The sequence below is a fragment of the Pseudonocardia abyssalis genome (genome assembly GCF_019263705.2).
Classification (GTDB): Bacteria; Actinomycetota; Actinomycetes; order Mycobacteriales; family Pseudonocardiaceae; genus Pseudonocardia; species Pseudonocardia abyssalis.
Genome location: NZ_JADQDK010000001.1, coordinates 1,419,489 through 1,477,159, shown reverse-complemented (window position 1 = coordinate 1,477,159; position 57,671 = coordinate 1,419,489). Strand labels below are relative to the sequence as shown.

Below are 57,671 nucleotides of genomic sequence, written 5' to 3'. Positions count from 1 at the left end.
CACGTCGTCGTCGATGATCAGGACGGTGACGCCGGCCAGCCCGGCGACCGGCCGGGCGGTCGGGCCCGCCGAGCGCAGGATCGGGGCCCTGCCGTCCGGCCGGGTCCCCTCCCCCGGCGGCGCCGGGTCCGGTGCGGTGCGCCGCGGCGCGATCCGCGCCGTCGAGGTGACGGCGGGCAGCTCGTCGGGCAGGTACAGGGTGAACTCCGATCCCCGCCCCACCTCCGACGACACGTCGATCCGCCCGCCGAGCAGCCGGGCCAGCTCCTTGCTGATCGACAGGCCCAGGCCGGTGCCGCCGTACTTGCGGCTGGTCGTGCCGTCGGCCTGCTGGAACGCCTCGAAGATCATCGCGAACTTGTCCTCGGGGATGCCGATGCCGGTGTCGCGTACCGAGAACGCGATCACGTGCCGGGCCGCGTCCAGCGGCGGGACGCCGTAGACCGTGCCGGACGGGGCGCGGGACATCGTCAGCGTGACGCTGCCCGCCGCGGTGAACTTCATCGCGTTCGACAGCAGGTTGCGCAGGATCTGCTGCAGCCGCTGGGCGTCGGTGGTGATCGTGTCGGGCAGGTCGGCGGCGGCCCGCACCCGCAGCTCCAGGCCCTTGTCCTCGGTCTGGGGCCCGAACGCGTGGGTGACGTGGCCGCGCACCTCCGCCAGGTCGACGACCGCGGAGTCGACGTCGACCCGCCCGGCCTCGATCTTGGACAGGTCGAGGATGTCGTCGATGAGCACCAGCAGGTCGGACCCGGCCCCGTGGATCGTGCTGGCGAACTCGATCTGCCGGGCGGTGAGGTTGTCGTCGGCGTTGTCGGCGAGCAGGCGCGAGAGCAGGAGCAGCGAGTTCAGCGGGGTGCGCAGCTCGTGGCTCATGTTGGCCAGGAACTCCGACTTGAACTGGTTGGCCAGCGCGAGCTGCTGCGCCTTCTCCTCCACTCCGCGCCGGGCGGCGTCGATCTCCATGTTCTTGATCTCGACGTTGCGGTTCTGCTCGGAGAGCTGCTCGGCCTTCTCCTCCAGCTCCGCGTTGGCGCGCTGCAGCTCCGCCGACTGGTCCTGCAGCTCCGTGGCCAGCCCCTGGCTCTGCTTGAGCAGCTCCTCGGTGCGGCGGTTGGCCCGGATCGTGGCCAGCGCGACGCCGATCGCGCCGACGAGCCGCTCCAGGAACGCCAGGTGCAGCGCGGAGAACGGGGTGACCGACCCGAACTCGATGACGCCGAGCGACTCGCCCTCGAACGGCACCGGCAGCACCACCACCGCGCGCGGTGCCGCGACCCCGACGCCCGAGCGGACCGGGAGGTAGTCGTCGGGGACGTCGGTCATCAGCACGGTCTCGCCCGTCGCCGCCGCCTGCCCGACCAGCCCGTCGCCCGAGCGCACCGCGACCGGCGGGTCGTCGACGGCCATCGCGTACCCACCGGTGAGCACCCACCGTCCGTCCGGGCCCGACCGGTCGGCGTCGACGCGCGCCGCACCTTCGCTCCGCGGCGTGGCCAGGAAGAACGCCCCCACCTGCGCCCCCACCAGCGGCGCGACCTCGTTCATGATCATCTGACAGACCGCGCGCAGGTCCCGCTGACCCTGCAGCAGGCCGCCGATGCGCACGAGGTTGGAGTCGAGCCAGCCCTGGTCGGCGTTGGTCGTGGTGGTCTCGCGCAGGGCCCCGATCATCATGTTGATCGTGTCCTTGAGCTCGGCGACCTCGCCGAGCGCGGCCACCCGGATCTGCTGGGTGAGGTCGCCGCTGGCGACCGCGGTGGAGACCGCGGAGATCGCGCGCAGCTGCGTGGTGAGCGTCGAGGCGAGCTGGTTGACGTTCTCGGTGAGGTCGCGCCAGGTGCCGGACACGCCCCGGACCTGCGCCTGCCCCCCGAGCTTCCCCTCGGTGCCGACCTCGCGGGCCACCCGGGTGACCTCGTCGGCGAAGGACTGCAGCTGGTCGACCATCGTGTTGACCGTCGACTTGAGCTCCAGGATCTCCCCGCGCGCGTCGACGGTGATCTTCTGCGACAGGTCCCCCCGCGCCACCGCCGTGGTGACCTGCGCGATGTTGCGCACCTGACCCGTCAGGTTCGACGCCAGCTCGTTCACGTTCTCCGTCAGGTCGCGCCACGTCCCCGCGACGCCCTTCACCTCCGCCTGGCCGCCGAGCTTCCCCTCGATGCCCACCTCCCGGGCCACGCGCGTGACCTCGTCGGCGAAGGACTGCAGCTGCCCGACCATCGTGTTGACGGTGGTCTTGAGGTCCAGGATCTCGCCCCGGGCGTCGACGGTGATCTTCTGCGACAGGTCCCCCTGCGCGACGGCCGTGGTGACCTGCGCGATGTTGCGGACCTGGCGGGTGAGGTTGGACGCCAGCTCGTTGACGTTCTCGGTGAGGTCCCGCCACGTCCCCGCGACGCCCTTCACCTCCGCCTGGCCGCCGAGCTTGCCCTCCGTGCCCACCTCGCGGGCCACCCGGGTGACCTCGTCGGCGAAGGACTGCAGCTGGTCGACCATCGTGTTGACCGTCGACTTGAGCTCCAGGATCTCCCCCCGCGCGTCGACGGTGATCTTCTGCGACAGGTCCCCCCGCGCCACCGCCGTGGTGACCTGCGCGATGTTGCGCACCTGACCCGTCAGGTTCGACGCCATGTAGTTGACGTTGTCGGTGAGGTCGCGCCACGTCCCCGCGACGCCGCGCACCTGCGCCTGACCGCCCAGACGCCCCTCGGTGCCCACCTCCCGGGCCACGCGCGTCACCTCGTCGGCGAAGCTCTGCAGCTGGTCGACCATCGTGTTGACCGTCGACTTGAGCTCCAGGATCTCCCCCCGCGCGTCGACGGTGATCTTCTGCGACAGGTCCCCCCGCGCCACCGCCGTGGTGACCTGCGCGATGTTGCGCACCTGACCCGTCAGGTTCGACGCCAGCTGGTTGACGTTCTCCGTCAGGTCGCGCCAGGTGCCCGACACGCCCCGGACCTGCGCCTGCCCCCCGAGCTTGCCCTCCGTGCCCACCTCGCGGGCCACCCGGGTGACCTCGTCGGCGAAGCTCTGCAGCTGGTCGACCATCGTGTTGACCGTCGACTTGAGCTCCAGGATCTCCCCCCGCGCATCGACCGTGATCTTCTGCGACAGGTCCCCCTGCGCGACCGCCGTGGCGACCTGCGCGATCCCGCGCACCTGGTCGGTGAGGTTCGTGGCCATCAGGTTGACCGCGTCGGTGAGGTTCTTCCAGGTGCCCGCGACGCCCGCGACCTCGGCCTGCCCGCCGAGCTTCCCCTCGGTGCCCACCTCGCGCGCCATGCGCGTGACCTCGTCGGCGAACAGCGCGAGCGTGTCGGTGAGCGAGTTGATCGTGTCGGCGAGTGCCGCGACCTCACCCGCAGCCGTCACCGTGATCTTGCGCGACAGGTCGCCCTGGGCGATCGCGGTGGCGGTGGTGGAGATCGAGCGCACCTGGTCGGTGAGGTTCGACGCCATCGTGTTGACCGAGTCGGTGAGCGCCCGCCAGGTGCCCGCGACCCCGCGCACGTCGGCCTGGCCGCCCAGGCGCCCGTCGGTGCCGACCTCGCGCGCCACGCGCGTGACCTCGACGGCGAAGCTGGAGAGCTGGTCGACCATCGTGTTGACCGTGCGGCCGATCCGCAGGTACTCCCCGCGCAGCGGGCGGCCCTCGATCTCCAGGGCCATGTGCTGGGACAGGTCGCCCTCGGCGACGGCCTCGATGACCCGCGCGATCTCCGCGGTGGGCCGCGCCAGGTCGTCGATCAGGGAGTTGACGGCCTGCGCGCCCGTGGCCCAGCCGCCGTCGTAGGACTCCTCGTCGAGGCGGTCGGACATCCGGCCCTCGCGCCCGACGACCCGCCCGATCCGCAGCAGGTCGCGGTTGCGCCGCTCCTGCATCCCGACCATCTCGTTGAACTGGTCGACGACCTCGCCCGCTGCCCCCTCGCGCCGCGGGAGCCGCACGTCGAACCGGCCGCGCCGCACCTGACCCAGTGCGTCGGCCAGCTCCCGGAGGAGGTCGTCGCCGTCCCCCGGCCCCGTCGATCCCGGGGCATCAGCCCGGGTCCTCTTCGCCGTCACGACGTCCTCCCTGCGCGGCCGTCATCGGTGACGACGACCCTAGTGCAGACCCATCCGCCCCACGGAGCACCGTCTCGGCCCGCCGGGCACACTGCACGGATGCCCGGACCGACCGAGCGGCGGATCCGTCTGCCGCCCGACCCGCGTTCCCCCGGTCAGGCACGCCGGATGCTCCTCGACGCGCTCGGCGCCCCCGAGTTCGAGGCCGTCGTCGACACCACGGTGCTCCTGGCCAGCGAGCTGTGCGAGAACTCGGTCCTGCACGCCGGCACCGAGTACGAGGTGGAGCTGCGGGTCACCGAAGCCGAGGTGACGGTCACGGTGAGCGACCGCGGGGCCGGCCCGCTGGAGGTGCACCTCGCCCGCCCGCGGCGGCTGTACGGCCGCGCGTCGACGCACGGTCGTGGGCTCACGATGCTGCAGCGGCTCGCCTCGGTGTGGGGCACCCGGCACGAGGCCGACGGCACCCACCGGACCTGGTTCAGCGTCCTGCGCACCCCGGCGCGGACCGCGCCCGCACGGCCCGCCGAGACGGGCGGGTCCGGCCCGGTCCCGGTCGGGTCCGATCCCGAACGCACCCGCTGGCTGCTGCACGTCCCGACCGGGTTGGCCGACCGGCTCGAACCCGCGGAGTTGGTCGCCGAGCTGGCGCGGCGGCTGCGCGAGGTGCTCGACGCGCGATCCGTCGTCGTGGAGGTCGACGACGGGGACGGCACCGGGCTCAGCGAGCTCGCCCGCTCCGGCGTCCCCGGCCCCGAGGGCGGGCTCGAGGTCGTGCTCCCGACGACCGCACCGCTGCGCGGGCTGCTGCGCGTCACCGGCGGGGGCTCGGACGCGCCGGGCCGCGAGCTGGCCGAGCTGGTGGCGCACCGCGTCGCGATGGCCGTGGAGTCGGCGTGGCTGCGCGGGGTCGACCAGCGCAGGCGCGCCTGGATGACCTACCTCGCCGAGACCAGCGAGCTGCTCTCCCAGTCCCTCGACGTCGAGCTGGCCGTCGCCGTCGTCCCGCAGGTGGTCGTGCCGCGGCTGGGCCAGTGGTGCGCGGTGCACCTCGCCGACCCCCTGGGCCGGCTGCGCCTCGCCGCCCTCACCCACGCCGACGAGGACGAGCTGCCCGAGCTGCGGGCCGTCCTGGACCCGGGCGGGCGTCCCGGCCTCGGCGGGGAGCTGAGCGACCGGCTCACCGCCCTGCTGCGCGACGACGGGTCGACGATGCGGTTCGCGATGCCGACCGACGGCGTCGCCGTGGCGCTGCGGGCCCGGGGCCGCACGCTCGGCACCCTCGTCGTCGGCCGGCCCGACGGGCGTCCGCACTCCCCCGAGGACGTCGTCCTGATCGGTGACATCGCCCGCCGCGCCGGGCTCGCGATCCACAACGCGCAGAGCACCGCGGCGCACGTCGACGTCTCCCAGGCGCTGCAGCAGGCGCTGCTCCCCCGCGCGCTGCCCGTCGCACCCGGTCTGGACTTCGCCGCGCAGTACCTCCCGGCCACCGCAGGCACCGACGTCGGCGGCGACTTCTACGACGTCCTCACCATCGACCCCGCCCACTGGCTGGTCTCCATCGGCGACGTCTGCGGCAAGGGCGCGCGGGCCGCGGCGCGCACCGGGCTGGTCCGCGACGTCCTGCGGGTGCTCGTCCGCGACGGGCGGACGCTCTCGCGCGCCGTCGAGCTGCTCAACGACGTGATGATGGACGCCGACGATCCGCTGCAGTTCTGCACGCTCGCCGCGGCGCAGGTCAGCCGGCCGGGCCCCGGCGAGGCCCCGGGCTTCGACGTCGACCTCGTGCTGGCCGGGCACCTGCAGCCGGTGCTGGTGCACCGCGGCGGGACCGCGGAGCTGATCGGGGAGTTCGGCACCGCCGTCGGGCTGGTGCCGCAGGTGCAGCTCACCGCCACCCGGCACCGCCTCGCACCCGGCGACACGCTGCTCGTCTACACCGACGGGGTCACCGAGCGGCGCCGCGGACGCGAGCAGTTCGGCTCCGACCGCCTCCTCGCCGCCGCGGCCGCCGCGGCCGGGCAGCCCGCCGCGCAGCTGGTGGAGGCCGCGCGGGCCGCCGTCGAACGGTTCTCCTCCGACCCGCGCGACGACGACATCGCGCTGCTGGCGGTCCGGGCACTCCCATAGGCGGGCGTGGCGGGGCTCACCGCCCGGATCGGTCGGCCCCGCGCGGTACAGGGGGCACCCTGGAGCCACGACGGCCGCCGACCCGAGGAGGAGAGCTGTCCACGTCCCCGCGGATCCGGTCCGGTCCCGCCGTCGCGCTGGTGCTGTTCTGCCTGGCCGTCGGCGTGCCCGCCACCGTCGCGCTGACGCCCGGCCAGGACCTGGTCGCGTTCGGGCAGCAGATCACCGTCGGAGCGCGGTCGCCCGACCTCAGCGTCGCCGGTCCCGCGCAGGTGGTGCAGGTCGGCAACACCGCGTTCGACGTCGAGCGCCTGCGCGTGTGGGGGCCGCTGCGGCCGCAGCTCACGCTGGGCCCGGTGCAGCGCAACGCCGCCGCGCAGGCCGCGCTCGACCCGGAGGCGGGACCGCGGCTGCGGCGCGAGGCCGTCGACGCCGTCACCGGCGGGTTCCTCGCCTGGTACCTGTGGGGCGCGGTCCTGCTGGTCGCGTTCACGCTCGCCGCGTCCGCCGGTGCGGCGGGGCTGCGCACGCTGCTGGTGCTGCGCGCGGAGAGCCGCCTGCCCGGCGGGCAGCGGACGCTCCCGGAGATCTGGTCGCACTGCGTACGGGGGGCCGGGCGGATGACCGCCGCCGCCGTCGTCGCCTCCGTGCTGGCCTGGGGCACGGCCGGGGCGCTGGCCTACGCGGGGGCGGCGGGCGGGCTGGGTTCGGTGGCGTCGCTGTCGCAGCTGGTCGGCGCCCGGCACCTGCCCCCCGAGCCGGTGGGTCCGCCGATCGCCGGGTTCGACGGGGCCGTGATCGGCGACTCGCGGGCCGCCCGGCTCGGCGGCCCGCCGCTGCCCGACGGATCACCCGACGACGTCGCGTGCCGGCGGAGCACCGACTCGCTCGCCGAGCAGATCGCCGCGCTGCGCGGCGACCGCGTGCTCAACCTCGCCTGCCCGTCGGCGACCGTGACGGCCGGCCTGCGCGGCCCGCAGGACGAGGGCGGGCGGACGCTGTCGCCGCAGGTCGGGCTGCTCAGGCAGCTGCAGGGGCTCGACTGGGTGGTGGTCACCGTCGGACCGAACGACGTGGGCTGGATCGACTTCCTGCTCTACTGCTACGGAGTGCCGGACTGCGCCGACAACCTCACCCAGGGCGAGTTCGACTACCGCCTCGCCGCGTTCGACCGCGTCTACGGGGACCTGCTCATCGACCTCAACGACCTACCCGGCCGACCGCAGATCATCGTCATGACCTCCTACGACGCGTTCCCCCCGGACGGGGTCCCGTCGGACGTCCCGTGCCCGGACAGCCGCGGGCCCGAGGAGTTCCCCGGACTCGACGCCGAGAAGATCGCCCTGCTCGACGAGCGCAACCGGGCCGTCAACGAGATCCTCACCGCGGGTGCGCAGGCGTACGGTTTCGACGTGGCCCGCCCGGTACTGCGCCCGCTGTGCGGATCGGTGCGCGCGGGGCTCGGCCCGGACCTGCAGGGTCTCGCCGACCCGTTCCCCTTCCACCCGACGGGGGTCGGGTCGCTGCGGATGGCGGCGGCGGTGACGCCGCTGCTCGACCCACCGGCCCCCCGGGGCGGCTAGGTGGCGGCCCCGTGGGTGCTGCACGTCGACCTCGACCAGTTCATCGCCGCGGTCGAGGTCCTGCGGCGGCCCGGCCTCGTCGGGCTCCCGGTCGTGGTGGGCGGTCGCGGTGACCCCACCGAGCGGGGCGTGGTCGCGACGGCGTCCTACGCCGCGCGCGAGCACGGGATCCGCTCGGGGATGCCGCTGCGCACGGCCGTGAAGCGCTGCCCGGACGCGGTGTTCCTGCCCGCCGACAACCCCGCCTACGACGTCGCCTCCGCCGGGGTGATGGACGCGCTCCGTGCCCTGCCGGGCGTCGTCGTCGAGGTGATGGGGTGGGACGAGGCGTTCCTCGGCGTCGACACCGACGACCCCGAGGCGTTCGCCGCGCACGTGCAGGCGCAGGTGTACGCGGCCACGTCCCTGCGCTGTACGGTCGGGATCGGCGACAACCTGCTGAGGGCGAAGATCGCGACCGGGTTCGGGAAACCCGCCGGGGTCTTCCGGCTCACCCGCGGGAACTGGTTCGCCGTGATGGGAGACCGGCCGACCCGCGCGCTGTGGGGCGTCGGGGTGAAGACCGCGCGGAAGCTCGCCGACCGGGGGCTGCACACCGTCGCCGACCTCGCCGCGGCCGACCCGGCCGCGCTCGCCGCCGACCTCGGCCCGGCGAGGGGTCCCTACCACGTGCAGCTGGGCCGGGGCATCGGCCGGGAACGGGTGGACGGCACGCCGTGGGTGCCGCGCTCGCACGGGCGCGAGACGACGTTCCAGGCCGACCTCGAGGACTGGGCCGACGTGCGCACCGAAGTCGCCGGACTGGCCCGCACGGTCGCGGGCGAGCTGGCGGGGCGGCCGGCGCGCCGGGTCGGCGTCACGGTCCGGTTCGTCCCGTTCACCACGCGGACGCGCAGCGCGACGCTCCCCGCCCCGACGCTGGACGCCGACGTGCTGGCCGCGGCCGCGGCCGGGGTGCTGGACCGGTTCCCGACCCGCCGCGCCGTGCGACTCGTCGGGGTGCGGGCGGAGTTCTGAGCCGGGCCTACTTCCCGGGCAGCAGCTCCGCGGCCGGGCTGCCCTCGGCGACGCGGACGACGAGTGCTCCGGCGTCGACGCGGACCGACATCTCGGTGACGTCGCCGATCGGGTCGCCGTCGATCTGGGACGCCTGCGGGTCCTCCGCGGTGATGAGGACCTCCTTCGCCGTCCAGTGCTCCACGCGCTCGTGGCCACGGCGCCTGCGGCTGATCACGCGCGCGGCGACGGCGACCCAGCCGGGGATGCCCTTGGGGGCCAGGTTGACGATGTCGAGCACCCCGTCGTCGACCTCGGCCTCGGGCATGAGCACGAGCCCCCCGAGCAGCGTGCCGCTGTTGCCGACGAGCACGGTGCGGGTGCGGCGACGCAGGTCCTCGCCGCCGTCGAGCCGGATCGTCACCTTCGTGCGCCGCCCGCGCATCGCCCGCAGCCCGGACACGACGTAGGCCAGCGGCCCGACCTTCGCCTTGAGCGCCTCGGGGGTGTTGCCCATGACCTCGGCGTCGAAGCCCGTCCCCGCCATCACGAGGAACACCCGCTCGTCGGACTCGCCGTCGACGCGGACACGGCCGATGTCGATCGCGCGGTCGTCACCGGTGAGCGCGACCCGGGCGGCGGCGGCCATCTCCAGCGGCGTGCCCAGCGTTCGGGCGAGCAGGTTGCCGGTGCCGGCGGGGAGCAGACCCATCGCCACCCCGGTGCCGGCCAGCGCCTCCGCGACCGACCGCACGGTGCCGTCGCCCCCGCAGGCCATGACGACGTCGACACCCTGCTCGACGGCCTTGCGCGCCTGCCCCGTGCCCGGGTCGTCGACGGTGGTCTCGATCCACAGCGGCTCGGCCCAGCCCAGCTCGATGCACAGCCCGGCGATGAGCTCACGGGTGTCCGACTCGACCTTGGTGGGGTTGGCCACGACCGCGGCGAGGGGCCGGTCCTCGGGATCGGCCGCGAAGGGTTCGGCCGGGGATTCGGAACGGCGGTTGCGCACGGCGAAAGCTAGCAGGGTCCCGAGGAGCAGCACGAAGAGGATGACGACGACCAGCCAGGTCGCCCCGGAGGTGGACACGGGCGCACTGTATTCGCCCGCGTCCGCCCCCGATCAGCCGGAGAGTCCGGCTGTGACCAGCGTCGCCGGGTCGGAGAACGGCAGCTCGAGGTCGTGCGCGACCTGCAGGTTGGTCAGCGCGCCCTCGTGGGTGGACAGACCCTGCGCGAGCGCGGGGTCGGCCCGTACGGCGTCGGCCCAGCCCAGGTCGGCGAGGCGCAGGACGTAGGGCAGCGTCGCGTTGGTCAGCGCGTAGGTCGACGTGTGCGGCACCGCGCCGGGCATGTTCGCGACGCAGTAGAAGACCGAGTCGTGCACGCGGTAGGTCGGGTCGGTGTGGGTGGTGGGGTGGGAGTCCTCGAAGCAGCCGCCCTGGTCGATGGCGATGTCGACGAGCACCGAGCCGGGCTTCATGCGGCGGACCAGGTCGTTGTTCACCAGCCGCGGCGCGCGGGCGCCGGGGACCAGGACGGCGCCGATCACCAGGTCGGCGGCCAGGCAGGCGTACTCGATCTCGTGGGCGTTGGACACGACCGTGCGCACGCGCCCGGCGAAGCGGTCGTCGAGGTCGCGCAGCTTCGCGATGTCGAGGTCGAGCACCGTGACCTCCGCGCCCATCCCGACGGCGATCGCGACGGCGTTCTGCCCGGACACCCCGGCGCCGAGGACGACGACGTTCGCCGGGCGGACCCCGGGGACCCCGCCCATCAGGACGCCGCGGCCGCCCGCGGCGCGCATCAGTGCACCCGCGCCGGCCTGCGGGGCGAGGCGGCCCGCGACCTCGCTCATCGGGGCGAGCAGCGGCAGCGCGCCGTCGGCGGTGCGGACGGTCTCGTACGCGATCGACGTGGTGCCGGAGTCGAGCAGCGCCTGCGTGCACTCCCGCGACGCGGCGAGGTGCAGGTAGGTGAACAGCACCTGCCCGCTGCGCAGCCGGTGGTACTCCTGCTCGATCGGCTCCTTGACCTTGAGCAGCAGGTCGGCCGCCGCCCAGACCTCGTCGGCTCCTGCGGCGATGCGCGCGCCCGCGGCCTCGAAGTCGGCGTCGGAGAGGGAGCTGCCGAGCCCGGCGCCCCGCTCGACGAGCACGTGGTGCCCGTGCCGGGTGAGCTCGTGCGCCCCGCCGGGGGTCAGGGCGACGCGGTACTCGTGGTTCTTGACCTCGCGGGGCACACCGATTCTCATCGTTCCAGAGTGAGGATCCTGCCAGTACGCTGCAACCGAACCGCAGATCATTCTCACAGAGGTCCCCGTGCCACTGCCTTCTGCCGTCCCGCGGCCCCTACAGCCCGGCTCGCCGCAGGATTTTCGGCTCGACGACACCGACCGCGCGATCGTCGCCGCGCTGCGGGCCGACGCGCGGGTGTCCAACAAGGACCTCGCCGACCTCGTCGGCATCGCGCAGTCGACCTGCCTGGCCCGCGTCCGCGCCCTGCGCACCCGCGGGGTGATCCGCGGGTTCCACGCCGACATCGACCCCCGGGCACTGGGTCACGACCTGCAGGCCATGATCGCGATCCGGCTGCAGCCCGACGCCCGCAACGCGATCGTCGAGTACACCGCCCGGCTCACCCGCTACCCCGAGGTGCTGGAGGTCTACTTCCTCGCCGGGGCCAACGACTTCCTGGTGCATGTGGCCACGGCCAGCACCGACGAGCTGCGGCGGTTCGTCGGCGAGCAGCTCAACCGGGACCCCGCCGTCGCGGGCACGGAGACCAGCCTGATCTTCGAGCACACCCGTGGGGACCGTCCCTGAGTCAGCGCGGGTCGTCGGGGGCGGTCTCGTCCGGCGGGCCCAGTGGGCACTGCATCCAGGCCACGTCGTGCCACTGCCCCGCCTTCCACCCCACCCGGCGGTAGGTCCCGGCGGGCTCGAACCCGAGCGCCCGGTGCAGGCCGGCACTCGCGGCGTTGGGCAGGGTCATGCCGGCGAACGCGGTGCGGTAGCCGCGGGCGGCCAGGCGCGGGAGCAGCTCCGCGTAGAGCGCCCGGCCGCCACCGGTGCGGCGCAGCCCGGTCTCCAGGTAGACGCTGACCTCGCAGGACCAGCGGTAGGCGGACCGCGCGGCGAACCGGCCGCCGTAGGCGTAGCCGCGCACGCCGGACCCGTCCGTGAGCACCAGCCAGGCGTGCGTCCGTTGCGCGGCGGCGATCCGCCCGGCCATCTCCGCGGCGGTGGGCGGATCGGACTCGAACGAGATCGCCGTACCCGTGACGTAGGGGGCGTAGATCGCGGCGCAGGCCGCCGCGTCGTCCTCGATCGCATCACGCACGGTCATGGCCCGATAGTAGCCATCAAGGCACTATGGTGACACCCGTGTCCGACCGGCTCTCTCTCGCGCTCGCCGCCGTGCTCTACGCGGCCCGCACCTCCCGCGACCTCTCGGCAGCCGCCCTCGCGGAGCGGTCCGGGGTGTCCCGCACCATGATCGGGAAGATCGAACGCGGCGAGGCGCAGCCCACCGCAGCCCTGCTCGGGCGCCTGTCCGGGGCGCTGGGGATGACGCTGTCCGAGCTGGTGGCGAGGGCGGAGGGCACCGGTGGGCGGCTGGTCCGGGCCGCCGACCAACCCACCTGGACCGACCCGGACAGCGGCTACCGACGGCGGGCCGTCTCGCCCGACCCCGGCGGGCCGCTGGAGCTCGTCGAGATCCACCTGCCCGCCGGCGCCCGGATCGCCTACCCCACCGAGTCCTACGCGTTCCTGCACCACCAGATCTGGGTGCTCACCGGCACGCTGCACTTCGAGGAGGGCGAGGTGTTGCACGAGCTGGGAGTGGGTGACTGCCTGCAGCTCGGTTCGCCGCAGCCGTGTGCCTACGTCAACCCGACCGACCACGACTGCCGCTACCTGGTGGCACTGGCCCGCCGGAGCTGAGCCCGCGACCCGGGGCGGAACACCCGACTCGAGGGCGGTAACGGAGCGACTCGCGGGCGGAGAAGGCGCGACTCGCGGAACACGCCCCCCTCCCGCGAGTCGCGGTATCCACGCCCGCGAGTCGCTTCTCACCCGCCCCCGAGTCGCCGGATCCCCGCCCGCGCGGGAAGGTGACACCATGCGCGTGTTGGTGACCGGTGCGTCCGGGTTCGTGGGTGGGCGGCTGTGTCCCGCCCTCGAGGAGGCCGGCCACGAGGTCTCGGCGATGACCCGGCGCCCCGAGAGCTACCGCGGCGCGGGCACCGCCGTGCCGGGCGACGTCCACGACGCCGCATCGCTGGCCGAGGCCCTGTCCGGGCAGGACGTCGCCTACTACCTGGTGCACTCCCTCGACGACCCGCACTTCGCCGAGCGCGACGCGGAGGCCGCGCGGACGTTCGGCAAGGCCGCCGCCGACGCCGGGGTCTCGAGCATCGTCTACCTGGGCGGGCTCGGCGACGACGCCGACGACCTGTCCGAGCACCTGCGCAGCCGCCGCGAGGTGGAGAAGATCCTCGGCGAGGCGGGGGTGCCGGTCACCGTCCTGCGCGCCGGGATCATCGTCGGGCACGGCGGGATCTCCTGGGAGATGACGCGCCAGCTCGTCGAGCACCTCCCGGCGATGATCACGCCGCGCTGGGTCCGCACCCGCACGCAGCCGATCGCCGTCGCGGACGTCGTGCGCTACCTCGTCGGGGTGCTGGAGGTACCCGCCACGGAGGGCCGCGCGTTCGACATCGGCGGCACCGAGGTCCTCGAGTACGTCGAGATGATGCGCCGCGTGGCCGTCATCGAGGGCCGCACGATGATCGTCGTGCCGGTGCCGCTGCTGTCGCCGCAGCTCTCGTCGCGGTGGTTGTCGCTGGTCACCGACGTCGACGTGCAGACCGGCCGCTCCCTGATCGACTCCATGTCCAACGAGGTGGTCGTCCGCGACCCCGCCATCCGGGAGCTCGTCCCGTTCGAGCCGATGGACTACGACGACGCCGTGCTGGCCGCACTGGGCGACCGGGCACGAGCCGCGCGGGAGAAGAAGTGACGGTCACCCGGTTCCTGCCGCACTGGCTCGCGGAGAAGGTGCCGCGCGACCACCGGGAGTCCGACGCGAAGTTCCGCCGCCGCCGCCGGGTCGTCGCGGCTACGTCGCTGGCCGGGGCCGGGATGCTCGGCGCCGGCCTGTCGACGAAGCCGGACTCCCCCGCCTTCTACGGCATCACGCTCGGCACCGCGGCCACCTGGCTGATCGGCGGGCTCGCCTCGGGCAAGCTGCACCTGGGCTGGATGCAGTACGGCGAGAACCTGCGCCGCCCGCTCGTCACGCCGGTGCTGCTGGGCGTCGGCGCGTTCGGTGCGTTCTACGCCGCCGCGCTCGTGGCCAAGCGGATCCCGGTGCTCGACCGGGCGATCTCCTCGATCCTGCAGTACGCCGACCAGGGCAGCAACGGGCTCGTCGTGCTCACCACGCTGGCCAACGGCGCGGCCGAGGAGGTCTTCTTCCGCGGTGCGCTGTACGCGGCGGTCGGCGAGCGGCGGCCGATCGTCGCCTCGACCGGGGTGTACATGCTCGCCACCGTCGCCACCCGCAACCCGGCGCTCGTGCTCGCGTCGGGCGTCATGGGGGCGCTGTTCGGGTTGCAGCGCCGATCGTCCGGCGGGATCCAGGCGCCGCTGCTCACGCACCTGACCTGGTCGTCTCTGATGCTGCGCTACCTGCCGCCGCTGTTCCGAGACTCCGCCGGCGGCGCCGACACGAACTCGCCCAGTGCGGCGATCAGACGGTCGACGTCGCAGTCGTCGGTGTAGGGCGCGAGCCCGATCCGCAACGACCCGCCGTCGCCCAGGCCGAGGTGCCGCGACGCCTCGATCGCGTAGAACGAGCTGGCGGGAGCGTTGACGCCCCGCTCGGCGAGGAAGCGGTAGGCCTCCGCCGGGTCCCGCCCGTCGAACCCGACCAGCAGGGTGGGCGTGCGCCGGGCCGCACGTGAGTACACGGTGACGCCGGGCAGCGCGGCGAGTGCGTCCTCGATCCGGTGGCGCAGGCGGTCCTCGTGGGCCTCGACCGCCGTCATCGACGCGGTGAGCCGCTCGCGCCGGGTGCCGTCGCCGGGAACGAGACCGGCCAGGAAGTCGACGGCCGCGGTGGTGCCGGCGAGCAGTTCGTAGGGCAGCGTGCCGAGCTCGAAGCGCTCCGGCACGGCGTCCGAGGACGGCAGCAGCTTCGCGGGGCGCAGCGTCTCCAGCAGCGCCGGTTCGGCGGCGAGCACCCCGCAGTGCGGGCCGAGGAACTTGTACGGGGAGCACGCGTAGAAGTCGGCACCGAGTTCGGTGACGTCGATCGGGGCGTGCGCGGTGAGGTGCACCCCGTCGACGTGGACGAGCGCGCCCGCGCCGTGCGCGCGGTCGGCGATCTCCCGGACCGGGGGGCGGGTGCCGATGAGGTTCGACGCACCCGTGACCGCGACGAGCCTCGTGCGGTCGGACAGCAGCGGGGTGACGTCGTCGAGCTCCCCGGTGGCGGGGTCGAAGCCGAGCCACCGCACGGTCGCGCCCACGGCCTCCGCGGCGATCACCCAGGGCCGGATGTCGGCGTCGTGGTCGAGGCGGGTGACGACGACCTCGTCGCCCGGGCCCCATCCCGCGGCCAGCGTGCGGGCGAGGTCGAACGTCAACGCCGTCATGCTGCGGCCGAAGACGATCCCGCCCGGGTCGGCGCCGAGGAGGTCGGCCATCGCGGCCCGCGCGGCGAGGACGATCGCGTCGGCGGTGCGCTCGGCGGCGGTGATCGTGCCGCGGTTGGCCAGCGGGGAGGTCATCGTCTCGGCGACGGCCTGCGCGACGACGTCGGGCACCTGCGAGCCGCCGGGCCCGTCGAAGTGCGCGTACCCGGCCTTCAGGGACGGGAAGTGGTCACGGACCGAGGCGACGTCGAAGCTCACGCGCCTCACCCTGCCACGACGCGGCGCAGCAGCGCCTCGCACGCGTCGACGGTCGGCGTGCCGCGGGCGAGCAGGGCCTGCAGGGTGAAGCCGTCGACGGCGGCGGTGAGGGCGTCGGCGGTGAGGGGGTCGAACCGGCCGTGCAGGGCGGTGCGCAGCAGCCCGATCCACTCCGCGCTGCGCGCCCGCAGCTGCTCGCGGCGCAGGCCGGCGGCGTAGAGCTCGTAGTCGAGCACCGTGCGGGCGGTGTGCTCGGTCAGGTAGCCGACGGTCATCTCCGCGAGGGAACGGCACACCTGCTCCGCGGTGGCCCCGGTCGGCAGGTCGGCGTCCCAGTCGTCGATGCGCCCGCGCGAGTGCTCCAGCGCCACCGCGACGGCGGCGAGCAGCAGGTCGTCGAGGTCGCGGAAGTAGTAGGTGGTGGACCCCAACGGCACGCCCGCGTGCGCGGCGACGGCCCGGTGGGTGATCGTGTGCAGGCCGTCACGGCCCATCAGGTCCACGGCGGCGGCGACGATCCGGTCGCGGCGGCCCGGGTCGTTGGGACCCCGGCTCACAGGTTGATCACCACGACCCCCGCCGCCACCAGCGCGATCCCGACGACCCCGCCCGGGCCGACGTGGTCGCCGAACAGCAGCACCCCACCGAGGGTCACCACGACGCTGCCGACGCCCACCCACACCGCGTACGCGAGGCCCAGCGGGAGTGTCAGCAGGGCACGGGAGAGCAGGAACAGCGTCACGCCGAACCCGGCCAGCGCCGCCGCCCCGATCCACGGGTGGGCGAAGCCGTCGGAGGCCTTGAGCAGGAGCGTCGAGCAGATCTCGGCCCCGATGGCGCCGGCCATCGGCCACCACGGACTCGACCTCACAGCGTGCCGGACAGGTTCAGCAGGACCACGCCGCCGACGATCAGCGCCACCCCGGCCACGCGGGAGACGGTGATCCGCTCCCCGAACACCACCCGCCCGACCAGGGTGAGCAGCACCGCCGCTCCCCCGCCCCACACGGCGTGGATGACGCCGACGGGCAGGTACTCCATGAGGAGCCCGAGCGCGACGGTCGCCACCCCGTACCCGAGGAGCGTGCCGACCACCGGCCAGGGGCGCCGGAACCCCAGCGACAGCTTCAGCGAGGTCGACCCCACCACCCCCGACACCACGGCCAGGACCAACAACGCGTACGCCACCGCAAGCACCCCACAGACCTGATATGTACAACTGTACACACCCTGCGTGTCCCCCGCTCCGACCCGCGAGTCGCTGTTCCTGCGCCCGCGAGTCGCTGGATCCGCGCCCGCGAGTCGCCGGATCCGCGCCAGCGAGTCGCTGTCCCTGCGCCTGCGGTTGGCCGCACCATCCCCGGCGGGTCGGGCCGACTGCGCGCGACGCGTAGACGAGTCGAGTCGGCGTCCGCTCATGATCGCTCCGAGAGGTGCGGTGTCGCCGTTCGGAGGGCCGTGACGCACGTGTCGTGACGATCTTCAACGGGCGGCCGTGGAGGAGAAGCAGCCACAGGCACCGATTCAGCGACTCGCGGGTGCGGATTCGGCGACTCGCCGGGTGCGGATTCGGCGAGTCCCGGCTGAGGACCTCTCGAGCGACAACGGACGACTCACGGGCGGAACAACAGCGACTCGCGGGGCGCACGATCAGCGACTCGCGGGCGCACGAACAGCGACTCGCGGGCGGGAATGGCGCGACTCGCGGGTGGGGAACCGGGGGCGGGGGGCCCGCGCGGCGGGGGCATGATCAGCGGCATGCTCGAGTGGTCGTTGCTGAGCGGCCCGCTGCCGGGGGTGGTCCTCGTCGCCGGCGCCACGGGGCTGGTGCTGCTCCTCGCCGCCCGCGGGCGCCGCTGGTGGGGGCGGGCCGTGCCGGTCGTGCTCGTCTCCGCGGTCGCGCTCACCGCCGCCGCGGTGTTCGTCGTCGACGTCGTCTGGCAGCCCTTCCCCGACCCGATCCCGCTGCTCGTGGTGCTCGCCGTCGGGGTGGGGCTGGTCGCGGCGGGGCTGGCGGTGGCCCGGTTCCGGTGGTGGTCTCCGGTGGCCGCGGTGCTCGTGGTCCTGGCTGCGGCGCAGGGCGTCAACGGCTACTACCAGGAGTTCCCGACGGTGCGCACCGCGCTCGGGTTGGCGGCAGCCGACGTCCTGCCCTTCGCCGACGTCGCGGCGCGCCAGCGCCAGTACGTCGGGACCCGGGGCACGCCGCTGGAGAACGGGTGGCGCCCGCCCGCCGACATGCCCGACGCGGGCGTCGTGAGCCAGGTCGACATCCCGGCGACGACGTCCGGCTTCCCCGCCCGCCCCGCCTGGGTCTACCTGCCCCCGGCCTACCTCGGCTCGACGCGCGCGCAGCTGCCCGTGCTCGTGCTCCTGTCCGGCCAGCCCGGCTCCCCCGACGACTGGCTCACCAGCGGCGAGCTCGCCCAGCGCGCCGACGCCTACGCCGCCGAGCACGACGGGCTCGCCCCGGTGGTCGTCCTGCCCGACCACCTCGGCGACCCGCTCGCCAACCCGTTGTGCGTCGACTCCCCGCTCGGCAACGCCTTCACCTACCTCACCGTCGACGTCCCCGCCTGGATCCGCTCGACGCTGCAGGTCACGCCGGGAGGCTGGGCCGTGGGCGGGCTGTCCAACGGCGGCACCTGCTCGCTGCAGCTCGCCGTCAACGCCCCCGACCTGTTCGCGACGTTCGTCGACATCTCCGGCGAGGACGCACCCACCCTCGGCGACCGCACGCAGACGATCGCGGAGGCGTTCGGCGGTGACGAGGCCGCCTACCGGACCGTCAACCCGCTCGACGTCCTGGCGACGCGGCGGTTCCCGGCCACCGCGGGCTACCTGGTCGGAGGGCTGCAGGACACCGTCTATCTCCCGCAGGCGGAGGAGGTCTTCGCGGCGACCCAGGCGGCCGGGATGGACGTGGAGTTCCGTCCCCGCCCCGGCGAGCACACCTGGGAGGTCTGGGGCCCTGGACTCGGCGACGCACTCCCCTGGCTCGGAACCCGACTGGGGATCACCTCGTGAGCATCGTGCAGACACTCGTGCGCCGCGCTCCCCTGACGATCGCGTTCACCGTCATCGCCGTCGTCGCGGGGATCCTCACCGGCAGCATCCCGAACGGCCCCGGCCAGGGCGTGCTCGACGCCGTCGGAACCGGGGTCGGCCCGCTCGGCGCGGGCCGCTGGTGGACCCCGCTCACCGCGATCGCGTTCTGGGGCGGCCCGGCCGGGCACCTGGTGACAGCCGCGCTGGTGCTCGGGGCCGGGGCGGTAGCCGAGCGCCGGATCGGGGCTCTCCGGACGGCCGCACTGCTGGTCGGGACGCAGGTCGTCGGGACGCTGCTGTCGGTGGGCGCGATCGCCGCCGGATCGGCCGCAGGCGGCGCGTGGGCGGGTGAGCTGGCGGCGCAGGTGGCCGTCGGCGGGGCGCCGGGCGCGGTCGGACTGCTGCTCGCCGTGAGCCACGCCCTGTCCGCTCTGTGGCGGCGCCGGATCCGGTTGGTGCTGCTCGTCGGCGTCGTGATGCTCGTCGCCTACTCGGGGGAGCTGACCGACTCCCTGCTGCTCACCTCCGCGCTGACCGGCGTCCTGGCCGGTCCGCTGGTGCTGCGCGGGGTGGCGACGCACCGGACCGGGTCCTCGTCGCGGTCGGAGGGGCGCGTGCTCGTGGCGCTCGTCGTGGCGGCGTCGGCGGTGGGCCCGGTCGTCGCGGCGATCGCGCAGGCCCCGATCGGGCCGCTGTCGGTGCTGCAGTTCGTGGTGCTGTCGCCGCCGCCGGACGCCGCGACCGTCCAGCAGATCTGCGCCACCGCGGCCACCGACGTCTGCCGGTCGCTGCAGGCCCAGCTGCGCCTGTCCGGGATCGGGCCGGCGATCGCGTCGGCGATCCCGGTGCTGCTGCTGCTCGTCACCGCGGAAGGGCTGCGACGGGGCCGGCGCGCGGCGTGGGTCGCCGGGATCGCACTGAACCTGCTGCTCGCCGTGCTCGGGCTGCTGCTCGCGACGCAGGTCGCCGCGACCCCGGCCGAGCAGCTCGTCGTCTACGGGGGCGCGCCCGGTGCGCGGCAGGTCCTCGCGCTGGTCCTGCCCCCGCTGGTGCCACTCGCGGTCGCCGTCCTGCTCGTCCTGACGCGGGCGCGGTTCGCGGTGCGTGCGCCGGCGGGCACCTACCGGCGGCTCGGGATCGTCGTCGCGGGCGCGTTCGTCGTCGTCTCGGTGGCGTACGTCGGCGGCGGCACTCTCGCCGCCGACGGCTTCGACCGCCCGCCGTCGACCGGTGAGCTGGCCGCCGACCTGCCGCTGCGCTTCCTGCCGCCGGGCTACCTCGGCGAGGTCGAGCCGGGCTTCCTGCCGCAGGAACTGCTGGCGACGCTGCTGTTCGAGTGGACCGGCGTCGTGTTCTGGCTGGTCGTGGCGGCGGGGCTGCTGCGATCGTTCGTGGCGTCGCGGCCCGAGGGCGCATCCGAGGACGCCACCCGCGCCCGCGACCTGCTGACCAGCACCGGCGGATCCCACCTCGGGTGGCTCTCCACGTGGCCGGGTCACTCCTACTGGTTCGGTGCCGCGTCCACGGCAGCGGACGGCGCCGCGGTCGCCTACCGGGTGATCGGCGGCGTCGCGGTCACGACGGGTGACCCGATCGGCCCGGCCGACGCGCGGGCCGCCGCGGTCGGCGGGTTCGCCGCGCACTGCGCCGGGCGGGGCCTCACCCCGGCGTTCTACAGCGTCACCGAGCAGACCCGCGTGGCGTGCGCGGCCCTGGGGTGGAGCGCGGTGCAGGTCGCCGAGGAGACCGTCATCCCGCTGCCCGACCTGGCGTTCACCGGGAAGCGCTGGCAGGACGTGCGCAGCGCGCTGAACCGCGCCACGAGGAACGGCACCACCGCCGAGTGGATCACCTACCGGCACGCGCCACTCGCCGTCACCGAGCAGATCCGGGCGATCAGCGAGGAGTGGGTCGTCGACAAGGGGCTGCCCGAGATGGGCTTCACCCTCGGTGGCCTCGACGAACTCGCCGACGACGACGTGCGCTGCCTGGTCGCCGTCGACACCGACCGCACGGTGCTCGGCGTCACGAGCTGGCTCCCCGTCCACGACGGGGGCGAGATCGTCGGCTGGACGCTGGACTTCATGCGCCGCCGCTCCGGCACCCACGGGATCATGGAGTTCCTCATCGCCTCGGCCGCCCAGACCTTCCGCGACGAGGGAGCGCGGTTCGCCTCGCTGTCCGGCGCGCCACTGGCCCAGCTCGAGCCGCAGCAGGCCGACGGGCTCCAGCGCGTCCTCGACGTCGCCGGGCACGCACTCGAGCCCGTCTACGGGTTCCGGTCGCTGCTGGCGTTCAAGGCGAAGTTCCAGCCCACCTACGAACCCCTGTTCCTGGCCTACCCCGACCCGGTCGCACTGCCCGCGATCGGGGTCGCCCTCGGTCGCGCCTACCTCCCCGACCTGACCGCTCGTCAGTCCGCCCGGCTCGTCGCACGCATGCGGGAGGGTCGCCCGGACACGTGAACGGGCCACGGCGACCGACCGTCGCGTGCACCGGGCCGACCGGCGCAGGCCAGGCAACCCGCCGGGAGTTCGATTTCCCGGCTAGTACCCTCGCCCGGGTTGACCGATAACCGTCGGAGGGCATGGGTGGCGCGCGAGAGCAGGGAGACCGACGAGGTACTGGTCTGCATGGCGCAACGCCTGCAGAGCCAGCTCGAGCGGCAGCTCACCCTCGTCGAGCGCCTCCAGGTGCACGGCCGCGACGAGTCGCTGGCCGACCTGGCGGAGCTCCGGACGTCGCTGCAGCGGTCGTTGCGCGGCAGTGAGAACGTGCTGGTCCTCGCCGGTGCGCAGCAGGGCCCGCGGTCCCGCGGCCCCCGGTCGGTCGCCGACGTGCTGGCCGACGCCCGGTCCGGCGTCGAGGACGTCTCGCGGATCGGCCTCGGGCCCGCCCCCGACGCGAGCATCGCCCCGCGCGCGGTCGCGGGCCTGATCGCGCTGTTCACCGAGCTCCTGACGCACGCCGTCACCGCGGCCGCCCCGCTGAGCCGCGTCGACGTCGCCAGCAACCGGTCCGAGGACGGCGGCGTCGTCGTCGAGGTGGTCGTCGACGGGCCGAGCCCGAGCCCCGGCGAGATCGACGAGCTCACCCGTCGCCTCGGCGACCGCCCGATCATCGACGACATCGTGTCCAACCGCGTCGGGCTGTTCGTCGCGGCCCGGCTGGCCCGGCGCAGCGGCGTCGGGCTGCGGGTGCAGCAGCGCCGGGGCACCCTGGCCGGCCCCGGGATCGTCGTCGTCGTGCACTGCCCGCCCGACCTGCTCGACGCCGTCGCGTTCGCCGCCCCCGACGCCCCCCGCTCCTGGAACCGCGACCCGGCCACCCGCAACGGCAACGGGCACGCCGGGCGGTCGAACGGCAACGGCAACGGCCGACCCGGCCATCCGGGCAACGGGCACCCGGCGAACGGCCACCCGGGCAACGGCGCCTCCGACCCGCGCCCCGCCGTCGACGCCCGTGGCACCGTCGGCGAGCGCAACGGGTACGACGACGGGTTCGGTGAGCCGCCCGTGGCGCCCGAGCGTTCGCGGCGGCCCGATCCGCTGTCCGACCCGCTCCCCGGTTTCGGGTCCCGGCGCGATCCCGACCCGGTCCGGCCCGACCCGGTCCGGCCCGACCCGGTCCGGCCCGACCCGATGCGGTCCAACCCCATGCGGTCCGACCCGATGCCGACCGACACCCGTCGACCTGACGCCGCGCAGACCGGTCCCGGGCAGACCGGTCCCGGGCTGTCCGGTCCCGGTTCGGCCGGTCCCGTACAGCGGGACGCCGTGCGGCTCGATGCCGACCGCCGGGACCCGGTCCGTCAGGACCGGTCTCGGACCGAGCGAACCGGCGCAGCCGAGCCGCTCCCCGACGCGCACCGGCCCGGGACGCCCCCGACCGAGCCCCCCCGTGGAGAGCCCCCTCGTGTGGAGCTCTCCCCGGGCGGGTTCGCCCGGCCCGAGACCTCCCGGCCCGAGACCTCCCGGTTCGAGACATCCCGGCCCGTCGGCCCCCGGAACGGAACGGACCCCGGCCTGCCACGCCGCGGCCAGGCCACCCGCGCCACCGAGCGCCGGCCGGAGCCTCTGTGGCGCGACGAGCCCCGCCGGCCGGAGGACCCGTTCCGGCCGGGCGGTGCGGTCCGCCCGCTCGAGCCGCCGGTGCTGCCCGCCGGCCCGGTCTGGACCGACGAGCCGCCGCTGTCGCGCGGCAGCGGCGACGCGGAGCTGTTCGGCCCGCTCACCGGGTCGCTGCGCGACCGGATGCGCGAGAGCGCGCCGACCCCGATCTACGAGGCGGTGGCGTCGGCCTGGTTCGTCGACGACGACGGGGCGGCGACCGCCGGCCGCGCAGCCGGCGGACCGCCCCCGGACTGGAACACCCCCAGCGACGCCGAGTGGCGTGCCGCGTCCGAGCGCGCGGCCCGGCCCGCCGGTCCCCCGCCGCAGTCGACGTCGGCCGGCCTCCCCCGCCGGCGCCCCGGGACGCAGATGGTGGCGCCGCCGCTGCACGGCGACCCCGCGCCGCAGGGCGGATCCCGCGACCGCGAGCCCGAGAAGGTGCGGGAGCGGCTCGCCGTCTACCAGCAGGGTCTCGAGCGCGGGCGGCACCGTGCCGCCGACACCGACCGCTGACCCGCGCCCCTGATCACCGCGAGCCGCACCTCGGCGTCCCCACCAGGGCGCCGACGTGCGGTCGACACCGATCATGCCGCGGGACCGCGGCCGGCCACCCCACATCCGGCGAACGCGGGCGGGAACCCCGGGGCCGCGCCGTTCGTCGACGTGGTGTGGATCTCCCGGCCCTCACCGGCTCGCCCGTGCTCCTCGCACCCGTCGCCGACACCTTGCGCCTGCTCGACGCGCTCGACCGCACGCGCGTCCGGCTGGAGCCGGTGATCGCGCAGGTCGAGGCCGCGCTCGGGATGACCGCCACCGAACTGACGACGCTGCGGTCGCTCGCCGCCGGATCCCCCGGCGCCGACCCCACGGCCCTCGCCCGGCTGCACGACGCCGGTCTCGTCGACGGCGGGCGCGTCACCGAGCACGGGCGGGTGCGGCTCGACCAGGCCGACGGGCTGATGGTGCGGGTCGCCGACGTCGTCACCGGGGTGCTCGGGCCCGCCGACACGGCCGCCCTGACCGTGCTGCTCTCCCGCGTCGCGGCGCGGCTACCCGCGCCCGCCGAGCTCTGAGAGCCCTCCCGGGAGGTCGCGGTCGACGTCCGCGGCGAGGGGTGCGGACGGTCGGTCCTAGAGTGGCGCGATGCCGCAGTTCAGGATCTCCGAGGTCGCCCGCCTGCTCGGGGTCAGCGACGACACCGTCCGCCGGATGGTCGAGCAGGGGACGCTCCCGGTGCGGCGCGACGAGTCGAACCGCCGCGTCGTCGACGGCGTCGCGCTCGCCGAGTTCACCCGCGACCACGCCCGCTCCGTCCCCGACCCCTCCGACGTCCTGCGCTCCGCGCGCAACCGCTTCGTCGGGCTCGTCACCTCGGTGGTGCAGGACACCGTGATGGCGCAGGTGGAGATCCAGTGCGGGCCGCACCGCGTGGTGTCACTGATGAGCAGCGAGGCCGTCGAGGAGCTGAACCTGCGTCCCGGGGTGCTCGCGGTCGCGGTGGTCAAGTCGACCAACGTCGTCGTCGAGACCCCGACCCGCCTCCCCCAGCACCGATCGGACGACTGACGTGGACCTCCTGCTGACCGGGCAACGCGCCGTGGTCACCGGCGCGAGCCGCGGGATCGGCCTGGCGGTGGCGCTCGGCCTCGCCGCGGAGGGCTCCGACGTGGCGCTGGTGGCCCGCGACGCCGCGGCGCTCGACGCCGCGGCCGCGCAGGTCACCGCACTCGGCGTGCGGGCGCTCCCCGTCGTCGCGGACACCTCCGACGACGCCGCGGTGCGCGCGATGGTCGAGCGGGTCGTCGCGGAGTGGGGCGGGGTCGACGTGCTCGTCAACGCCGCGGCGACCCCCGCGGGCGGGCCCGTCCCCGCACTCGCCGACCTCACCGACGACGCGATGCGCGCCGAGTTCGAGACCAAGGTGCTCGGCTACCTGCGCTGCGCCCGCGCGGTCGCGCCGCACATGATCGCGCAGGGCGGCGGCCGGATCGTCAACGTCAGCGGCCTGGCCGCCCGCCAGTCGGGCTCGATCGCCGGTTCCGTGCGCAACGTCGCCGTCGCCGCGCTGACCAAGAACCTCGCCGACGAGCTGGGGCCCTCGGGCGTCGGGGTCACGGTCGTGCATCCGGGGCTGACGGTCACCGAGCGCATCCCGGCCCTGCTGGCGGCCCGCGCGGAGGCGCAGGGCACCACCTCCGAGGAGGTCGCCGCCGGCCTCGGGGCGGCCACCAGCATCGGCCGCCTGCCCACCGCGCAGGAGGTCGCCGACGTCGTGGTGTTCCTCTGCTCGCCGCGCAGCGTCGCGGTCACCGGCGACGCGGTGGCCGCGGGCGGCGGAGCCCGGGGCGCGATCCACTATTGAGACGGCTCGCGGCGGGGCCACGTGGAAGGGTGGCGGGATGAGTCTCGGGCAGGACGTGATCGTCGAGCTGCAGGCGATCGTCGGCTCCGACCACGTCCGGACGACGAAGGGCGACCTCGAGCCCTATGCCCGCGACGCCACACCGCTGTTCCGTGGCGTGCCCGACGCCGTCGTGTGGCCGCGCACCGCCGAGGAGGTCGCCGCGATCCTGCGACTGGCCACGCGCCGCGGCGTCCCGGTGATCCCGCGCGGGGCCGGGTCGAACCTGTCGGCGGGCACGCTCGCCGACCGCGGCGGGATCGTCCTGGTGCTGACGCGGATGACCACGATCCTGGAGGTCGACGCCGACGAGCTGCTCGCGCGCGTCGAGGCCGGGGTCACCACGGCCGCGCTCGCCGAGGCCGCCGCGGCGAAGGGCCTGCTCTACGCCCCCGACCCGGGATCCCGGACGGTGTCGACGGTCGGCGGCAACGTCGCCACCTGCGCGGGCGGGCTGCGCGGGCTCAAGTACGGCGTCACCCGCAACTACGTCCTCGGCGCCACCGCGGTCCTCCCGACGGGCGAGATCATCCGCACCGGCGGGCGGTTGTGGAAGGACGTCGCGGGCTATGACCTGACGCGGCTGCTCACCGGCTCCGAGGGCACGCTGGGTGTGCTGACGGAGATCACCGTCGCGCTCCTGCCGATGCCGGCCACCACCAACACCGGCGTCGCCTACTTCCCCTCGCTCGCCGACGCGGGTCGTGCCGTCACCGCGGTCATCGCCGACGGGATCGTGCCCGCCACGCTGGAGTTCCTCGACGCCAAGTGCATCGGCGCCGTGGAGGACTACGCCCACCTCGGGCTGCGCCGCGACGCCGGGGCGCTGCTGCTGTTCGGCGACGACGGCCACGCCGACGCGGTGTCCCGGTCGCTCGACCGCATCGGCGAGCTGAGCACCCGGCACTCCGCACTGGAGGTGACGCTCGCCCCCGACGTCGCCCGGTCGGAAGCCCTGCTCGCCGCCCGCCGCTGTGCGCTGCCCGCGCTGTCGCGCCTGGGCACGCTGACGATCCTGGAGGACGCGACGGTCCCCCGGCCCCGGCTCGCCGAGATGGTCGGGCGCATCGACGAGATCGCCGGGCGCTACGACGTCAGCATCGCCACGTTCGGCCACGCGGGCGACGGCAACCTGCACCCGACCTGCGTGGTCGACCGGCACGACGACGCCGCGGCCGACCGCGCGCACAAGGCGTTCGGCGACATCTTCGCCACCGCGATCGAGCTGGAGGGCACCATCACCGGCGAGCACGGGGTGGGCGCGGCGAAGCTGCCGTACCTGCAGGCCCGGCTCGGTGCCGACCAGATGGCCCTGTTGCGGCGGATCAAGGCCGCGTTCGACCCGGCGGGCATCCTCAACCCCGGGAAGCTCGGCTCGTGACCAACCTCTTCGATCCCGAGCTGCTCGACCGCTGCATCTCCTGCGGCTTCTGCCTCCCCACCTGCCCGACCTACGCCCTCACCGGTGACGAGGGTTCGTCCCCCCGCGGCCGGATCAACCTCATGCGCGCGCTCGACACCGGCGTCCTCGACGTCGACGACCCGCGGGTGAAGGAGGAGGCGTCGTTCTGCCTCGGCTGCCGGGCGTGCGAACCGGTCTGCCCGGCGGGCGTCCAGTACGGGCAACTGCTGGAGACCTGGCGCGACCTGCAGTGGACGGGGCGCAACCGGCCCGTGATCGCGTGGGCGCTGATGACGGCCGCGGCCCGCACGTCACTGCTGCGCCTGATGGGTCTGGTCCGCCGCCCGGCCCGCGGACCCGCCACGGCGGCGACCTCGCTGATGCTCGGGTGCTTCGAGCGCGGCCTGTTCCCCGGGGTCAGCCGGGCCGCGCGGCGTCTGCTCCCGGGTCTCGCAGTACCCGCCGACCAGGGCTGCTGCGGGGCCCTGCACGCCCACAACGGGCAGTCGCACGAGGGCGAGGAGATGGCGCGGCGGCTCGGCGAGCAGCTTCCCGGCGTCGTCGTCACGACCTCCGGGGGCTGTGCCGCGCACCTCGCCTCGGTGCTCGGCCGCGACCGGGTGCAGGAGCTCAGCGAGCACCTCGTCGCCACCGGGGTGACGCCGACGGGCGAGGTGCGGGTCGACGGCCGCCGCGCGCGGGTCGCCCTGCAGGACTCCTGCCACCTGCGCAACGGCCTCGGCGTCTCCGCGCAGCCCCGGGCCCTGATCTCCGCCGTCGCGGATCTCGTCGCGGTGCCCGGCGAGGCGTCCTGCTGCGGTGCGGCGGGCACCTACTCGATGCTGCGGCCCCGCGACAGCCGCCGGATCCTCGACCCGAAGCTCGACGCCGTCGAGGCGGCGGGCGTCGACTACGTCGTGGCGGTCAACCCGGGCTGCCTGCGCCAGCTCGACACCGGGCTGCGTCGGCGCCGCAGCCGCGTCCGCGCGGTGCACCTCGCCGACCTGCTCGCCGACGCCGCGGGCGGCCAGGCCCTGCCCCGGCCGCGGCGCCGGGCGTTCCGGGCGTTCCGGGCGGGATGAGGCCGGCCCAGCCGGCCGACGACAGCGACTCGCGGGCGCGCGAACAGCGACCCGGGCACCTCGGCGTCGGCCTGACCGGTGCTCCACTCCTCGGGCAGGATCCGCCCGGGCAGCACGTCCCATCGCACGGTCGGGTCCTGCAGCCCGGCCGGCACCCCACCGCGCGCGGCCGGCCTGCGCCGGGGCTCGGCGTCCTCGACCGTCACGCTCACCGCGACCGTCGCCGACGCGCGGACCCGACGACCCGCCACCTCGACGTGCGACACCGCCCGGAACCTGCCCATCCACCGAGCATGCCCCGTCGCGGGGAGCCGCACCAGGCTCAGCCGGCGGTGCCGAAGACGGGGAGGCCGATCTCGGTGCGCCAGCGGGTCGGGTCCGGGGTGTCGGACGGCCCGACGAGGTAGGTCTCCTGAACCGGGCCCGCCAGCCCGACGGCCTGCTCCTCGACCCACACCCCGAGCTCTCCGTAGGTCACGTCGATGTCGTCGTGCGGGCCGAGGTGCACCGCGACCGCCAGCTCCACCGCGGGCAGCTCGACCGGGCGCACCCGCCCGGCGCTCGGCGGGTCGTCGACGGCGACGTGGGCGAGCACGTGCCCGCGGTCGTCGGAGAACAGCGCTCGGTCGAACCGGGCCCCGGGCGGGCCGGTCTCCACCAGCCCGGCGCTCCGCAGCTCCGCCATCGCCCCGGCGTACCAGGCCAGGACGCCGGGCAGGTCGACGTCGTCCCCGATGCCCGCGACGACCTGCGCGGGCACGGACCTCAGCTCCACCCGCAGCGGCGCCGGCGCCAGCAGCCGCCGCAGCGACGTGACGGCCGACTGGGTCGCGGCGAGCTGCTCCTCGAGCCGCGCCAGGTGCGCCGCGACGATCCCCGCGCGCTCGTCGAGGTCCGCGAGCAGTACCGAGCGGACGTCGGCGACGGGCATACCCAGGTCGCGGAACCGGCGGATCACCTGCGCGGTCGGGACCTGCGCGAGCGAGTAGTAGCGGTACCCCGTCGACGGGTCGACGCGGTCGGGCTCGAGCAGGCCCGCCTCGTGGTAGTTCCGCAGCGTCTTGCGGCTCAGGTGGGTGAGCCGGGCGAAGTCACCGATCGTCAGCACCGCACCAGCGTGCACCCTGCCCCCCGGGGGAAGGTCCAGCGCTTGACCCTCCCCCGTCGGCACCGCCGACGCTCCTGCCATGACCATCACCGAGGACCTGACCGGCCGCCGCGCGTTCGTCTCGGGAGGGAGCCGGGGCACGGGTGCCGCGGTCGTGCGCCGGCTACGGGAGGCGGGCGCCACCGTCTGGACCGCGGCCCGCTCCCGCCCCGCCGACGACCCGGGACCCGCCGACGCGTTCGTCGTCGCCGACGTGAGCAGATCCGATGGCGTCCGCCGCATCGTCGACGCCGTCGGTGAGGTGGAGATCCTCGTGCACGTCGTCGGCGGCTCCGGAGCCCCGGCGGGCGGGTTCGCCGCCCTCACCGACGACCACTGGGCCGCCGAGCTGTCCGTGAACCTGCTGCCCGCGGTCCGGCTCGACCGCGGCCTGCTCCCCGCGATGATCGCGCACGGACGCGGCGCCGTCGTCCACGTCACCTCGATCCAGCGGCGCCTGCCGCTGCACGACGCCACCCTCGCCTACGCCGCGGCGAAGGCCGCGCTGGCGACCTACAGCAAGGGCCTGGCGAACGAGGTCGGCCCCCGGGGCGTCCGGGTCAACTCCGTCGCCCCGGGCTTCATCCGCACGGGCAGCGCCGACGAGCTGCTCGCCCGCATCGCCGAAGCGGACGGCACGTCCCGCGACGCCGCGCTGCAGAAGCTCATGGACTCACTCGGCGGGATCCCGATCGGGCGCCCCGCACATCCCGAGGAGGTCGCCGAGCTGGTGGCCTTCCTCGTCTCCGACCGCGCCGGATCCGTCCACGGCGCGGAGCACGTCATCGACGGCGGAACCGTCCCCACCCTCTGAAGGAGATCGACCGTGGAGTACTTCACCCTGTCCACCGGCCCCGACGACGACGCGTTCGTCGCCCAGTTCACCGAGGACGCCGTGGTGGCCGACGAGGAACGCGAGCACCGCGGCCCCGACGCCATCCGCGCCTGGCACGCCGCGGTGCCGCCCGTGACCCACGCGGTGCGCAGCGCCGTCGCCGTCGCCGAGGTCGCCGGGGAGTTCCCCGGCAGCCCCGTGACGCTGGAGTTCCGTTTCACCTACGCCGCGGACGGCCGGATCTCCGCGCTGCGCATCGCGCCGCCTACACCCCCAGCGTGCGGGTGAACCCGTCGGGGACGACGACGTCGGACGGGCCGAGGTCGAGAACGGAGTCGTGGCCGAGCCCGAGGACCGCGGAGTCGATGCCGCCGCGCAGGATATCGAGCACGTTCTCCACGCCGGCCTGGCCGTTCGCGGCGAGACCCCACAGGTAGGCGCGGCCGATCAGCACGGCCTTCGCACCCAGGGCGAGCGCCTTGACGACGTCACTGCCGCGGCGGATGCCGCCGTCGAGCAGCACCTCGATCTCGCTGCCCACGGCCTCGGCGATCGCGGGCAGGGCCCGGATCGACGCAGGGGTGCCGTCGAGGTTGTTGCCGCCGTGGTTGGACACCGAGATCGCGGAGACCCCGGCGTCGACCGCGCGCCTGGCGTCGTCGACGCGCATGACGCCCTTGAGCATGAACGGCCCGCCCCACTGCTCGCGCAGCCAGGCGACGTCCTCCCACGTGGGCAGCGGGGTGCCCATCCACTCGCCGTACGCGCCGAAGAAGGTGGGCGCGGTGCCACCGGGCGGGGTGAGGTTGGGGGTCGTGAGGTCCGGGATCTTGCCGGACTTCGCGAAGTCGAGCAGCCAGGGCAGGCGCAGCGCGACCTCCGGGCCGAACTTCAGGGCCGCCTTGAGGTCGACCTTCTCCGGGATCGCCGGGCTGCCCCAGTCGCGGCCGTTGGAGAACGACCAGTCCAGCGTCATGATCAGGCCGACCGCCCCGGCGGCGCGGGCGCGCTCCATGCGCTGCACCAGCACGTCGCGCGAGCCGACCCAGTACATCTGGAAGAACGTCTGCGGGCTGGCCGCGGCCACCTCCTCGATCGACTTGCTCGCGAACGAGCTCAGCCCCATCGGGATGCCGCGGGCGGCGGCGGCGCGGGCCACCGCGACCTCGCCGTCGGGGTGGACGGCCTGCACGCCGGTCGGCGAGATGAGGACCGGCATCGACGCGGGCTGGCCCATGACCGTGGTGCCCAGCTCGCGCTTGCCGGACAGGCCGGCGACGTGCGGGGCGAACCCGAGCTCGCCGAACGCCGCGGTGTTGTCGTCGACGGTCAGGCCGCGCTCGGAGCCGGCCACCAGCGCCATGTAGACCGACTTCGGCAGCCGCTTCTTCGCGCGCCGCTGCGCCTCGGCAACCGTCTCGAACCATCCACCGGGCATGGGCGCTCCTCCTCCTGGGACCGTCGCCCGCCTCTGTGCCGACGACCCGGGCGACGATATGGCATCCGGTGCCACAAGGGCGAGATATGGCCCGGCGATGCCGGCACAACCCCTCCGACCGGTCAGGGAGCACTGCCCCCTTGACCAGGCCCGCAGTCTCGTGCACTGTCCCGTACAACGTACTGGACGGTGTACCCAGCCCGTCCGGAACCGGACGAGGAGACACGATGGCGCGCGGTCGGAGGGCCGGGGGACACGACCCCCTGACCCCGGAGCGGATCATCGACGCCGCCCTGCTCATCTCCGACGCCGAGTCCGACCTGGACCGGCTCACCGTCCGGCGCCTCGCCGCCGAGCTCGGCGTCGGCACGATGACGCTCTACAGCTACTTCCGCAGCAAGGGCGAGATCCTCGATGCGATGGCCGACCACGTGCTGGGCAGGATGCGGCTCCCCGCCGAGCCCGCCGCCGGCCCCGACGAGGCGCTGCGGTCGGTGGCCGACGCGTTCCTCGCGATGATGCGTGAGCACCCCAGCGTCGTGCGACTGCTCGCCACCCGGATCACCAACAGCCGCACCGCGCTGCGCGGGGCGATGGAGTCGGTGCTCGCCCACCTCGTCGCCGCCGGGGTCCCCGGCCCCACCTCCGTGCGCTGCTACGGCTTCCTCATCACCTACGCCATCGGCTTCGTCAGCTACCAGACGCCGCGGCCGTGGGGGCGCCAGGACGTCGAGGAGGCCGCGGAGGTCCGCCGCCAGCGCAGCCACTTCTACGCCGGGCTCCCGCGGGACGACTTCCCGCAGATGGTGGCCCTGGCCGATCACCTCGTCGACCTGCCGAGCGACGAGCAGTACCGGGCGGGCGTGGACGCGTTCATCGAGTCGGTCGTGCGCGGGCTGCCCGCCTGAGCGGGGCCCCCTGACCCGCGGCAACGCGGTCGTACGAAGTACGGACATGCACACGCTGGTCGTCAACGGTTCCCCGGTCGAGGTCGACGCCCCCGGGCTGCGGTCCCTCGCCGACGTCCTGCGCGGTGACCTCGGCTGACCGCCACCAAGATCGCCTGCGGGCGTGGCGAGTGCGGCGCCTGCACCGTGCTGGTCCGGAGCGGGTCGACGCCGCCCGCATGCTCGGGCTGTCCCGCGTCGACATCGCCCGCCGGGTCGTGCTGCCCGCGGCCCTACCGATGATCTCCGCCGGCCTGCGGGTCGCGCTCCCCCACCCGCGTGCCGATCTCGATCCCGAGCAGGCCCGCGGCGCGGCTGCGGTCGAGCTCGACGACGGCGGCGCGGGCGTCGTGCAGCGGGAGGCGTCGTGGACGATGTCGCGCCTGCTCCCCGACGCCGACCTGCACGTCTTCGCCCGCTGCGGGCACTGGACCCGGATCGAGCGGGCCGCGGAGTTCACCGACCTCGTGGCGCGGTTCCTTCCGGGGTGACACGCGGGAACGGGCGGCCCCGTCGCGGGACCGCCCGAACCGGTCGGGTCAGGAGGACTGCTCGGTGAACGGGGTCTCCAGCGGCGCGACGCCCGCGGAGGTCTCGTACGGGTTGGCGTAGGGCAGCGGCTCGCCGTTGCCCGGGGTGACCGCGTCGAACACGCCGTCGAGGTTCGTGTCGTCGAAGATGACGTCGGCCAGGCCGTCGCCGTCGGCCGCCACCGCGACCACGTCGGCGACGAACTCGCCGTCGCCCGGGGTGTTGTCGAACGCCGCGACGTCGTCGTAGAAGTCGCCGTCGACGTCGGTCAGGACGGCGTCGATCTCGCCGTCGCCGTTGGAGTCGATCTGGGTGGTCTCGGTGTAGCCGTCGCCGTCGAGGTCGACGTACTCCTGCGTCGAGGCGCCGGCCTCGGTGCCGGGCAGGTCGGGCTCGGGGGTGGGCTCGGGGACGAAGCTCTCGGACATCGGATCCTCCAGGGCGGGGCGTGCTGCGGTGGGCTGTCATGGAAGAGGACGCCGCACGGGCCGCCGGTGTTACAGCACCCCTGAGAAAGTTCCCGGGCGTTCGCCGCGGAGCCGGGCCGCGTACGGCGCGACCAAGGCCTTCCTGCGGCCCTACGCCGAGGCCCCCGCCACCGAGCTGCACGGCACCGGGTCCGGGCGATGGCCGGCGACCTCCTCACCACCGCCCCCGGGCCGATGACGGCCGTGGGCGTCGTCGCCTCCGGGCTGCGCGCGTGGGGTGCCGGCAGCACGGTGCACCGCCCCGGTCGCACCACCGCCGCGATGACGGGGGTGGTCGCCCGACTCCCCCGCGCGGTGACCCGCCGGGTGACGGGCGGGCGTCGTCCGCGGACCGCCCGGCAGCGGCGACGCGGTCAACCGACCCGCATCGGCAGCGACCCCCACGCCCGCATCGTGTTGTTGTGGTGGCGCCGGGTCGGGCCCGCGATCTCGATCGTCTCGACGCGGCGGGCCAGCGCCGTCAGCAGGCACTCCGCCTCCAGCCGAGCGACGTGCTGCCCGACGCACTGGTGGATGCCGAACCCGAAGCCGAGATGCCCGGACGGGTCGCGGGAGAGGTCGAAGGCGCCGGGGTCGGTCCAGCGGCGGGGGTCGTGGTTGGCCGAGGCCAGGAACATGAGGATCTTCCTCCCGTCCGGGACCACCGTGTCACCGACGCGGACGTCGGTGGTGGCGGTGCGGAAGAACGTCTGCACCGGCGAGCCCCAGCGGATCGCCTCGTCGAACGCCACGCGGGCCAGCTGCGGTGCGGCGCGCAGGCGCCGCCACTGCTCGGGGTGCGTGGCGAGGGCGTGCAGGACGGTGGCCAGGGCCTGCACCGTGGTGTCGACGCCCGCGGAGAGCAGGGAACGCACGACGAGCGGCGCCTGCTCCGCGGTGATCTCGCCGCGGTCGGCGGCGGCCCAGATCCGGGCGCCGAAGCCGTCGGGGGCGAGCACGTCGCGCGCGCACCGCGCGTTCACCCACGCCCCCAGCTCGGGCGCCCGGTGCGCGGCGGCGGCGACGAGGTCGTTGTGCGGGCCGAACGCGTTGAACAGGAAGTCGCCGTAGGGCAGCAGGTTCTCCCGACCCTCGGCGGGGATGCCGACGGCGTCCGGGAACACCCGCAGCGGGAACGCCTCGGCGAGCGCGGGCACGGCGTCGAACTCGTCGCCGGCGGCGAGCAGGGCGTCGACGAGCTCGTCGGCGACGGCGCTCCACCCCTCGCGGAGCCGGCGCAGCTCGCGCGGCGCGAGGATCCCGGCCAGCACGCGGCGCGGGGCGTCGTGCCGGGGCGGGTCGGACTCCAGCAGCAGGCTCGGCGGGCGCCACGGCGGCTCGGTGCGGAAGTTCGACAGTCCGACGCCCGCGCCGGACTGGAAACCCTGCCAGTCGCGCAGCGCCGCGTGGACGTGCTCGTAGCGGCCCATCGCGTAGACGTCGTAACGGCTCAGGTGCACGACCGGGCCCGCGTCGCGCAGGTCGGCGTGGAACGGCAGCGGGTCCTCGAGGATCTCGGGGCCGAACGGGTCGGCGTCGCTGGTCGGGAGCAGGGTGGCGGTCACGGGATCTCCTACAGGTCGAGCACGAGTCGGTCGGAGCACGAGCGCGAGACGCACGGGAACATGCAGTCGTTCGCCGCCCGCTCGTCGTCGCCCAGCAGCGAGTCGCGGTGGTCGGGTGTCCCCTCCAGCACGTCGGTCTCGCAGGTGCCGCACGTGCCCTGGCGGCACGACGACAGGACGTCGACCCCGGCGTCGCGCACCGCGTCGAGGACGGTCCGGTCCGGCCCGACCGTCACGGTGGCGCCGGTGCGGGCCAGTACGACGTCGAACGGCCGGTCGCGGACGGGCGCGCCCTGCTCCCGCGCGACGAACCGCTCGGTGCGCAGCGCGTGCTCCGGCCACCCGGCGCAGGCCGACTCCACCGCGTCGAGCAGCGGGCCGGGGCCGCAGCAGTAGATTGCGACGCCGTCGCACGGCTCCCCCAGCCAGCGCGGCAGGTCGAGGCGGCCGTGGCGGTCCTCGGGGAGCACGTGCACCCGGTCGCCGTGGGACTGCAGCTCGTCGAGGAACGCCATCGACCCGCGGCGCCGCCCGCCGTAGACCAGCGTCCAGTCCGCGCCGAGCAGGTCGGCCTGGCGGACCATCGGCAGCAGCGGCGTGATCCCGATGCCGCCCGCGACGAACAGGTAGCGCTCCGAGGGCACCAGCGGGAAGTGGTTGCGCGGGCCGCCGACGCCGACGGTGTCGCCGACCGCGAGCACGTCGTGCACGTACGCGGACCCGCCGCGCCCGGCCGGTTCGCGGAGCACCCCGACGCGGTAGGTGTGGGCGTCGAACCGGTCGCCGCACAGCGAGTACTGCCGCGTCGTGCCCTCGGGCAGGTGGAGGTCGACGTGGGCACCCGGCGTCCAGTCCGCCAGCCGCGCACCGCTCGGGTGGGCGAGGGTCAGGACGACCACGCCGTCGGCGACGACGTCCTTGGCCGTCACGCGGAGCGCGTCACCAGGATCCGTCACGAGCACCTCCGCATCGATGGAGGTCGAGGATCGCGTGCCCGGCTGCCCCCGCGGGGGCGGCTCTCACTCAGTGAGAGGCAGGCTCCGCGAGATCCCTCGGGCGGCGGCCCGCAGCACCGGCACCACGGCCCGCCCGGAGTCGTCGTCGGGCACGACGGCCGCGATCGCCGCGACGACCCGCCGCGACCCGTCGGCGACGGGGACGGCGACGCCGAGCGCGTCGTCGTGGATGTGGCCCGGGCACAGGACGAACCCGTCGCGGCGGACGTCGGCGAGCGTGCGGCGCAGCCGGTCCGCGGTGGTGATCGTCTGCGCGGTGTAGCGGCGCAGCGGCAGGGCCAGCACCGATTCCTGCACGTCGTGCGGCGCATGGGCGAGCAGCACCAGTCCCGACGACGACGCGTGCAGCGGAAGCCGGCCCGCGATCCGGGTGTAGTTGACCACCGAGCCGGGCGCGCTGAGCCGCTCGACGAACAGGACCTCGCTGCCGTCACGGACCCCGAGCTGGACGTGGTGCCCGACGACGGCGTGCAGGTCCTCCAGGAACGGCATCGCCGCGTCGCGCAGTGACAGCGTCGGCGACGCGCGCATCGCCAGCTCCCACAGCCGGACGCCGACACGGACCCGCCGGTCCGGGTCCCGGGCCAGCAGCCCGTGCTCGACGAGCTCGGCGACGAGCCGCGACGCCGTGGCCAGGTGCAGCCCCGACCGGGCGGCGATGTCGGAGACCCGCAGCGTGCGGTCGTCCGGGCCGAAGGCGTCGAGGATCCGGACGGCGCGGGTGAGCACCGACTCGCCGTAACCGGTCCGAGGCACGGGGCCGAGTGTCCCGCACCTCCGATGGTCCTGGCGGACGGGACGAGCCGCCCGGCGGCGTTGCTCCGAACCGGTGATTCGCCGCGGACGACCGCACTGTCCGTGTGCATCGATCCGCTCACCTCTCCGCGGAGCGGGCCGATCGCGTCCCGTGCGCGCCACCCGCTGCCCTCGACGACGGGCCGGGCCGGGCGGCCCGGCCCCGCCGCTCCCGGGCGGTCGCGTCGACCCCGGTGACCCGACCGCACCGGACCACCGCGGAGCTGTCGTGCTCCCGACCAGGCACGACAGGAACCCGACGAAAGGAAAGTCGCCGATCACTGACTGAAACGAACTACTCTGGATTTCACGCCGACGGGTCCCCGTCAGCGGCCCTGATAGGTCGCCCAACCCGGCCCGTCGGCCAGGAAGGACGCCACCGCACCCCGCAGGTCCTCGGTGCCGAACAGCGGGCCCGACACCCCGGGCAGCACCGCGTCGGCCGCGCGCACCCCGTCGCGCACCGCGGTGGTGACCAGCGTCTTCGTGGCCGCGTGCGCCACCGTGGGGCCGGCCGTGATGCGCTGCGCGAACTCCCGGGCGGCTGCGGCGAAGCCGTCGTCGGGAAGCACCCGGTTCACCACGCCCCACTCCCGCAGCACCGCGGCCGGGTAGCGCTCGCCGGTGAACACCAGCTCCTTCGCCCGGGCGGGGCCCGCCCGCTCGGCGAGGCGCTGCGGCCCGCCCATCGACGGGGTGAGCCCGACGACGATCTCGACCAGCCCGAACGACGCCTTCTCCGCGGCGAGCAGCAGGTCGCAGGCCAACGCGATCTCGAAGGCCGCGGTCAGGGTCAGCCCGTGCGCGGCGAAGACGGTCGGGACGGGCAGCTCCTCGATCGTCTGCGCGACCCGGATCAGCCGGGCCCACAGCGCGGTGCCCTGCCCGACCGGGTCGGGGCCCTCGGCGATCTCCCCGAACGCCTGCACCTGGACCCCGGCCGAGACGACCTTCCCGCGCGCCTCGACCAGCACGCCGCGGGCCCGGTCGGGCCGGCCCGGGGCGGTCAGCGCGACCAGTTCCGCGACGGCGTCCTCGAACCCCGCGAACACGCGCTCGTCGAACAGGTTCAGCGGTGGCCGGTCCAGGACGACGACGGCGAGGTCGCCGTCGCGCTCGATCCGGACCGGGGCGGCGTCGGGAGTGCTCATGCCCCGGATCCTCCCCGACGCGCCCTCAGCTCGCGGGCCGGACCGTCCCGGTCACCGACCCGAACGAGATCCGGCTCCCGCCTGCCCCCGGCGCGGTCGCGGAGATCGTCACCTCGTCGCCGTCGAGCAGGAACGTGCGCTCCTGCCCCGCCACGGTGACGGGCTCCCGACCACCCCAGGTCAGCTCGATGAACGCGCCGCGCTGACGCCGCTGCGGACCGGAGACGGTGCCGGAGGCGAACAGGTCGCCGGTGCGCGCGGAGGCGCCGTTGACCGTCAGGTGGGCGAGCATCTGCGCCGGGGACCAGTACATCTCGCGGTACGGCGGCCGCGAGACCTCCTCGCCGTTCCACTCCACCACCATCTCGACGTCGAGCCCCCACGGCTCGCGGCCGCGCAGGTACGGCAGCGGCTCCGGGTCCTGCCCCGGCAGCGGGACCCGCGCGGCCTGCAGCGCCGCGAGCGGCACCACCCACGGCGAGACCGACGTCGCGAAGCTCTTGCCCAGGTGCGGGCCGAGCGGCACGTACTCCCAGGCCTGCAGGTCGCGCGCGGACCAGTCGTTGACCAGGACCGCGCCGAAGACGTGGTCGGCGAACGCGTCGACGCCGATCCGCTCCCCCAGCCGGGACCCGGCCCCGACGACGAACCCGAGCTCGGCCTCGATGTCGAGCCGGCTGCTCGGGCCGTAGGTCGGCGCGTCGTCGGCGGGCGCCTTGCGCTGCCCCGACGGCCGGACGATCTCCGTCCCCGAGACGACGACCGTGCCCGCGCGCCCGTGGTAGCCGACCGGCAGGTGCTTCCAGTTCGGCATGAGCGGCTCGGAGTCGGGCCGGAACAGGCGTCCGAGGTTCGCCGCGTGGTGCTCGGAGGCGTAGAAGTCGACGTAGTCGGCCACCTCGAACGGCAGGTGCAGCGCGACGGAACCCACCGGGTGCCGCACCGACGCGGGGACGTCCCCGGCGAGGACCTCGGTGAGCCGGGCCCGGACCTGCGCCCAGCGCGCGGGGCCCTGGGCGAGGAACGGGTTGAGCGAGACCGCGGCGAACACCTCGTCGTCCAGCACGGCGGCGACGTCGACGACCTCGTTCCCCAGCCGGACCCCGACGCGCGGCGCCGCGGACCCGACCGAGTAGACGCCGTAGGGCAGGTTGTCGAGCCCGAACCCCTCGGAAGCCGGGATCACGCGGGCCCCCGCCCGGACCAGCTCCACGCGTAGGTCCCGTCGTCGACGGCCCGGCCGCCCTCGCCCAGCTCCAACGGGCGGAACGTGTCGACCATGACGGCGAGCTCGTCGAAGTGCTCCGCGCCGATCGAGCGCTCCGTGGCCCCGGGCTGCGGGCCGTGGCTGTGCCCACCGGGGTGCACGCTGATCGAGCCCTGCCCGATCCCGGATCCCTTGCGCGCCTCGTAGTCGCCGCCGCAGTAGAACATGATCTCGTCGGAGTCGACGTTGGCGTGGTAGTACGGCACCGGGATCGACAGCGGGTGGTAGTCGACCTTGCGGGGCACGAAGTTGCAGATCACGAAGTTGCCCGCCTCGAAGACCTGGTGCGCGGGCGGGGGCTGGTGCACCCGGCCGGTGATCGGCTCGAAGTCGCCGATGTTGAACGTGTACGGGTACAGGCACCCGTCCCAGCCGACGACATCGAACGGGTGGGTCGGCACGACGTAGCGGGTGCCGGTGATCCCCGTGCTGCCGCGGTGCTTGACCAGCACCTCCACGTCGATCCCGTCGACGAGCAGCGGCCCGACCGGCCCGTGCAGGTCGCGCTCGCAGTACGGGGCGTGCTCGAGGAGCTGCCCGTAGCGCGAGAGGTACCGCTTCGGCGGGGCGATGTGCGAGTTGGCCTCGATCGCGTAGAGCCGCAGCGGCTCGCTCCCCGTCGGCACCCAGCGGTGGGTGGTGGCGCGCGGCAGGACCACGTAGTCGCCCTGCCGCGCGTCCAGGGAGCCGAAGACCGTCTCGACGACCGCGGTGCCCGACTCCACGTACACGCACTCGTCGCCGACGGCGTTGCGGTAGAGCGGGCTCGCCTCCCCCGCGACGACGTAGGAGATCCGGACATCGGCGTTGCCCAGGACCAGGCGACGCCCGGTCACCGCGTCGGCGGCCTTCCACTCGTGTCCGTCGAACAGGTCGTGCAGCTTGAGGTGCCGGGGCAGCAGCGGGGCGTTCGGCGTGGTGCTCAGGTCGCCGATCTCCCACACGGTCGCGTCGACGATCGCCGAGGGGATCCCGCGGTGGTAGAGCAGCGAGGAGTCCGAGGAGAACCCCTCCTCCCCCATCAGCTCCTCGTAGTACAGCCCGCCCTCGGGGGTGCGGTGCTGGGTGTGCCGCTTGGGCGGGATCTCACCGGCTCGCCTGTAGTGCGCCATCGTGGCTCTCCTCCTCCGGTGCCGGGGTGCGGGCGGCGGCACGGTGCAGCGCCGCGGCGATCTGTTCTGCGGTCGGGTGGACGAGCACGGCGGCGACGTGGGCGTCCGGGCGGACGACCCACACCTCCCCCGGCCGCGCGGCCAGCGCCGCCCCGAGCGTGCCGTCCGGGTCGACGTCGGGCAGGGCGAGCACGCGGACCGGGCCGCCCGCCCCGACCGCCTCCTCCGCGGCGCCGGGGACGGCGTCGGCGGTGAGCAGCAGGAACCCGTCGCGGGCCAGCGCCCGGATCCGCCCGCCCGGCGCGGTGACCGGGGCGTCGGGGAGCAGCACCCCCGGCCCGGCCGGGGGCACCTGCCCGCGGGGCGGGCGCCCGGTGAACGGCCGGTCGGCACTCGGTGTGGTGAGCGGCGAGTCGACGTACCAGTAGGGCTCCGACAGCCGGCCCGAGTCGACGCGGGCCCGGAGCGCGGGTTCGGTCGCGGCCCCGGCGAGCACGTCGGCGCGGTGCCGGGCCTGCTGCTCGTCCCGGGGCACGAGGAAGTCCATGGTCGCGGTGGTGACGGCGATGTTCTCCCGCGCCGCCGCGTGCCGCTCGTCGTGGTAGGTCTCCAGCAGCGCGTCCGGGGCCCAGCCGTGCCCGACGTAGGCGATCTTCCAGGCCGCGTTCTCGGCGTCGGCGACGCCGGAGTTGAGGCCGCGCGCCCCGAACGGCGACACCAGGTGCGCCGCGTCCCCCGCGATCAGGACGCGCCCGCAGCGCATCCGGTCGACGCAGCGGGAGTGGAAGCGGTACACCGACTTCCAGACGATCGTGTAGTCGACGTCGCCGACGATCCGCCGGATCCGCGTGTCCAGCGCGCCGGACGCGACCTCGGCGTCGAGGTCGTAGTCGGCGGGGACCTGCCAGTCGATCCGGAACGTCGAGTCCGGGCAGGGGTGGATCAGCACCTGCCGCCCGGGGTTCCACGACGGGTCGAAGTGGAACCGGCGCTCGGTCGCCCATGCGGGCAGGTCGGCGCGGATGTCACAGATGAGGAACCGGTCGTCGAAGGTGTGGCCGTCGAACGCGACCCCCAGCAGGGCGCGCAGCTCCTCGCTCCGGGCGCCGCCGCACGCGACCAGGTAGGGCGCCCGGACCTCGGTGCCCCCGGCGCAGCGCAGCGTCACGCCGTCGGCGTCCTGGTCGACGTGGACGACGTCGTGGCCCCAGCGCAGGTCCACGAGCGGTTCCCGGGCGATGGCCTCGTCGAGGATCTCCTCGGTGCGGGTCTGGGAGAGGTTGACGAACGGCGGGAACGCCGGGCTCCCCGGCTCGGCGAAGGCGTAGCTGAACAGCTCGGCGTCGCGGTGGAAGGTGCGCGCGGTCGTCCAGGTGACGCCCTCGTCGGCGATCCGGCGGCCGACGCCGACGGACTCCCAGACGTCGAGGACGTCGCGCTGCTGGCAGATCGCCTTGGAGCCGACGGCGTCGCGGCGGGCACGCCGGTCGAGCACGACGGTCGGCACGCCGCGGCGGGCCAGCAGCAGGGCGGTGGTCTGTCCGACCGGGCCCGCGCCGAGGACGGCGACGGGCGGGTGGGGCCAGGAGGGGCGCATCGTCTCGGCTCCGGTCAGCTCTGCAGCTGCGCCCAGACCTCCTGGTCGCGTTCCGCGGTCCAGATGACGGGCCGCTCCACCCCGGCGAGCTCGTCCCAGACGCGGGAGACGTCGAACGGGAGGCAGTGCTCGAAGATCGGCCAGCTGCCGAAGTCGTCGACCAGGGCCGCGTGGGTGGCCTCGAACGCCTCCTTCAGCGTGCCCCCGCGCCCCTGCACCGCGCCGACCTCGCGCAGCATGACGTCGAGGAACCCGCGGGTCTTCGCGATCGCCGCGTCGACCTCGCCGCGCCCCCTGCTCACGTCGCCGCGCCCGCCGACGAGCTGCTCGGCGCCGAGCGCCGCGACCCGGTCCAGGGTGGTGGAGGTCCACTCCCGGTGGAACGCGTCGCCGGTGTAGAGCGCGGCCTCGGCCTCCACCAGGTCGCCCGCGAACAGGATCCGGTGCCGGGGCAGCCACGCGGTGATGTCGCCCTCGGTGTGGCCGCGGCCGTGGTATTGCAGCACCAGGTCGCCGCGATCGCCGCCGAGGTCGATGGTGAGCCGGTCGGAGAACGTCAGGGTCGGCCAGGTCAGGCCGGGCACCGAGTCGGCCCCGTCGGCCAGGCGCGGCATCCGCGCGAACTCGCTGGCCCAGTCCTGCTTCCCGCGCTCCTCCACCAGGGCGCGCGTGTTCTCGTGCGCGACGATCACCTCGGCGTCGAAGGCGCTGGCGCCGAGCACGCGGACCGCGTGGTAGTGGCTCAACACCAGGTAGCGGACCGGCTTGTCGGTGTGCTCGCGCAACCTGCGGAGCCACTTCGCCGCTGCGACCGGCGTGGCCAGCGCCTCGAAGCAGACCAGGAAGTCCTCGCCCTCGATCGCCCCGATGTTGGGGTCACCCTCCGCGGTGAGGGCGTAGACGCCGTCGGCGAGCACCTCCAGCGTCTGCTCCTTGGGTGCGGTGTCGGCGGACGAGGCGAACGGCTTGGCCATGTCTTCCTCCGAGAAACGATCAAAGGTTTGACTATCCGCCCGGAGCGTAGCGCCCCCGGGCATCCAGCACCAGATCCGACTTGAACAGGGCAGCCTTACCTAGGCATGATCCACCGGTGACGTCCACGGGTACCGCGGTCCTGCGCACCACGCTCGGCCGTCAGAGACGCCACCTCGCGGCGGCGTCGGCCCTGCACACCGGCCACCAGGGCGGTGAGGCGCTGGTGCCCGTACTGGTCGGCGTGGTGATCGACCGCGGTGTCGCCACCGGCGACGTCGGCGGCCTGCTGCTGTGGCTCGGGGTGCTCGCCGCGACGTTCGTGACCCTGTCGCTGAGCTGGCGGTTCGGGGCGCGGCAGTCGCTGCTGGCCGCGGTCGGCGCCGAGCGCGAGCTGCGGATGCGCCTGGCCGGGCGCATCCTCGCGCCCCGCGGCGGCGCCGAGGCGGGTCACCTGCCCGGTGGCCTGGTCAGCATCGCGACCGGTGACGTCCGGCGCGTGGCCGACGCCGCGTTCATGGTGCCCGTCGGCATCGCGGCGGTGGCCGGTGTCGCGGTCGCCGGCACGGCGCTGCTGACGATGTCGGTGCCGCTGGGCCTGCTGGTCCTGCTCGGCACCCCCCCGCTGCTGTTCGTCGCACAGCTGCTGAGCCGTCCCGTGGAGAGGCGCAGCGCGGCCCAGCAGGAGGAGGCGGCGCGGGCGTCCGGGGTCGCCGCCGACCTCGTGCGGGGCGTCCGCGTGCTGAAGGGCATCGGCGCCGAGGAGTACGCGCTGGAGCGGTACCGACGGGTGAGCCGGGGCTCGCTGCGCGCCACGCTGGCGACCGCCCGCGCGCAGGGCGGGTACGAGGGCACGGTGCTGTCGATCAACGGTCTGTTCCTCGCGCTGGTGGCACTCGTCGGGGGCGGCCTCGCCGTGGGGGGCTCGATCTCCGTCGGCGAGCTGGTCTCCGCCGTCGGGCTCGCGCAGTTCCTGACCGGCCCGGTACAGGTCGTCGGGGACCTCGCGGCGGTGTTCGCCATCGGCCGCGCGTCCGCGGCGCGCATCGTGGACGTGCTCGGCGCGCCGTACTCGATCGGGTCCGGCGAGGGCTCCCTGCCCAACCCCGTCCGCGGCGAGCTCCGACTCGACGGGGTGTCGGCCGTCGCCGACGCCACAGCCGGCATCCACCTCGTCGCCGAGCCCGGGAGCATCGTCGCCGTGGTCGCCGACCCGCCGACCGCGACGGCCCTGCTGGCCTGGTTGGGCCGCGAACGCGACCCGGGGGGAGGCAGGGTCCTGCTCGACGGCGTCGCGTTCGACGAGATCGACCCGCACGAGCTGCGCGGCACGGTGCTCGTCTCCACCCACGACGCCGACCTGTTCACCGGCAGCCTGCACGACAACCTCACCGCGGTGGCCGTCGGCGACCCCGCCGGCGCGATCGCCGCAGCGGCCGCCGACCAGGTCGCCGCTGCACTGCCCGCGGGCCACGACACCGCCGTCGCCGAGCGCGGGTCGTCGCTCTCGGGCGGTCAGCGGCAGCGCGTCGCACTCGCCCGCGCGCTCGCCGCGCACGCCCCCGTCCTCGTCCTGCACGACCCGACCACCGCGGTCGACACCGTCACCGAGGCCCGCATCGCCGACGGCCTGCGCACCCTGCGGGCGCAGCACACGACCCTGCTGCTGACGACCAGCCCTGCGCTGCTCGCCGTCGCCGACTCCGTGGTGGTGCTCCGCGACGGGGCGGTCGCCGCGACCGGCACCCACGCCGAGCTGCTGCGCGGCGACGCCGACTACCGCGCGACGGTGCTGTCGTGACGGCCGCGAGCGGGGGCGCGCTGCTCCCCGTCGCCACCCCCGCCCGCGTGCGGCGGACCGTGGTCGACCTGATCCACCCCCACCGGCTGCTGGCCTGCTTCGCCCTGCTGACCCTCGCCGGCGCCGCGGCCGTCAGCCTGGTCGCCGCCCCCCTGCTGGGCCGCATCGTGGACATCGCGGCGGCCGCGCAGTCGGGGTCGGGCGACGGGTCCGTCATGGAACCGGTGCTGGCCCTGGTCGCCGTGGCCGTCCTGCAGGGCGCGCTCGCGGTGCTCGGGTTCGTGCTCGTCGCACGGCTCGGCGAGCAGGTGCTCGCGACGCTGCGCGAGGCGTTCGTCGACCACGCGCTGCGCCTGCCGCTCGCGCGCATCGAGCAGGGCGGCACGGGCGACCTCACCTCGCGCGTCACCGAGGACGTCTCGGTGATCAGCGACGCGGTCCGGTCGGCCCTGCCCGACTTCGCCCGCTCGTCGCTGATCATCGTGCTGACGGTGGTCGGGCTGACGGCGCTGGACTGGCGCTTCGGCGCGGCCGCGCTGCTCGCCGTCCCGGTGCAGGTGCTGACGGCCCGCTGGTACCTGCGCAGCTCCGGGCCGATCTACGCCGAGGAACGCGCCGTCGCCGGCACCGAGCAGCAGCAGCTGCTCGACAGCATCGGCGGCGCCCGCACCGTGCGCGCGTTCCGGCTCGCGACCACGCACCTCGACGCGGTCCGCGCCCGGGTGGACGCCTCCATCGACGTCGCGATCCGGCTGCTGCGCCTGCACACCCTGTTCTTCGGACGGCTCAACCTCGCGGAGCTCATCGGGCTGACGTCGGTGTTGGTCGCCGGGTTCCTGCTGGTCCGCTCCGGCACCTCGACGATCGGCGAGGCGAGTGCCGCCGCGCTGTACTTCGCGAACCTGTTCGGCCCGATCAACGCCGCGCTCTTCCTGCTCGACAAGGTGCAGTCGGCCACGGCGGGCCTGGCCCGGCTCGTGGGCGTCGTCGACGTCGAGCCGCCCGCGGAGCCCGCAGCGCCGATGCGCGCGGCCGACGGCGCGGTGAAGGCCGTCGCGGTCGGGCACTCCTACGTCGAGGGCCACGACGTGCTGCACGGCGTCGACCTCGACGTCGCCCACGGTGCGCACGTCGCGCTCGTCGGGGCGAGCGGCGCGGGCAAGACGACGCTCGCGGCGATCCTCGCCGGGGTCCGCCCGCCGACGCGGGGCACCGTGCACATCGGCGGGGTGCGCCTGGCCGACCAGGGACAGACCCTGCTGCGCCGCACGATCGCGCTGGTGACCCAGGAGGTGCACGTCTTCGCGGGGCCGCTCGCCGACGACCTGCGCCTCGCCGCCCCGACCGCCACCGACGAGGAGATCCGCGCGGCCCTCGAGACGGTCGACGCCACCGGGTGGGTCGACCTGCTGCCCGACGGCCTGGGGACCGTCGTCGGGGCGGGCGGGCACGAGCTGTCCGTCGTCGAGGCCCAGCAGCTCGCGCTGGCGCGGCTCGTCCTCGCCGACCCGCCGGTCGCGATCCTCGACGAGGCCACCGCGGAGGCGGGCAGCGCGGGCGCACGCCGCCTCGAGGTGTCCGCGCGCGCCGCGCTGCGCGGGCGCACGGGCATCGTGATCGCGCACCGGCTCACCCAGGCCGCCACCGCCGACGTCGTCGTGGTGATGCACGACGGCCGCGTCGTCGAGCACGGCACGCACGACGAGCTGGTCGCGGCGGGCGGGCACTACTCCCGGCTGTGGGAGGCGTGGAGCGCGTCGTCCTGACCGCGCGTCAGGCCTCCGGGGCGGGGTGCGAGGTCAGGTAGCCGCCCATGCGCGTGAAGTACTCGACGCCGGAGAGCTCGGTGCCGTCGTCGAGGCGCAGGCGGTCGATGCGCAGGCCGGGGTTGCGGCCGTGCCGCGCGTCGGCGCCGGCCACCACGACGACCCCGTGGCCGTCGCGGATGAAGATCCGGCCGGGGGTACCGCCGTAGGGCGTCGGGGTGACGGAGGCGCGCAGGATCCGCAACCGCCGCGCACCGTGGAAGCAGTAGGCGTTCGGGTACGGGTCGACCTGGGCCCGGACCAGGTTGAACAGCTCCCGGGCCGACCAGCCGAAGTCGATCCGGTTCTCCTCCTCGGTGCGCCGGTGGAAGTAGGAGGCCGCGCGGCGGTCCTGGGGCGCCCAGTCGGTGCGGCCCGACGCGATCAGCTCCAGCGCGTCGACGGTGATCGGACCGAACATCGCGAGCGTCCGGTCGAACAGCTCGACGACGGTGTCGTCGTCGGAGATCGCGGTGCAGCGCTGGAGCACGACGTCGCCCGCGTCGAACTCGTCGTTCATCATGTGCGCGGTGACCCCGACCTCGGGCTCGTCGTTGATCAGCGCCCAGTTCAGGGGCGCGAAGCCCGCGTAGGCGGGCAGCAGGGCGTCGTGGACGTTGAGCGTGCCCAGCCGCGGGATCGAGAAGACCTCCGGCGGCAGCCACGTCCGCCAGTTCGACACGACCATGACGTCGGCCTCCGCCGCGGCGATCGCGGCCCTGACCTCGTCGTCGACGGCACGGTCCCGGACCAGCACCGGGATGCGGTACTCCGCGGCGAGCTCCGCGACCGACTCGTTGAAGATCTTCTCGTAGGCGTTGTCGCTGTCCTGGTGGGTGACGATCAACGGCACCTCGTGCCCGGCGGCGAGCACCGCCTCGATGGTCCGGCGGCCCCAGGTCATGTACCCGAACGCGACGACGCGCATCGCCATCCTCTCCTCGACGCCAATGGTGAGGAGAGGCTAACCGAAACCGGGCGGTGACTCGTACAGCCCGGCGTGCGCGACCCGCAGCTTGTACTTGAGGATCTTCCCGCCGACGGTCTGCGGGAGCGCGTCCGCGACGACCACCGCCTTCGGCGTCTCGTGTCCGCCGAGCCGGGCCCGGCAGTGCGCGATGATGCCGGCCTCGTCCGCCTCGTGACCCGGGCGCAGGACGACGACCGCGGTCACGGCCTCGCCCCAGTGCTCGTGCGGCAGGCCGATCACCGCGGCCCGCTCGACGGCCGGGTGCCCGTGGAGCACCGACTCCACCCGGATGCTGGACACGTTCTCCCCGCCGGACTTCACGATGTCCTTGAAGCGGTCGACCATGATCCGCAGGCCGTCCCCGTCGACCGCGGCACTGTCGCCCGAGTGGAACCATCCCCCGCGGAACGCCTCGCGGGTCGCGGCCTCGTCGAGGTAGTAGCCCGCGGTGACGATCGGGCTGCGGTAGACCGCCTCCCCCGGGACGCCCGGCCGGTCGCGCAGCGACTCCCCCGTCTCGTCGACGACGTCGGAGGCCAGCAGCGGGCTCGGCAGCCCGACGTAGTTGACCGCCGGTGCGCTGCGCTCGTAGACCTCCGGCCACTTCTCCGGCCAGAAGCGGTGGCACGCGATGGCCTCGGTCTGCCCGAAGATGCCGAGCACCACGGGATCGGCCTGGCGCCGCAGCGCCGCGTAGGTCTCGAGCGGGAGCGCGCCCCAGCCGTAGACGAGCACCGTCAGGCTCGACGCGTCCCGGCCCGCGGTGTCGAACTCCGCGGTCAACGCGGTGACGAACTGCGGCGATCCCGCCCACACCGCCGTCGCCCGCTCGGACTCGATCGCGGCGGCCACCTGGTCGGGGACCGGCCGGCGACCGATCACCAGCGACCCACCCGCGAGGAACGCGGACAGCGTGAAGATCTGGTCGCCGACGTGGTAGATCACCGGGAGGAAGCAGACCAGAGCCAGGTCGGTCTCCAGGCGCAGACCGCGCGTCAGGGAGACGGTGAAGTTGAGCGCCGCGAGGTGGCTCGCACTGTGCGAGATCATGACGCCCTTGGGCATCGCGGTGGTGCCCGAGGTGTAGAGCAGCTCCCAGATGTCGTCGCCGTGGATCTCGACGGTGGGCTCGTCGGTCGGGTGCCCCGCGACGAACTCCCCGAACGACGGGCTCCCGGCGACGGGGCCGCCGCCGATCGTGACGGTCGCCGCCACGCGGAGCCCGGTGGCCGTGAACGCCGCCTCCGCCCGCGGCCACAGCTCGGCGTCGACGATCGCGAGCCCGGGCTGCGCGTGCCGGATCAGGTGCTCCTGCACGTCCGGGGCGAGTGCCGGGTTCATCGGCATCGCCACCATGCCCGCCTTCGCGATCCCGATCTTCGCGAGGAACGCCTCGACCGAGTTCTCGCAGAACAGCAGCACCCGCGCACCCGGTTCGAGCCCGGCGGCGGCCAGTGCGTGGGCGACCTGGCCGGCGACCTCGTCCGCCTGCCGGTAGGTGACGGCGGCGAACCGCTCCTCACCGAACGCCCCCGCCCAGCCGGTGATCGCCGTCTTGTCCGGATAGCTCCAGGTCAGGCGCTCGAACACGTCGCCGACCGACGTCCGTTCCCAGCGGTGGACGGCCCTCCTGCCCCGCAGGGTGGTGACATCGATCCTGGCTGTGAACAGGTCCACGCCGACCTCCGTGTCGCGACGCCGTTGGGGCGCCAGCATGCTGGGCCGTACACGCCACGTCGAGAGGGGACGGCATGCCCACCGTGCGCTACGAGATCGACAACCGCGTCGCCTGGCTGACCATCGACCGGCCGGAGGCGCACAACGCGCTGAGCCGCGACGTGCGGGAAGGCCTGTTCGCCGGGATCCACCGCTTCAACGCCGACGACGGGGCACGGGTGCTCGTCCTGACCGGGGCCGGGGAGAAGGCGTTCTGCTCGGGCGGCGACCTCAAGGAGATGAACGCGACCGGCCTGACCGTCCCGCCCCCGGACTTCCTGCCCCAGATCGGGCGCAACGTCGAGGTCGCCAAACCGACGATCGCCGCGGTCAACGGCATCGCGTACGGCGGCGGGTTCCTGCTCGCCCAGCAGTGCGACCTCGTCGTCGCCGCCGAGCACGCGCGGTTCGCGGTGTCGGAGGTGAAGGTCGGGCGCGGGTCGCCGTGGGCGGCGCCGCTGTCGTGGTTGGTCCCGCCGCGGGTCGCGCTGGAGATCCTGCTGACCGGTGACCCGATCGGCGCGGACCGGGCGCGGGAGCACGGGCTGGTCAACGACGTCGTCCCCCTCGCCGACCTGCGGGAGCGGACCCAGCGACTCGCCGAACGGATCGCCGCGAACGCCCCGTTGTCGGTGCTGGCGGCCAAGCGCACCGCGTATCTGTCCGCGACCCACCCCCGCGCCGAGGCCTACGACCGCGCCGAGGAGATCTGGGATCCGGTCTACCGCTCGGCCGACGCGCAGGAGGGCCCGCTCGCCTTCCGGGAGAAGCGCGCACCCGTGTGGACGGGCACCTGACCGCGCCCTGACGCCGTGCGCGTTCCGCCGGTCGAGAACGGGCCCCGCAGCCGTGGAAAGCGGTCCGGGGCGGGGCGGGGCGGTCCGGGGCGGGGCGGGGCGGGGCGGGGCGGGGCGGGGCGGTACAGGACGGGAGCGGGGTGCCGGTCGACACGCAGGCGACCCGGCGCGGCGGACGGAGTGGTGCTCCGACACAGGCCCGGCGACACAGGCCCCGCGACAGGAGGCGTGGCGACGAACAGATCGTGGGCGAGCACACAGAGAGTCGGGACGGCAGGAAGCTGCCAGACCAGGGGGTCAGAACGGTGGGGTGTCGGCCGCGGGGTCGGCGATCGAAGTCCAGTCCAGGAGGAGTCGCCGGCGCCGCCCCGGGCGCCGGGGTGGCGGATCGGGCTCGGGCCGGTAGTCGAAGGGCTCGCTGACGTAGGTGTGCCCGGTGGGGGTCGTCCACTCGAGAGTGCCGTCGGGGTACTGGACGACGCTCCAGCCGGGTGAGTGCTTCTCGTGGTGATGCACGGTGCAGCCGTGGGTGAGGTTGTGCTCGGCGGTGGGACCGTGCGGGTAGGGGACGGTGTGGTCGAGCTCGGAGTCGAGGGCCCGTCGTCGACACAGGGGTGAGCGGCAGTGCACGTCGCGGGCGCGGACGAAGTCGGTGAGCGCAGCGGGTGGCCGGTAGGTGGTGCGGCCGTGGTCGAGCAGGGCCCCGGAGAGCGGGTCGGTGACCAGCCGTTTCCATACCGCGTCCGCGGCGATCTCGCGGGCCAGGTCAGCCGGGACGGGGCCGAACCCGGCCAGCTCGCACGGCTGGTCGTCGGCGCCGGTGAGGGTGGAGTACGGGATCACGACGTGGACCAGGGGTTTGCCGGGGTTCACCGGCGCCACCCGGAGCACGGAGCGGCCGTTACCCGACTCCTCGGCCTCCCCCGGGCGCGCACCCTCGGCCGATTCGTCCCCGGGGTCGGTGACAGTCGGGTCGGTGACGGCCGGGTCGGTGACGGCCGGGTCGGTGACGGCCGGGTCGGTGACGGCGACCTGTCCGGTGAGGAGGCCGACGAGCAGGTCGGCGCGGCGCGCGTCCATGCCACGGGGGTCGTCGGAGCCGAGGCCGCGGGCCAACCGGGTGAGCCACTGGTGGGCGGCGAGCGCATCGGGCGCGGCGAGCAGGGCCCACAGCGACGCCATCCCCTCGTCCTCCGCGCCGACCATCACGCGCCGGTCGCGGCGGGCCCGGGCGTGGCGGTCGTTGGCACCCTCGGGGTCGACGGCGATGACGGCCCGGCGCAGCGCGGCGACGAGCTGGGCCCGGCTCTGACGGGCGGCGTTCGGCAGAACCCGGTCCTGCACCCGAATCGCGTCGTCCTCGGAGAGGGTGTGGGTGGCGTCGCAGATAGCGCGAACCCTGCTGCCGTCGATCTCCCCGGACTCGTGGGCGGCGAGGGTGGCGGTGAGGGTCTCGGTGAGTCGGCGGGCCTGAGCGATCCGGGCGCCCGCGGTGGACCGGGAGACCGACAGGGCCAGCGCGATCTCGTCGGGCGCCCACCGGCTCATCCCCTCCGGACCCGTGGTGGCGTCGCGGGGGTCGGCGGGGCGGCGGCGGGCGAACTCACCGAGCAGGCGGGTCTGCCGGGCGGCGGCCCAGGAGGTGATCCGGTCGAGGTCGGCGATGGCGTCGACGAGCGATCTGTCGTCGAGCAGGGCGGCGTCGCCGGTGGCGGCGTCGAGCTCGAGGGCGAGCCAACCCGACGCGCCGGGTCGACCGGCGGCGACGATGGCGTCGAACGTGTCCTCCGGCGAGGGCCACTCGGGTACGTTCGCGAACGACCGGGAGACCTGGGCGGCCTCCTCGGAACACTCGGTGTCGAACATGCGTTCGATGGTATCGGACGTCTCCGTGCTGGTCAACGACCCGGACCGCTCAGCGCGACGGCTCGCGACGGCTCCGTCACGCCTGGGCCGATGCACGGGCCCGGCGCACCACGCATCCCGTGCTGCTCGCCCCGACCGGCGCCGCCGGTCCCCAGGAGCGTCGCTCCCGCACCGCCCGCGGCGGGGCGGCGAGGGCGGACCCGAGAGGTTCCGACGCTGACCCGGAGTACGAGAGCGGGACCGCACCACCCGGGCGCGGGTTCGGCGGCCGGCCCCGGACGCACGAGTCCCTGTGCACGAAGCCGGGCCGTGGGGTCAAGGTCCGGGCAGCGGGTCCGGGCAGCCCAGCTACGGCGCACACGTCCCTCGGTACGAGGTCGGGAGCCGGCTCGGACGTGCCGCGGACCCGGAACCGGTTCCGCGGGACGCCATCCGATCGCGCGGAACCGGAGGGACAGACCCCCAACCGATCAGATCCCGGAGCCCCCCTCCGCCAGCCGTTCCCCCACCCGCGCCAGACGACGACGCCGACAGCGAGATCGCGGCGCACTCCTTGGCGTGGGCCTGGGTCCGGCAGCCACCCCAGCATCCGCGGCGCGCTGCGGAACGACACCGGCGCCTGGTACGGCAGCACCGTCCGGTCACCACCCGCCAGCAGCTCCCGCAGCCGCGCCAGCACGGCGGTCTGGTGCCCGTCGCCCCACAACCCGGCGAGCCGCTCGTCGTAGTGGGCGTCCGGGGAGTAGTGGGCGTCCGGGGAGTGGTGGGCGTCCGGGGAGTGGTGGGCGTCCGGGGAGTGGTGGGCGTCCGGGGAGTGGTGGGCGTCCGGGGCCCGGCGGCGACGGCGGCGAGCGCAAGGACCTCCTCCGCCGGGGCGACGCGGTCGCGGCCCGTGACCACGGCGTCGGCCGGCAGCCCTGCCGCGACCGGCGGGCCGTTGATCGGCGACATCCGCTCCCCGATCTCGACGTGCTCGCTGATCCGGGGCCGCAGGAGGTGCCCGAGCGCGATGATGTCGCCCGGCTCGCCGTGTCCGCGCTCGGGCACGTGGCATCGGGCCGTCGAGCATCCCGACCAGCGCGAGCGCGGTCTGCGGGCGCACCGCGACGGTGCCGTTGAGGACGTCGCAGAGCCGAGCCAGCAGCACCGCCACGACCGCCTCCGGGGCGAGCGTGACCGCATCTCCTACGGGGCGGCGACCATCCCCCGGTGCAGCACGCGGTTCCCCACGACGCCGGCGTGGTCGGCGCGGTGCAGGACGCACGCGTTGTCCCAGATCACCACGTCGCCGGGAGCCCACTCGTGGCGGTGGACGTTGGTCTCGGCCGTGGAGTGCGCGTAGAGGAGGTCGACCAGCTCGCGGGCCCGCTCCGCTGCGACCCCGCTGATGGCCGCACACCGCTGCGGGGTCGAGAGGTACAGGGCGGTGCGCCCCGACCGGGGGTGCCGGCGGAAGACGGGGTGCTCGGCGGAGGTCTCGGCGTCGTCGGCGAGGTCCAGCCCCGTGACGACGTGGGTGACCGTCCGCCCGGCGAGCTCCGCCCGGAGCGCGGGCGCCAGGGTGTCGAACGCCCGGTACTGGTTGGTGAACTGCGTGGCCCCGCCCGCGGTCGGTACCTCGACCGCCCGCAGCGCGGTGAAGGCCGGGGGGCGGCGCACGTAGCTGGTGTCGACGTGGAACGCGCTGCGCGGAGGTGACGTCCGCCCGACGTTGCTGACCACGTTGAGGTCGGGGAACCCGGGCACCGCAGTCTCCCCGACGGTGAAGGCCAGCCCGCCGAACTGTCGAAGGAATGCGACGAATGCGGTGTCGTCGGCGTTCTGTTCGGGCAGCACGAGAACGCCGTGCTCCGCCAACAGAATGGCGAGCCGGGCCGCGATGTCGCGATCGACGTCGCGAATCGACAGATCCGTGATCGTGGCGCCGACGGGATGGTGCGCGACGATTTCCACCACCCGACGCTAACAGGACCCGGCCCGGGGCGCGCGGTGGTCGTTCGGGTCGCTGACCCGCGGGAGCACGGGTACCTTCGCTGAGGTGCCCAGCACCGGGCACCCCACACGGGACCGATCCCGCGCCGACATCGGCGTGACCCGGCGGTCCCGGAACTGTACGTCCCGCTACCGGGACGCCGTCCCGATTCCCCTTTCCGTATGCCCGGAGACAATTGTGTCGCGCCCGTCGTACGACTGCGCCGCCCCGCCCGAGAACCAGGAGTCCACCGTGTCCGCTGTCCTGTTCGGATCGATCGGAACGCTCGCCGAGACCTCGGAGATCCAGCGCGAGGCGTTCAACGACGCGTTCCGCGCGCACGGGCTCGACTGGCACTGGGAGCGCGCCGACTACCTCGCGATGCTCAAGGAGTCCGGTGGCCGTGACCGGATCGCCCGGTACGCGGAGGCGCGGGGCACCGAGGTCGACGCCGACGCCGTGCACCGCTCGAAGTCGCAGGCCTTCCGGAGGCTCCTGGCGACGTCGGGCCTCACCGCGCGGCCCGGTGTCGTCGACACGATCACCGCGGCCCGCGCCGCCGGGATGAAGGTCGGCCTGGTCACCACGACGTCGCGCGGCAACATCGACTCGCTGCTCGACGCGCTGGGGCCCGACGTGGCCGGCTTCGACGTCGTCGTCGACGCGTCCGAGGTCTCCTCGCCCAAGCCGGACGCCGCCGCGTACACCCACGCCCTCGAGACGCTCGGCGAGCAGGCGGGTGACTGCGTGGCGATCGAGGACAACGGCGACGGCGTCACCGCGGCGTCGGCGGCGGGGGTCCCGTGCATCGCCTTCCCCGGCGCGAACACCGCGGGCCACGGATTCTCCGACGCCCGCAGCGTCGTCGACCACCTCGACCCCGCCGACCTGCTCCCCCGCCGCTGACCACCCCGGAAACACGAGGACTCGCCATGGGCAACGTGCACGCCACCTACACCGCCACCGACCGGTCCTTCCACGTCGAGGGGCACGAGAGGATCGACTTCAGCCTGACCTACGTCGACGGGGTGTTCGACGTCGCGAACCCGGAACTGGCCGGCTGCTACCGCGCGTACGGCCGCTGCCTGATGGTCGTCGACGAGGTGGTCCACGACCTGTACCGCGACCGGATCACCGCCTACTTCGCGCACCACGACATCGCGCTGACGGTGCACCCGGTCCGGATTCGCGAGGTCGACAAGACGCTGCGCACGCTGGAGGGCATCGTCGACTCGTTCTCGGCGTTCGGCCTGGTCCGCGGGGAACCCGTGCTCGTCGTCGGCGGGGGGCTGACCACCGACGTCACCGGTTTCGCATGCGCCACCTACCGGCGCCGCACCGACTACATCCGGATCCCGACCACGCTGATCGGCCTCGTCGACGCCAGCGTCTCGATCAAGGTCGCGGTCAACCACGGCAAGGCCAAGAACCGGCTCGGCGACTACCACGCCTCGCAGGACGTGCTGCTGGACTTCTCGTTCCTGGGCACGCTGCCCGAGGACCAGGTGCGCAACGGGATGGCCGAGCTGATCAAGATCGCCGTCGTGGGCCACGCGGGGATCTTCGACCGGCTGGAGAAGTACGGCGAGGACCTCCTCGCCACCCGCTTCGGCCATCGCGACGGCACACCCGAGCTGCGCCAGCTGGCCGACGAGCTGACCTACGACGCGATCGACTCGATGCTGGCCCTCGAGGTCCCGAACCTGCACGAGCTCGACCTCGACCGCGTGATCGCCTACGGCCACACGTGGAGCCCGACCCTGGAGCTGACGCCGGACCCGCCGATGTTCCACGGGCACGCGATCAGCATCGACATGGCGTTCTCCGCGACGCTCGCGCACCTGCGCGGCTACATCACCGCGGGCGAGCAGGAGCGGATCCTGGGGCTCATGAGCCGCCTCGGGCTGGCGATCGACAGCCCGCACCTCACCGCGGACCTGCTGGTGTCGGCCACCGAGTCGATCGTGCAGACGCGCGGCGGGCGACAGCGGGCCGCGGTCCCGCGGCCGATCGGCGAGTGCTTCTTCGTCAACGACCTGACGCCCGACGAGCTGACGGCGGCACTGGCCGTCCACCGCCGGACCTGCGGCGAGTACCCCCGCCGGGGCGACGGCGTCGACATGGTCACCGGGGCGTGACCGGCTCGGTGCGGGCGGCCCGGCCGGTCACACCGGCGGGCATCCTCGCCCGGGAGCTCGACGAGCTGAGCCGCCTGCTCGACGACCTCGTCCACCCGGCGACGGCCGCGCGGCTGCGCCGGGCCGCGACCCTCGCCGGCGGGCTCGACCCGTACGTCGGGCGCTGCACCACGCCGGAGTCCCCCGCCCTCGCCGCGCTCGCGCGGCGGACCCGGGAGCGCGACTGGGACGAGCGGTCCGGCGACGGCGTGGTGCTCGCGCTGGAGCAGGAGATGCTCTCCGGGCACGTCGAGGGGCGGCTGTTGGCCTTCCTGGTGCACGTGACCCGCGCGCGCCGGGTGCTGGAGATCGGCATGTTCACCGGCTACTCCGCGCTCGCCATGGCAGAGGCCCTGCCCGACGGCGGAGAGCTCGTCGCCTGCGAGATCGACGCCGACGTCGCCCGGCTCGCGCAGGAGTGCTTCGCCGCGTCCCCGTGCGGCGCCCGGATCTCCGTGCGGGTCGCCCCGGCCCTGGACACGCTGCGCGACCTGGCCGCGGAGGGTGCGCGGTTCGATCTCGTGTTCGTCGACGCCGACAAGGCGGGCTACCCGGCCTACCTCGACGCGCTCCTCGGCCGCGACGACGGCGACACCGGGCTACTGGCCCCCGGCGGGACCGTCGCCGTCGACAACACGCTGATGCAGGGCGAGCCCTGGCTGCCGGACGAGCCGTCGGCGAACGGGGCCGCGATAGCGGCGTTCAACTCCGCCGTCGCCCGCGACGCCCGGATCGAGCAGGTGCTGGTCCCCCTGCGCGACGGGCTGACCCTGATCCGGAGGGTCTGAGGTGGCGCGCGAGTGGCGGGCCGTGCCCCGCACCGTCGGGGCGCTGGCCCTGCTGGCCTGCGCTCTACCGTTCAACCTGGCCGTCACCGGGGCCGCGCTGCTGCGCTCGGCCGTCGTCGGCGGGCACCGCGCGACGGCCGCCGAGCCCCGCACGATCCTGGTCAGCGGCGGGAAGATGACCAAGGCGCTGCAGCTGGCCCGGACCTTCCACCGCGCCGGGCACCGGGTCGTGCTGGTCGAGACCCGCCGCTACCGCCTCACCGGGCACCGGTTCTCCCGCGACGTCGACCGGTTCCGGATCGTGCCGTCGCCGCAGTCCCCGGACTACGCGGCCGAGCTCCTGCGGATCGTGAAGGAGGAGCGGGTCGACGTCTACGTGCCGGTCTGCAGCCCCGTCGCCAGCCGCCACGACGCCGACGCGAAGGACGTGCTGGCCGGGCACTGCGAGGTCGTGCACCTCGACCCGGACACGCTGCGCCGCGTGGACGACAAGGACGGGTTCGCGCAGCTCGCCGCGTCGCTGGGCCTCGACGTGCCCGACACCCACCGGATCACCGACCCGGTCCAGGTCGCCGACTTCGACTTCGCCTCGGCGCCCGGCGGCACCTACGTCCTCAAGAGCATCGCCTACGACCCGGTGCACCGACTCGACCTCACGCCGCTGCCGCGGCCCACCCCCGAGGAGACCGCCGCGTTCGCCGCGTCGAAGCCGATCTCGCAGGCGAACCCCTGGATCCTGCAGGAGTTCGTCCGCGGCGAGGAGTTCTGCACCCACAGCACCGTGCGCGACGGGCGCCAACGGGTGTACGGCGCCTGCGCGTCCTCGGCGTTCCAGCTCAACTACGCGATGGTCGACGAGCCGGGCGTCGCGGAGTGGGTGCGGCGGTTCGTCGCGCCACTGGGCACCGGGCAGGTCTCGCTCGACCTCATCAGGGCCGACGACGGGCGCGTGTACGGCATCGAGTGCAACCCCCGCACCCACTCGGCGATCACGATGTTCGACGGCCATCCCGGCCTCGCCGACGCCTACCTGACCGACGGCACGACGCAGATCGAGCCGCTGCCGTCGAGCCGCCCGACGTACTGGCTCTACCACGAGCTGTGGCGGATGCTGAGCCACCCGCGCACGGTCCCGGAGCGGCTGCGGGTGATCGTCCGGGGCCGCGACGCGATCTTCGACCGGACCGAC

Annotated in this window: 49 protein-coding genes (2 of these 49 cut by a window edge); 26 read left to right on the top strand and 23 right to left on the bottom strand. The window is 74.5% G+C overall.

Annotation, left to right across the window (positions count from 1 at the left end; genetic code table 11):
- Positions 1 to 4,071, bottom strand: partial view of a HAMP domain-containing protein gene (locus I4I81_RS07050; protein WP_226363800.1) — the 5' portion only. The gene continues 348 nt to the left of window position 1, outside the view; 4,071 of the gene's 4,419 nt are visible here — the first part of the coding sequence; it begins with the start codon at positions 4,069 to 4,071; its stop codon lies beyond the left edge, outside the window.
- 99 nt (positions 4,072 to 4,170) lie between these two features.
- On the opposite strand from I4I81_RS07050, the gene I4I81_RS07045 reads away from it, so the two are divergent.
- The 3 genes from I4I81_RS07045 (at position 4,171) to I4I81_RS07035 (ending at position 8,804) form a co-directional block, all read left to right on the top strand.
- Positions 4,171 to 6,204, top strand: coding sequence for a SpoIIE family protein phosphatase (locus tag I4I81_RS07045; RefSeq protein WP_218603916.1), 2,034 nt, complete (start codon positions 4,171 to 4,173; stop codon positions 6,202 to 6,204).
- Between the two features lie 140 nt (positions 6,205 to 6,344).
- The gene (locus I4I81_RS07040; RefSeq protein WP_218615899.1) at positions 6,345 to 7,787 is read left to right on the top strand and encodes an SGNH/GDSL hydrolase family protein; all 1,443 of its coding nucleotides are present in this window, start codon (positions 6,345 to 6,347) and stop codon (positions 7,785 to 7,787) included.
- Positions 7,788 to 8,804, top strand: coding sequence for a DNA polymerase IV (locus I4I81_RS07035; RefSeq protein ID WP_218605419.1), 1,017 nt, complete (start codon positions 7,788 to 7,790; stop codon positions 8,802 to 8,804).
- 7 nt (positions 8,805 to 8,811) lie between these two features.
- Here I4I81_RS07035 and I4I81_RS07030 read toward each other — a convergent pair whose 3' ends face one another.
- Together I4I81_RS07030 and ald are read right to left on the bottom strand one after the other, a co-directional pair.
- Entirely contained in the window at positions 8,812 to 9,873 is a 1,062-nt protein-coding gene (locus I4I81_RS07030) for a diacylglycerol/lipid kinase family protein (protein ID WP_218605418.1), read from the bottom strand.
- Between the two features lie 33 nt (positions 9,874 to 9,906).
- Positions 9,907 to 11,037: an alanine dehydrogenase gene (ald, locus tag I4I81_RS07025; RefSeq protein ID WP_218605417.1), complete on the bottom strand. Its 1,131-nt coding sequence runs from the start codon at positions 11,035 to 11,037 to the stop codon at positions 9,907 to 9,909.
- A gap of 67 nt (positions 11,038 to 11,104) precedes the next feature.
- Between ald and I4I81_RS07020 the strand changes: the two genes are divergently transcribed.
- Complete coding sequence (locus I4I81_RS07020) at positions 11,105 to 11,608, top strand: Lrp/AsnC family transcriptional regulator (RefSeq protein WP_218605416.1); 504 nt, start codon at positions 11,105 to 11,107, stop codon at positions 11,606 to 11,608.
- Between the two features lies 1 nt (position 11,609).
- Here the strand turns inward: I4I81_RS07020 and I4I81_RS07015 are convergent, their stop codons facing one another.
- Positions 11,610 to 12,131: a GNAT family N-acetyltransferase gene (locus I4I81_RS07015; protein WP_218605415.1), complete on the bottom strand. Its 522-nt coding sequence runs from the start codon at positions 12,129 to 12,131 to the stop codon at positions 11,610 to 11,612.
- Positions 12,132 to 12,169: 38 nt separating this feature from the next.
- Between I4I81_RS07015 and I4I81_RS07010 the strand changes: the two genes are divergently transcribed.
- The 3 genes from I4I81_RS07010 to I4I81_RS07000 all read left to right on the top strand — a co-directional run bounded on the left by I4I81_RS07010 (position 12,170) and on the right by I4I81_RS07000 (position 14,572).
- The gene (locus tag I4I81_RS07010; RefSeq protein WP_218605414.1) at positions 12,170 to 12,730 is read left to right on the top strand and encodes a helix-turn-helix domain-containing protein; all 561 of its coding nucleotides are present in this window, start codon (positions 12,170 to 12,172) and stop codon (positions 12,728 to 12,730) included.
- Between the two features lie 178 nt (positions 12,731 to 12,908).
- Positions 12,909 to 13,808 carry an NAD(P)H-binding protein gene (locus I4I81_RS07005; RefSeq protein WP_218615898.1) on the top strand — a complete coding sequence of 300 codons (900 nt, stop codon included), beginning with the start codon at positions 12,909 to 12,911 and terminating at the stop codon, positions 13,806 to 13,808.
- Positions 13,805 to 14,572, top strand: coding sequence for a CPBP family intramembrane glutamic endopeptidase (locus tag I4I81_RS07000; protein ID WP_226363799.1), 768 nt, complete (start codon positions 13,805 to 13,807; stop codon positions 14,570 to 14,572). Before I4I81_RS07005 ends, I4I81_RS07000 begins: the two co-directional genes overlap by 4 nt.
- On the opposite strand, the gene I4I81_RS06995 is transcribed toward I4I81_RS07000, so the two are convergent.
- The 4 genes from I4I81_RS06995 to I4I81_RS06980 are packed head-to-tail and all read right to left on the bottom strand — an operon-like array spanning position 14,476 to position 16,893.
- Complete coding sequence (locus I4I81_RS06995; RefSeq protein WP_218606034.1) at positions 14,476 to 15,705, bottom strand: cysteine desulfurase-like protein; 1,230 nt, start codon at positions 15,703 to 15,705, stop codon at positions 14,476 to 14,478. The two genes, I4I81_RS07000 and I4I81_RS06995, sit on opposite strands and share 97 nt — an antisense overlap.
- 5 nt (positions 15,706 to 15,710) lie before the next feature.
- Positions 15,711 to 16,262, bottom strand: coding sequence for a TetR/AcrR family transcriptional regulator (locus I4I81_RS06990; RefSeq protein ID WP_218606035.1), 552 nt, complete (start codon positions 16,260 to 16,262; stop codon positions 15,711 to 15,713).
- Complete coding sequence (locus I4I81_RS06985) at positions 16,259 to 16,552, bottom strand: DMT family transporter (protein ID WP_218615897.1); 294 nt, start codon at positions 16,550 to 16,552, stop codon at positions 16,259 to 16,261. The genes I4I81_RS06990 and I4I81_RS06985 overlap by 4 nt, the downstream gene beginning before the upstream one ends.
- A 20-nt stretch (positions 16,553 to 16,572) precedes the next feature.
- The gene (locus I4I81_RS06980) at positions 16,573 to 16,893 is read right to left on the bottom strand and encodes a DMT family transporter (protein ID WP_218615896.1); all 321 of its coding nucleotides are present in this window, start codon (positions 16,891 to 16,893) and stop codon (positions 16,573 to 16,575) included.
- 570 nt (positions 16,894 to 17,463) lie between these two features.
- Between I4I81_RS06980 and I4I81_RS06975 the strand changes: the two genes are divergently transcribed.
- The 8 genes from I4I81_RS06975 to I4I81_RS06940 all read left to right on the top strand — a co-directional run bounded on the left by I4I81_RS06975 (position 17,464) and on the right by I4I81_RS06940 (position 27,750).
- The gene (locus tag I4I81_RS06975; RefSeq protein WP_218615895.1) at positions 17,464 to 18,732 is read left to right on the top strand and encodes an alpha/beta hydrolase; all 1,269 of its coding nucleotides are present in this window, start codon (positions 17,464 to 17,466) and stop codon (positions 18,730 to 18,732) included.
- Positions 18,729 to 21,218 (top strand): bifunctional lysylphosphatidylglycerol flippase/synthetase MprF, encoded by a 2,490-nt coding sequence (locus tag I4I81_RS06970; protein ID WP_218605786.1) that lies wholly within the window; start codon positions 18,729 to 18,731, stop codon positions 21,216 to 21,218. Before I4I81_RS06975 ends, I4I81_RS06970 begins: the two co-directional genes overlap by 4 nt.
- A 99-nt stretch (positions 21,219 to 21,317) precedes the next feature.
- Positions 21,318 to 23,378: a hypothetical protein gene (locus tag I4I81_RS06965; RefSeq protein ID WP_218615894.1), complete on the top strand. Its 2,061-nt coding sequence runs from the start codon at positions 21,318 to 21,320 to the stop codon at positions 23,376 to 23,378.
- 155 nt (positions 23,379 to 23,533) lie between these two features.
- The gene (locus I4I81_RS06960) at positions 23,534 to 23,938 is read left to right on the top strand and encodes a winged helix DNA-binding protein (protein ID WP_218601752.1); all 405 of its coding nucleotides are present in this window, start codon (positions 23,534 to 23,536) and stop codon (positions 23,936 to 23,938) included.
- 70 nt (positions 23,939 to 24,008) lie between these two features.
- The gene (locus I4I81_RS06955) at positions 24,009 to 24,431 is read left to right on the top strand and encodes a TOBE domain-containing protein (RefSeq protein WP_218601753.1); all 423 of its coding nucleotides are present in this window, start codon (positions 24,009 to 24,011) and stop codon (positions 24,429 to 24,431) included.
- A 1-nt stretch (position 24,432) separates the two neighbouring features.
- Positions 24,433 to 25,227, top strand: coding sequence for an SDR family NAD(P)-dependent oxidoreductase (locus I4I81_RS06950; RefSeq protein ID WP_218601754.1), 795 nt, complete (start codon positions 24,433 to 24,435; stop codon positions 25,225 to 25,227).
- Between the two features lie 37 nt (positions 25,228 to 25,264).
- Positions 25,265 to 26,647, top strand: a complete 1,383-nt coding sequence (locus I4I81_RS06945) for an FAD-binding oxidoreductase (RefSeq protein ID WP_218601755.1) — start codon at positions 25,265 to 25,267, stop codon at positions 26,645 to 26,647.
- Positions 26,644 to 27,750, top strand: coding sequence for a (Fe-S)-binding protein (locus I4I81_RS06940; RefSeq protein WP_218601756.1), 1,107 nt, complete (start codon positions 26,644 to 26,646; stop codon positions 27,748 to 27,750). The genes I4I81_RS06945 and I4I81_RS06940 overlap by 4 nt, the downstream gene beginning before the upstream one ends.
- Before the next feature lie 322 nt (positions 27,751 to 28,072).
- On the opposite strand, the gene I4I81_RS06935 is transcribed toward I4I81_RS06940, so the two are convergent.
- The gene (locus tag I4I81_RS06935) at positions 28,073 to 28,858 is read right to left on the bottom strand and encodes a MerR family transcriptional regulator (protein WP_218601757.1); all 786 of its coding nucleotides are present in this window, start codon (positions 28,856 to 28,858) and stop codon (positions 28,073 to 28,075) included.
- 79 nt (positions 28,859 to 28,937) lie between these two features.
- Between I4I81_RS06935 and I4I81_RS06930 the strand changes: the two genes are divergently transcribed.
- Together I4I81_RS06930 and I4I81_RS06925 are read left to right on the top strand one after the other, a co-directional pair.
- Positions 28,938 to 29,711, top strand: coding sequence for an SDR family oxidoreductase (locus tag I4I81_RS06930; protein WP_218601758.1), 774 nt, complete (start codon positions 28,938 to 28,940; stop codon positions 29,709 to 29,711).
- Between the two features lie 12 nt (positions 29,712 to 29,723).
- Entirely contained in the window at positions 29,724 to 30,020 is a 297-nt protein-coding gene (locus I4I81_RS06925) for a nuclear transport factor 2 family protein (RefSeq protein WP_218601759.1), read from the top strand.
- Here the strand turns inward: I4I81_RS06925 and mftD are convergent.
- Entirely contained in the window at positions 29,998 to 31,170 is a 1,173-nt protein-coding gene (gene mftD, locus I4I81_RS06920; RefSeq protein WP_218601760.1) for a pre-mycofactocin synthase MftD, read from the bottom strand. The genes I4I81_RS06925 and mftD overlap by 23 nt on opposite strands.
- A gap of 227 nt (positions 31,171 to 31,397) precedes the next feature.
- On the opposite strand from mftD, the gene I4I81_RS06915 reads away from it, so the two are divergent.
- Entirely contained in the window at positions 31,398 to 32,078 is a 681-nt protein-coding gene (locus tag I4I81_RS06915; protein ID WP_218601761.1) for a TetR/AcrR family transcriptional regulator, read from the top strand.
- A 218-nt stretch (positions 32,079 to 32,296) separates the two neighbouring features.
- A complete protein-coding gene (locus I4I81_RS06910; protein WP_218601762.1) occupies positions 32,297 to 32,608 on the top strand; it encodes an alpha/beta fold hydrolase in 312 nt (103 codons plus the stop codon).
- 48 nt (positions 32,609 to 32,656) lie between these two features.
- Here I4I81_RS06910 and I4I81_RS06905 read toward each other — a convergent pair whose 3' ends face one another.
- The 9 genes from I4I81_RS06905 to I4I81_RS06865 form a co-directional block, all read right to left on the bottom strand.
- Positions 32,657 to 33,076 carry a hypothetical protein gene (locus I4I81_RS06905; protein ID WP_218601763.1) on the bottom strand — a complete coding sequence of 140 codons (420 nt, stop codon included), beginning with the start codon at positions 33,074 to 33,076 and terminating at the stop codon, positions 32,657 to 32,659.
- Between the two features lie 413 nt (positions 33,077 to 33,489).
- Entirely contained in the window at positions 33,490 to 34,680 is a 1,191-nt protein-coding gene (locus tag I4I81_RS06900; protein WP_218601764.1) for a cytochrome P450, read from the bottom strand.
- Positions 34,681 to 34,688: 8 nt separating this feature from the next.
- Positions 34,689 to 35,636 (bottom strand): PDR/VanB family oxidoreductase, encoded by a 948-nt coding sequence (locus I4I81_RS06895; protein WP_443690141.1) that lies wholly within the window; start codon positions 35,634 to 35,636, stop codon positions 34,689 to 34,691.
- A 63-nt stretch (positions 35,637 to 35,699) separates the two neighbouring features.
- A complete protein-coding gene (locus I4I81_RS06890; protein WP_218601766.1) occupies positions 35,700 to 36,452 on the bottom strand; it encodes an IclR family transcriptional regulator in 753 nt (250 codons plus the stop codon).
- Between the two features lie 365 nt (positions 36,453 to 36,817).
- Complete coding sequence (locus I4I81_RS06885; RefSeq protein ID WP_218601767.1) at positions 36,818 to 37,642, bottom strand: enoyl-CoA hydratase/isomerase family protein; 825 nt, start codon at positions 37,640 to 37,642, stop codon at positions 36,818 to 36,820.
- 25 nt (positions 37,643 to 37,667) lie between these two features.
- Complete coding sequence (gene fahA / locus I4I81_RS06880; RefSeq protein WP_226363798.1) at positions 37,668 to 38,855, bottom strand: fumarylacetoacetase; 1,188 nt, start codon at positions 38,853 to 38,855, stop codon at positions 37,668 to 37,670.
- Entirely contained in the window at positions 38,825 to 40,021 is a 1,197-nt protein-coding gene (locus I4I81_RS06875) for a homogentisate 1,2-dioxygenase (protein WP_218601768.1), read from the bottom strand. Before I4I81_RS06875 ends, fahA begins: the two co-directional genes overlap by 31 nt.
- Positions 39,996 to 41,618, bottom strand: a complete 1,623-nt coding sequence (locus I4I81_RS06870) for an FAD-dependent monooxygenase (protein WP_218601769.1) — start codon at positions 41,616 to 41,618, stop codon at positions 39,996 to 39,998. The genes I4I81_RS06875 and I4I81_RS06870 overlap by 26 nt, the downstream gene beginning before the upstream one ends.
- Positions 41,619 to 41,632: 14 nt before the next feature.
- On the bottom strand, positions 41,633 to 42,592 hold the full coding sequence (locus I4I81_RS06865) for an MBL fold metallo-hydrolase (protein WP_218601770.1): 960 nt from the start codon (positions 42,590 to 42,592) through the stop codon (positions 41,633 to 41,635).
- A 116-nt stretch (positions 42,593 to 42,708) separates the two neighbouring features.
- Between I4I81_RS06865 and I4I81_RS06860 the strand changes: the two genes are divergently transcribed.
- Together I4I81_RS06860 and I4I81_RS06855 are read left to right on the top strand one after the other, a co-directional pair.
- Complete coding sequence (locus I4I81_RS06860) at positions 42,709 to 44,391, top strand: ABC transporter transmembrane domain-containing protein (protein WP_218601771.1); 1,683 nt, start codon at positions 42,709 to 42,711, stop codon at positions 44,389 to 44,391.
- Entirely contained in the window at positions 44,388 to 46,157 is a 1,770-nt protein-coding gene (locus tag I4I81_RS06855) for an ABC transporter ATP-binding protein (protein ID WP_218601772.1), read from the top strand. Before I4I81_RS06860 ends, I4I81_RS06855 begins: the two co-directional genes overlap by 4 nt.
- 7 nt (positions 46,158 to 46,164) lie before the next feature.
- Here I4I81_RS06855 and I4I81_RS06850 read toward each other — a convergent pair whose 3' ends face one another.
- Positions 46,165 to 47,124 carry a methionyl-tRNA formyltransferase gene (locus I4I81_RS06850; RefSeq protein ID WP_218601776.1) on the bottom strand — a complete coding sequence of 320 codons (960 nt, stop codon included), beginning with the start codon at positions 47,122 to 47,124 and terminating at the stop codon, positions 46,165 to 46,167.
- A gap of 36 nt (positions 47,125 to 47,160) precedes the next feature.
- Positions 47,161 to 48,843 carry an AMP-binding protein gene (locus I4I81_RS06845; RefSeq protein WP_226363797.1) on the bottom strand — a complete coding sequence of 561 codons (1,683 nt, stop codon included), beginning with the start codon at positions 48,841 to 48,843 and terminating at the stop codon, positions 47,161 to 47,163.
- Between the two features lie 74 nt (positions 48,844 to 48,917).
- Here I4I81_RS06845 and I4I81_RS06840 point away from each other — a divergent pair, with 74 nt between their 5' ends.
- On the top strand, positions 48,918 to 49,679 hold the full coding sequence (locus tag I4I81_RS06840) for an enoyl-CoA hydratase/isomerase family protein (protein ID WP_218601774.1): 762 nt from the start codon (positions 48,918 to 48,920) through the stop codon (positions 49,677 to 49,679).
- A gap of 297 nt (positions 49,680 to 49,976) precedes the next feature.
- On the opposite strand, the gene I4I81_RS06835 is transcribed toward I4I81_RS06840, so the two are convergent.
- Both I4I81_RS06835 and I4I81_RS06830 read right to left on the bottom strand, forming a co-directional pair.
- Positions 49,977 to 51,545, bottom strand: a complete 1,569-nt coding sequence (locus I4I81_RS06835) for an HNH endonuclease signature motif containing protein (protein ID WP_218615893.1) — start codon at positions 51,543 to 51,545, stop codon at positions 49,977 to 49,979.
- A 1,185-nt stretch (positions 51,546 to 52,730) separates the two neighbouring features.
- On the bottom strand, positions 52,731 to 53,498 hold the full coding sequence (locus I4I81_RS06830) for a TauD/TfdA dioxygenase family protein (protein ID WP_226363796.1): 768 nt from the start codon (positions 53,496 to 53,498) through the stop codon (positions 52,731 to 52,733).
- Positions 53,499 to 53,769: 271 nt separating this feature from the next.
- On the opposite strand from I4I81_RS06830, the gene I4I81_RS06825 reads away from it, so the two are divergent.
- The 4 genes in view from I4I81_RS06825 to I4I81_RS06810 are tightly spaced (at most 26 nt apart) and all read left to right on the top strand, a layout consistent with a single transcriptional unit that may run on beyond the window.
- Complete coding sequence (locus I4I81_RS06825) at positions 53,770 to 54,423, top strand: HAD family hydrolase (protein ID WP_218604050.1); 654 nt, start codon at positions 53,770 to 53,772, stop codon at positions 54,421 to 54,423.
- Between the two features lie 26 nt (positions 54,424 to 54,449).
- Positions 54,450 to 55,655: a sedoheptulose 7-phosphate cyclase gene (locus I4I81_RS06820; protein WP_218604051.1), complete on the top strand. Its 1,206-nt coding sequence runs from the start codon at positions 54,450 to 54,452 to the stop codon at positions 55,653 to 55,655.
- A complete protein-coding gene (locus tag I4I81_RS06815) occupies positions 55,652 to 56,482 on the top strand; it encodes an O-methyltransferase (protein ID WP_226363795.1) in 831 nt (276 codons plus the stop codon). Before I4I81_RS06820 ends, I4I81_RS06815 begins: the two co-directional genes overlap by 4 nt.
- A 1-nt stretch (position 56,483) precedes the next feature.
- Positions 56,484 to 57,671, top strand: partial view of an ATP-grasp domain-containing protein gene (locus tag I4I81_RS06810; protein WP_226363794.1) — the 5' portion only. It continues 129 nt past the right edge of the window; only the first 1,188 of its 1,317 coding nucleotides appear in the window; it begins with the start codon at positions 56,484 to 56,486; the stop codon falls past the right edge of the window.

What these genes read in the sequence shown, in the direction of transcription:
- I4I81_RS06905 (WP_218601763.1), bottom strand. Translation starts at nt 33,076, where the DNA reads ATGTCCGAGAGCTTCGTCCCCGAGCCCACCCCCGAGCCCGACCTGCCC.
- I4I81_RS06915 (WP_218601761.1), top strand. Translation starts at nt 31,398, where the DNA reads ATGGCGCGCGGTCGGAGGGCCGGGGGACACGACCCCCTGACCCCGGAG.
- ald (WP_218605417.1), bottom strand. Translation starts at nt 11,037, where the DNA reads ATGAGAATCGGTGTGCCCCGCGAGGTCAAGAACCACGAGTACCGCGTC.
- I4I81_RS06875 (WP_218601768.1), bottom strand. Translation starts at nt 40,021, where the DNA reads ATGGCGCACTACAGGCGAGCCGGTGAGATCCCGCCCAAGCGGCACACC.
- I4I81_RS06820 (WP_218604051.1), top strand. Translation starts at nt 54,450, where the DNA reads ATGGGCAACGTGCACGCCACCTACACCGCCACCGACCGGTCCTTCCAC.
- I4I81_RS07015 (WP_218605415.1), bottom strand. Translation starts at nt 12,131, where the DNA reads ATGACCGTGCGTGATGCGATCGAGGACGACGCGGCGGCCTGCGCCGCG.
- I4I81_RS06910 (WP_218601762.1), top strand. Translation starts at nt 32,297, where the DNA reads ATGCTCGGGCTGTCCCGCGTCGACATCGCCCGCCGGGTCGTGCTGCCC.
- I4I81_RS06850 (WP_218601776.1), bottom strand. Translation starts at nt 47,124, where the DNA reads ATGCGCGTCGTCGCGTTCGGGTACATGACCTGGGGCCGCCGGACCATC.
- I4I81_RS06885 (WP_218601767.1), bottom strand. Translation starts at nt 37,642, where the DNA reads ATGAGCACTCCCGACGCCGCCCCGGTCCGGATCGAGCGCGACGGCGAC.
- mftD (WP_218601760.1), bottom strand. Translation starts at nt 31,170, where the DNA reads ATGCCCGGTGGATGGTTCGAGACGGTTGCCGAGGCGCAGCGGCGCGCG.
- I4I81_RS06835 (WP_218615893.1), bottom strand. Translation starts at nt 51,545, where the DNA reads ATGTTCGACACCGAGTGTTCCGAGGAGGCCGCCCAGGTCTCCCGGTCG.
- I4I81_RS07005 (WP_218615898.1), top strand. Translation starts at nt 12,909, where the DNA reads ATGCGCGTGTTGGTGACCGGTGCGTCCGGGTTCGTGGGTGGGCGGCTG.
- I4I81_RS06840 (WP_218601774.1), top strand. Translation starts at nt 48,918, where the DNA reads ATGCCCACCGTGCGCTACGAGATCGACAACCGCGTCGCCTGGCTGACC.
- I4I81_RS06975 (WP_218615895.1), top strand. Translation starts at nt 17,464, where the DNA reads ATGCTCGAGTGGTCGTTGCTGAGCGGCCCGCTGCCGGGGGTGGTCCTC.
- I4I81_RS06865 (WP_218601770.1), bottom strand. Translation starts at nt 42,592, where the DNA reads ATGGCCAAGCCGTTCGCCTCGTCCGCCGACACCGCACCCAAGGAGCAG.
- I4I81_RS07045 (WP_218603916.1), top strand. Translation starts at nt 4,171, where the DNA reads ATGCCCGGACCGACCGAGCGGCGGATCCGTCTGCCGCCCGACCCGCGT.
- I4I81_RS06955 (WP_218601753.1), top strand. Translation starts at nt 24,009, where the DNA reads ATGCCGCAGTTCAGGATCTCCGAGGTCGCCCGCCTGCTCGGGGTCAGC.
- I4I81_RS06930 (WP_218601758.1), top strand. Translation starts at nt 28,938, where the DNA reads ATGACCATCACCGAGGACCTGACCGGCCGCCGCGCGTTCGTCTCGGGA.
- I4I81_RS06945 (WP_218601755.1), top strand. Translation starts at nt 25,265, where the DNA reads ATGAGTCTCGGGCAGGACGTGATCGTCGAGCTGCAGGCGATCGTCGGC.
- I4I81_RS06985 (WP_218615897.1), bottom strand. Translation starts at nt 16,552, where the DNA reads ATGGCCGGCGCCATCGGGGCCGAGATCTGCTCGACGCTCCTGCTCAAG.
- I4I81_RS06870 (WP_218601769.1), bottom strand. Translation starts at nt 41,618, where the DNA reads ATGCGCCCCTCCTGGCCCCACCCGCCCGTCGCCGTCCTCGGCGCGGGC.